The organism is Leisingera sp. M523 (genome assembly GCF_025141335.1).
Classification (GTDB): Bacteria; Pseudomonadota; Alphaproteobacteria; order Rhodobacterales; family Rhodobacteraceae; genus Leisingera.
Map to the genome: position 1 here is coordinate 550,095 of NZ_CP081036.1, position 56,302 is coordinate 606,396.

52 protein-coding genes, 1 tRNA gene and 2 pseudogenes (2 of these 55 only partly in view) are annotated in these 56,302 nt (G+C 62.3%); 27 read left to right on the forward strand and 28 right to left on the reverse strand.

Translation table 11 applies throughout. The annotated features are described in order from the left end of the window. The 10 genes from K3557_RS02650 to K3557_RS02695 form a co-directional block, all read left to right on the forward strand. Window positions 1–440 carry the final stretch of a TRAP transporter large permease gene (locus tag K3557_RS02650; protein WP_259997481.1) on the forward strand. It extends 847 nt beyond the left edge of the window, so the window shows 440 of its 1,287 coding nt (coding positions 848–1,287); its start codon lies off the left edge, out of view; its stop codon occupies window positions 438–440. Between the two features lie 12 nt (window positions 441–452). Next, the gene (locus K3557_RS02655; protein WP_259986831.1) at window positions 453–890 is read left to right on the forward strand and encodes a universal stress protein; all 438 of its coding nucleotides are present in this window, start codon (window positions 453–455) and stop codon (window positions 888–890) included. 10 nt (window positions 891–900) lie between these two features. Then, window positions 901–1,665, forward strand: a complete 765-nt coding sequence (eutA, locus tag K3557_RS02660; protein ID WP_259997483.1) for an ectoine utilization protein EutA — start codon at window positions 901–903, stop codon at window positions 1,663–1,665. 18 nt (window positions 1,666–1,683) lie between these two features. Next, on the forward strand, window positions 1,684–2,691 hold the full coding sequence (gene eutB / locus K3557_RS02665; RefSeq protein WP_259997486.1) for a hydroxyectoine utilization dehydratase EutB: 1,008 nt from the start codon (window positions 1,684–1,686) through the stop codon (window positions 2,689–2,691). Further along, window positions 2,684–3,676 carry an ectoine utilization protein EutC gene (gene eutC, locus K3557_RS02670; RefSeq protein ID WP_259997488.1) on the forward strand — a complete coding sequence of 331 codons (993 nt, stop codon included), beginning with the start codon at window positions 2,684–2,686 and terminating at the stop codon, window positions 3,674–3,676. The genes eutB and eutC overlap by 8 nt, the downstream gene beginning before the upstream one ends. A gap of 19 nt (window positions 3,677–3,695) precedes the next feature. After that, window positions 3,696–4,883: an ectoine hydrolase DoeA gene (gene doeA / locus K3557_RS02675; protein WP_259997489.1), complete on the forward strand. Its 1,188-nt coding sequence runs from the start codon at window positions 3,696–3,698 to the stop codon at window positions 4,881–4,883. A gap of 3 nt (window positions 4,884–4,886) precedes the next feature. Then, window positions 4,887–5,879, forward strand: a complete 993-nt coding sequence (gene doeB / locus K3557_RS02680) for a N(2)-acetyl-L-2,4-diaminobutanoate deacetylase DoeB (RefSeq protein WP_259997491.1) — start codon at window positions 4,887–4,889, stop codon at window positions 5,877–5,879. 12 nt (window positions 5,880–5,891) lie between these two features. Then, window positions 5,892–6,371 (forward strand): Lrp/AsnC family transcriptional regulator, encoded by a 480-nt coding sequence (locus K3557_RS02685; protein ID WP_259997492.1) that lies wholly within the window; start codon window positions 5,892–5,894, stop codon window positions 6,369–6,371. Between the two features lie 114 nt (window positions 6,372–6,485). Then, window positions 6,486–7,961 (forward strand): NAD-dependent succinate-semialdehyde dehydrogenase, encoded by a 1,476-nt coding sequence (locus K3557_RS02690; protein WP_259997494.1) that lies wholly within the window; start codon window positions 6,486–6,488, stop codon window positions 7,959–7,961. A gap of 28 nt (window positions 7,962–7,989) precedes the next feature. Continuing rightward, window positions 7,990–9,363: an aspartate aminotransferase family protein gene (locus K3557_RS02695; protein ID WP_259997496.1), complete on the forward strand. Its 1,374-nt coding sequence runs from the start codon at window positions 7,990–7,992 to the stop codon at window positions 9,361–9,363. A 343-nt stretch (window positions 9,364–9,706) separates the two neighbouring features. Here K3557_RS02695 and K3557_RS02700 read toward each other — a convergent pair. Then, window positions 9,707–10,135: pseudogene (locus tag K3557_RS02700) on the reverse strand (IS5 family transposase); the annotation flags it as partial. 358 nt (window positions 10,136–10,493) lie between these two features. Between K3557_RS02700 and K3557_RS02705 the strand changes: the two are divergent. Beyond that, window positions 10,494–10,868 carry a hypothetical protein gene (locus K3557_RS02705; protein ID WP_259997498.1) on the forward strand — a complete coding sequence of 125 codons (375 nt, stop codon included), beginning with the start codon at window positions 10,494–10,496 and terminating at the stop codon, window positions 10,866–10,868. A gap of 9 nt (window positions 10,869–10,877) precedes the next feature. On the opposite strand, the pseudogene K3557_RS20555 reads toward K3557_RS02705, so the two are convergent. Further along, a pseudogene (locus K3557_RS20555) lies at window positions 10,878–11,183 on the reverse strand (hypothetical protein); the annotation flags it as partial. A 180-nt stretch (window positions 11,184–11,363) separates the two neighbouring features. On the opposite strand from K3557_RS20555, the gene K3557_RS02710 reads away from it, so the two are divergent. Beyond that, the gene (locus tag K3557_RS02710; RefSeq protein ID WP_259997500.1) at window positions 11,364–11,888 is read left to right on the forward strand and encodes a hypothetical protein; all 525 of its coding nucleotides are present in this window, start codon (window positions 11,364–11,366) and stop codon (window positions 11,886–11,888) included. Between the two features lie 113 nt (window positions 11,889–12,001). Here the strand turns inward: K3557_RS02710 and K3557_RS02715 are convergent. The 6 genes from K3557_RS02715 to K3557_RS02740 form a co-directional block, all read right to left on the reverse strand. Continuing rightward, a tRNA-Gln gene (locus K3557_RS02715) sits at window positions 12,002–12,076 on the reverse strand. A 299-nt stretch (window positions 12,077–12,375) separates the two neighbouring features. Continuing rightward, window positions 12,376–14,307 (reverse strand): acyl CoA:acetate/3-ketoacid CoA transferase, encoded by a 1,932-nt coding sequence (locus tag K3557_RS02720; protein ID WP_259997502.1) that lies wholly within the window; start codon window positions 14,305–14,307, stop codon window positions 12,376–12,378. 240 nt (window positions 14,308–14,547) lie between these two features. Beyond that, on the reverse strand, window positions 14,548–16,632 hold the full coding sequence (locus K3557_RS02725) for a peroxidase family protein (protein ID WP_259997504.1): 2,085 nt from the start codon (window positions 16,630–16,632) through the stop codon (window positions 14,548–14,550). A gap of 236 nt (window positions 16,633–16,868) precedes the next feature. After that, window positions 16,869–19,244 carry a response regulator gene (locus tag K3557_RS02730; protein ID WP_259997505.1) on the reverse strand — a complete coding sequence of 792 codons (2,376 nt, stop codon included), beginning with the start codon at window positions 19,242–19,244 and terminating at the stop codon, window positions 16,869–16,871. Window positions 19,245–19,269: 25 nt separating this feature from the next. After that, complete coding sequence (locus tag K3557_RS02735; RefSeq protein WP_259997507.1) at window positions 19,270–20,271, reverse strand: cytochrome-c peroxidase; 1,002 nt, start codon at window positions 20,269–20,271, stop codon at window positions 19,270–19,272. Between the two features lie 107 nt (window positions 20,272–20,378). Next, window positions 20,379–21,587, reverse strand: a complete 1,209-nt coding sequence (locus K3557_RS02740; protein ID WP_259997509.1) for an NnrS family protein — start codon at window positions 21,585–21,587, stop codon at window positions 20,379–20,381. 241 nt (window positions 21,588–21,828) lie between these two features. On the opposite strand from K3557_RS02740, the gene K3557_RS02745 reads away from it, so the two are divergent. Next, window positions 21,829–22,524: a Crp/Fnr family transcriptional regulator gene (locus K3557_RS02745; RefSeq protein WP_259986772.1), complete on the forward strand. Its 696-nt coding sequence runs from the start codon at window positions 21,829–21,831 to the stop codon at window positions 22,522–22,524. A gap of 212 nt (window positions 22,525–22,736) precedes the next feature. Here K3557_RS02745 and K3557_RS02750 read toward each other — a convergent pair whose 3' ends face one another. The 4 genes from K3557_RS02750 to K3557_RS02765 all read right to left on the reverse strand — a co-directional run bounded on the left by K3557_RS02750 (window position 22,737) and on the right by K3557_RS02765 (window position 24,015). Next, window positions 22,737–22,934, reverse strand: a complete 198-nt coding sequence (locus K3557_RS02750; protein ID WP_259997511.1) for a hypothetical protein — start codon at window positions 22,932–22,934, stop codon at window positions 22,737–22,739. A 111-nt stretch (window positions 22,935–23,045) separates the two neighbouring features. Next, on the reverse strand, window positions 23,046–23,276 hold the full coding sequence (locus K3557_RS02755; RefSeq protein WP_259997513.1) for a DUF982 domain-containing protein: 231 nt from the start codon (window positions 23,274–23,276) through the stop codon (window positions 23,046–23,048). A gap of 143 nt (window positions 23,277–23,419) precedes the next feature. Next, the gene (locus K3557_RS02760) at window positions 23,420–23,626 is read right to left on the reverse strand and encodes a cold-shock protein (protein ID WP_129371830.1); all 207 of its coding nucleotides are present in this window, start codon (window positions 23,624–23,626) and stop codon (window positions 23,420–23,422) included. Between the two features lie 176 nt (window positions 23,627–23,802). Further along, window positions 23,803–24,015, reverse strand: a complete 213-nt coding sequence (locus K3557_RS02765) for a hypothetical protein (RefSeq protein WP_259997515.1) — start codon at window positions 24,013–24,015, stop codon at window positions 23,803–23,805. A 124-nt stretch (window positions 24,016–24,139) separates the two neighbouring features. On the opposite strand from K3557_RS02765, the gene K3557_RS02770 reads away from it, so the two are divergent. The 6 genes from K3557_RS02770 to K3557_RS02795 are packed head-to-tail and all read left to right on the forward strand — an operon-like array spanning window position 24,140 to window position 29,024. Then, entirely contained in the window at window positions 24,140–24,592 is a 453-nt protein-coding gene (locus K3557_RS02770) for a cytochrome c (RefSeq protein ID WP_259997517.1), read from the forward strand. Between the two features lie 12 nt (window positions 24,593–24,604). Then, a complete protein-coding gene (locus tag K3557_RS02775; protein WP_259997519.1) occupies window positions 24,605–25,948 on the forward strand; it encodes a cbb3-type cytochrome c oxidase subunit I in 1,344 nt (447 codons plus the stop codon). A gap of 3 nt (window positions 25,949–25,951) precedes the next feature. Beyond that, window positions 25,952–26,746, forward strand: a complete 795-nt coding sequence (locus K3557_RS02780) for a CbbQ/NirQ/NorQ/GpvN family protein (protein WP_129371826.1) — start codon at window positions 25,952–25,954, stop codon at window positions 26,744–26,746. Window positions 26,747–26,750: 4 nt separating this feature from the next. Beyond that, the gene (locus tag K3557_RS02785; RefSeq protein WP_259997521.1) at window positions 26,751–28,628 is read left to right on the forward strand and encodes a nitric oxide reductase activation protein NorD; all 1,878 of its coding nucleotides are present in this window, start codon (window positions 26,751–26,753) and stop codon (window positions 28,626–28,628) included. A gap of 1 nt (window position 28,629) precedes the next feature. After that, window positions 28,630–28,803, forward strand: coding sequence for a hypothetical protein (locus tag K3557_RS02790; RefSeq protein WP_259997523.1), 174 nt, complete (start codon window positions 28,630–28,632; stop codon window positions 28,801–28,803). Further along, entirely contained in the window at window positions 28,800–29,024 is a 225-nt protein-coding gene (locus tag K3557_RS02795; RefSeq protein ID WP_259997525.1) for an NnrT protein, read from the forward strand. The genes K3557_RS02790 and K3557_RS02795 overlap by 4 nt, the downstream gene beginning before the upstream one ends. Window positions 29,025–29,143: 119 nt before the next feature. Here K3557_RS02795 and K3557_RS02800 read toward each other — a convergent pair whose 3' ends face one another. The 9 genes from K3557_RS02800 to K3557_RS02840 form a co-directional block, all read right to left on the reverse strand. Then, window positions 29,144–29,392 (reverse strand): EF-hand domain-containing protein, encoded by a 249-nt coding sequence (locus tag K3557_RS02800; RefSeq protein WP_129371822.1) that lies wholly within the window; start codon window positions 29,390–29,392, stop codon window positions 29,144–29,146. Between the two features lie 403 nt (window positions 29,393–29,795). Continuing rightward, window positions 29,796–30,938, reverse strand: a complete 1,143-nt coding sequence (locus tag K3557_RS02805; RefSeq protein WP_259997527.1) for a M56 family metallopeptidase — start codon at window positions 30,936–30,938, stop codon at window positions 29,796–29,798. Next, entirely contained in the window at window positions 30,928–31,344 is a 417-nt protein-coding gene (locus tag K3557_RS02810) for a BlaI/MecI/CopY family transcriptional regulator (RefSeq protein ID WP_259986763.1), read from the reverse strand. The genes K3557_RS02805 and K3557_RS02810 overlap by 11 nt, the downstream gene beginning before the upstream one ends. A gap of 321 nt (window positions 31,345–31,665) precedes the next feature. After that, complete coding sequence (locus K3557_RS02815; protein WP_027259960.1) at window positions 31,666–31,944, reverse strand: DUF2160 domain-containing protein; 279 nt, start codon at window positions 31,942–31,944, stop codon at window positions 31,666–31,668. After that, window positions 31,944–32,741, reverse strand: coding sequence for a carbohydrate ABC transporter permease (locus tag K3557_RS02820; RefSeq protein WP_129371820.1), 798 nt, complete (start codon window positions 32,739–32,741; stop codon window positions 31,944–31,946). Before K3557_RS02820 ends, K3557_RS02815 begins: the two co-directional genes overlap by 1 nt. Window positions 32,742–32,752: 11 nt before the next feature. Next, window positions 32,753–33,616 (reverse strand): carbohydrate ABC transporter permease, encoded by an 864-nt coding sequence (locus K3557_RS02825; protein WP_129371819.1) that lies wholly within the window; start codon window positions 33,614–33,616, stop codon window positions 32,753–32,755. Then, on the reverse strand, window positions 33,616–34,710 hold the full coding sequence (locus K3557_RS02830) for an ABC transporter ATP-binding protein (RefSeq protein WP_259997530.1): 1,095 nt from the start codon (window positions 34,708–34,710) through the stop codon (window positions 33,616–33,618). The genes K3557_RS02825 and K3557_RS02830 overlap by 1 nt, the downstream gene beginning before the upstream one ends. A gap of 7 nt (window positions 34,711–34,717) precedes the next feature. After that, window positions 34,718–35,794 carry an ABC transporter ATP-binding protein gene (locus tag K3557_RS02835; RefSeq protein WP_259997531.1) on the reverse strand — a complete coding sequence of 359 codons (1,077 nt, stop codon included), beginning with the start codon at window positions 35,792–35,794 and terminating at the stop codon, window positions 34,718–34,720. Window positions 35,795–35,960: 166 nt separating this feature from the next. Next, on the reverse strand, window positions 35,961–37,694 hold the full coding sequence (locus K3557_RS02840; RefSeq protein WP_259986760.1) for an ABC transporter substrate-binding protein: 1,734 nt from the start codon (window positions 37,692–37,694) through the stop codon (window positions 35,961–35,963). A 276-nt stretch (window positions 37,695–37,970) separates the two neighbouring features. On the opposite strand from K3557_RS02840, the gene K3557_RS02845 reads away from it, so the two are divergent. Further along, the gene (locus K3557_RS02845; RefSeq protein ID WP_259997533.1) at window positions 37,971–39,089 is read left to right on the forward strand and encodes a class I SAM-dependent RNA methyltransferase; all 1,119 of its coding nucleotides are present in this window, start codon (window positions 37,971–37,973) and stop codon (window positions 39,087–39,089) included. A 71-nt stretch (window positions 39,090–39,160) separates the two neighbouring features. Here K3557_RS02845 and K3557_RS02850 read toward each other — a convergent pair whose 3' ends face one another. Further along, window positions 39,161–40,489: a hypothetical protein gene (locus K3557_RS02850; RefSeq protein WP_259997535.1), complete on the reverse strand. Its 1,329-nt coding sequence runs from the start codon at window positions 40,487–40,489 to the stop codon at window positions 39,161–39,163. Between the two features lie 362 nt (window positions 40,490–40,851). Here K3557_RS02850 and K3557_RS02855 point away from each other — a divergent pair, with 362 nt between their 5' ends. After that, window positions 40,852–41,865: a hypothetical protein gene (locus K3557_RS02855; RefSeq protein WP_259997537.1), complete on the forward strand. Its 1,014-nt coding sequence runs from the start codon at window positions 40,852–40,854 to the stop codon at window positions 41,863–41,865. A 91-nt stretch (window positions 41,866–41,956) separates the two neighbouring features. Further along, a complete protein-coding gene (locus K3557_RS02860; protein ID WP_259986756.1) occupies window positions 41,957–42,757 on the forward strand; it encodes a TIGR03084 family metal-binding protein in 801 nt (266 codons plus the stop codon). Between the two features lie 249 nt (window positions 42,758–43,006). Here K3557_RS02860 and K3557_RS02865 read toward each other — a convergent pair whose 3' ends face one another. Beyond that, window positions 43,007–43,849 carry a 2-dehydro-3-deoxygalactonokinase gene (locus K3557_RS02865; RefSeq protein ID WP_259997539.1) on the reverse strand — a complete coding sequence of 281 codons (843 nt, stop codon included), beginning with the start codon at window positions 43,847–43,849 and terminating at the stop codon, window positions 43,007–43,009. Window positions 43,850–44,198: 349 nt separating this feature from the next. Here K3557_RS02865 and K3557_RS02870 point away from each other — a divergent pair, with 349 nt between their 5' ends. The 4 genes from K3557_RS02870 to K3557_RS02885 all read left to right on the forward strand — a co-directional run bounded on the left by K3557_RS02870 (window position 44,199) and on the right by K3557_RS02885 (window position 48,772). Next, window positions 44,199–45,215, forward strand: coding sequence for an AraC family transcriptional regulator ligand-binding domain-containing protein (locus tag K3557_RS02870; RefSeq protein WP_259997541.1), 1,017 nt, complete (start codon window positions 44,199–44,201; stop codon window positions 45,213–45,215). Window positions 45,216–45,650: 435 nt separating this feature from the next. After that, window positions 45,651–46,379: a sugar transferase gene (locus K3557_RS02875; protein WP_409201212.1), complete on the forward strand. Its 729-nt coding sequence runs from the start codon at window positions 45,651–45,653 to the stop codon at window positions 46,377–46,379. A 150-nt stretch (window positions 46,380–46,529) separates the two neighbouring features. Continuing rightward, the gene (locus tag K3557_RS02880; RefSeq protein WP_311198487.1) at window positions 46,530–47,390 is read left to right on the forward strand and encodes a CpsD/CapB family tyrosine-protein kinase; all 861 of its coding nucleotides are present in this window, start codon (window positions 46,530–46,532) and stop codon (window positions 47,388–47,390) included. A 131-nt stretch (window positions 47,391–47,521) separates the two neighbouring features. Next, window positions 47,522–48,772 carry a DUF874 domain-containing protein gene (locus K3557_RS02885; protein WP_259997547.1) on the forward strand — a complete coding sequence of 417 codons (1,251 nt, stop codon included), beginning with the start codon at window positions 47,522–47,524 and terminating at the stop codon, window positions 48,770–48,772. A 2-nt stretch (window positions 48,773–48,774) separates the two neighbouring features. Here K3557_RS02885 and K3557_RS02890 read toward each other — a convergent pair whose 3' ends face one another. Next, window positions 48,775–50,145, reverse strand: a complete 1,371-nt coding sequence (locus K3557_RS02890; protein ID WP_259997549.1) for an oligosaccharide flippase family protein — start codon at window positions 50,143–50,145, stop codon at window positions 48,775–48,777. Between the two features lie 235 nt (window positions 50,146–50,380). Here K3557_RS02890 and K3557_RS02895 point away from each other — a divergent pair, with 235 nt between their 5' ends. Then, window positions 50,381–51,586: a glycosyltransferase gene (locus tag K3557_RS02895; RefSeq protein WP_259997551.1), complete on the forward strand. Its 1,206-nt coding sequence runs from the start codon at window positions 50,381–50,383 to the stop codon at window positions 51,584–51,586. A gap of 177 nt (window positions 51,587–51,763) precedes the next feature. Here the strand turns inward: K3557_RS02895 and K3557_RS02900 are convergent, their stop codons facing one another. The 4 genes in view from K3557_RS02900 to K3557_RS02915 are tightly spaced (at most 53 nt apart) and all read right to left on the reverse strand, a layout consistent with a single transcriptional unit that may run on beyond the window. Then, window positions 51,764–52,600: a glycosyltransferase gene (locus K3557_RS02900; protein WP_259997553.1), complete on the reverse strand. Its 837-nt coding sequence runs from the start codon at window positions 52,598–52,600 to the stop codon at window positions 51,764–51,766. Then, window positions 52,597–55,134 (reverse strand): hypothetical protein, encoded by a 2,538-nt coding sequence (locus K3557_RS02905; RefSeq protein ID WP_259997555.1) that lies wholly within the window; start codon window positions 55,132–55,134, stop codon window positions 52,597–52,599. Before K3557_RS02905 ends, K3557_RS02900 begins: the two co-directional genes overlap by 4 nt. Then, complete coding sequence (locus K3557_RS02910; RefSeq protein WP_259997557.1) at window positions 55,131–56,012, reverse strand: hypothetical protein; 882 nt, start codon at window positions 56,010–56,012, stop codon at window positions 55,131–55,133. Before K3557_RS02910 ends, K3557_RS02905 begins: the two co-directional genes overlap by 4 nt. A 53-nt stretch (window positions 56,013–56,065) precedes the next feature. After that, window positions 56,066–56,302: the 3' end of a 4'-phosphopantetheinyl transferase gene (locus K3557_RS02915; protein WP_259997559.1), read on the reverse strand. The gene runs 453 nt beyond the window's last position; only the last 237 of its 690 coding nucleotides appear in the window; its start codon lies off the right edge, out of view; it ends in the stop codon at window positions 56,066–56,068.

Below are 56,302 nucleotides of genomic sequence, written 5' to 3' on the forward strand. Positions count from 1 at the left end.
TGGGGGCAGGGGCTGCGTTTTCCTGGGTTATCTCATTCGCTCAGGTGCCGCAGCAGATCCTTGGCGCCATCGGAATTGCCGAGATGGGCGCCATAGGGGTGCTGTTCGTGATCTCCATCGCGTTTTTCATCGGTTGTATGTTTGTCGATCCCATCGTGGTGATCCTGGTGCTGGTGCCGGTTTTTGCGCCGGTGGTGAAGTCGGTGGGGCTGGACCCGGTTCTGGTTGGCACAATCATCACCCTGCAGGTGGCTATCGGATCGGCCACACCGCCGTTCGGCTGCGATATCTTCACTGCCATTGCCGTGTTCAAACGCCCCTATGCCGAGGTGGTGCGCGGCACGCCGCCCTTCATCCTGATGCTGCTGGGGGTGTCGGTGGCGCTGATCTTCTTCCCGCAGATTGCGTTGTTTCTGCGCGACCTGGCCTTTGCAAAATAACGAGGCGCTGAGATGTTCACATCCATTCTGGTGCCCTTCGACGGCTCCCAAGGCGCCGAGGCCGCGCTGGCCAAGGCGGCGGAGCTGGCGCAGCTGTGCGGGGCTGGGCTGACCTTGTTGACGGTCTACCGCCACCATTCGCTGCTGGAGGCCTCAATGCATATGGTGCGTCCGGATCAGCCGGAGGACTTGGACGAGATCATGCGCAGCCACGCCAAGCAGGTGGCCGAGCGCGGCAAGGCGCTGGCGGCGGCGGGCGGCGTTCAAAGCCCCCGCGCCTTTGTCAAAGCCGGCCCGGTGGCGCGCACCATCACGGGGTTTGCCAGGGAGCACGGGCATGATCTGATCGTGATCGGCAGCCGCGGCCTTGGCTCGCTGGAAGGGGTGCTGCTGGGTAGTGTCTCTCACAAGGTGACGAGTCTGGCCGAAACCCCGGTTCTTGTTGTTTAGGAAAGCAAAAATGGCTCTTGATATCCATTCCACGCCGTCGCGGGTTCCTGCCATGCTGGACGACCGTCCGGTCAAAAAGCGGATCGCGCTGGTGGCGCTGGCGACCGACCACACGTCTGAGCGCGACTTTGCCCGGATCTGCGACCCGGACCGGGTCGGCGTCTACACAAACCGTATCGCGTTTGAGAATCCGACCACCAGGGAAACTCTTCTGCAGACCGGCCCGCGGCTGACTGAAGCAGCGGCGCAAATCCTGCCGGAGGAAGAGGTGGACGTGGTGGCCTATGGCTGCACCGCGGCCTCTATCGTCTTGGGCAATGACGCAGTCACCCGCTATCTGAACGCCGCCAAGCCGAAGACGCCGTGCGTCACCCCAAGCTCTGCCGCCTTTGATGCGTTTGAGGCGCTGGGTGCCAGCCGGGTGTCGCTGCTAACCCCCTACAGCCCGGCGGTCACCGATGAGATGGCGCAGTACTTTACGGCGCATGGCCCAGCGGTGGTCAGTGCTGTCTGCTTTGGCCTGACAGATGACCGCCAGATGGCGCGGATTTCCGAGAACAGCATCATCGAGGCCGCAATCGCTGCCTGTGATGAGGGCGCGGATGCGCTGTTTCTGTCCTGCACCGCGCTGCGGGCGGCACCTTGCGTGCAGCGGATCGAGGACCGGCTGGGCAAGCCGGTTGTCAGCTCAAACCAGGCGATGGTCTGGCGCTGCCTGCGCCTGGCCGGGATCGCGGATCCGGTGCCGGGCTACGGCAGGCTCTTTGAACTCTAACAAGGCTAAACAGGTCCAATGACTGACAACATCACCCTTCAGGACAGCTATCAGGCCCGGGCGCGGATTGCCGGGCGTATCCGGCAGACGGCACTGGTATCTTCGCCCTCTCTCAGCGCGCGTTGCGGCGGAGAGGTTTCGTTGAAGCTGGAAAGCACCCAGATTACTGGCAGTTTCAAACTGCGCGGTGCCACCAATGCGGTTTTGTCGCTGACCGATGAACAGCGCATGGCGGGTGTGGTTGGCGTGTCCACTGGCAACCACGGGCGCGGGCTGGCCTACGCCGCAGCGCAGGCCGGGGTGCGCTGCATCATCTGCATGTCGGAGCTGGTGCCGCAAAACAAGGTCGAGGGCATAAAATCCCACGGCGCCGAAGTGCGCATTGCGGGCCGCTCGCAGGACGATGCCCAGGTTGAGGTCGACAGGCTGGTGGCGGACGGCATGACCATGCTGTCGCCCTTTGACCATCGCGACATCATCGCGGGCCAAAGTACGGTAGCGCTGGAAATGCTGGAACAGATGCCGGATCTGAACACCGTGCTGGTGCCGCTGTCCGGCGGCGGGCTGATTTCCGGCGTGGCGATGGTGATGAAGGCAGTGAACCCGGAAATCCGCGTGATTGGCGTGTCGATGGAACGCGGCGCGGCAATGTATGAATGCCTGCAGGCCGGTAAACCTGTCCTGGTTGAGGAAAAAGCCACGCTTGCGGATTCTCTGGGCGGCGGCATCGGGTTGAATAATGCCTATACCTTTGAAATGACAAAGGCTTTTGTCGATGATGTGGTGCTGGTGTCCGAGACGGAAATCGCCGCCGCCATCCGTCATGCCTATTTCGAAGAACGCCAGGTGATCGAAGGCTCCGGCAGCGTCGGTATCGCTGCCCTGCTGGCGGGCAAGATCGAAAATCCCGGCCGCTGCGTCTCATTGGTCAGTGGTCAGAACATCGACATGACCCTGCACAAACGCATCATCAACGGAGAAGATGTCAATGTGGAAGCCGAAACCAAGGGGGGCGCAGATGCCTGACATCAAGATCCTGACTGAGACGGAGCTGCGCGATCTGGTGCCGCTGGATGCTGATGCAGTGGATTGTGTCGAGCGGGGCTTTACCACGCTGGCCGGGGGCAAGGTGGTGATGCCGCCGATCATGACGCTGCCTGTGCCGGATCATAACGGCGAAGTCTGTGTCAAAACGGCCTATGTGCCGGGGATCGGCAGTTTCGCCATGAAGATGAGCCCGGGATTTTTCGACAACCCTAAACTCGGCCTGCCGAGCACAACCGGGCTGATGGTGGTGTTTTCCAGTAAGACCGGCATGCTTGAGACGCTGCTGCTGGACAATGGCTACCTCACCGATGTGCGCACCGCCGCTGCGGGTGCTGTCGCCGCGCGCCACCTCGCGCGCGCGGACGCGGCGCGTGTCTGTATCATCGGCGCCGGCGTGCAGGCGAAGATGCAGTTGAAGGCCATGACCCTGGTGCGCGAAATCAAAAGCGCCGTGATCTGGGCACGGGACGTGGCCAAGGCTGAGGCCGCTGCTGCCAGCCTGCGCGAAGAGCTTGGGTTTGATATCACAGCTGGCACAGACGCCGCGCAGGCGGTCTCCTCGGCTGATATCGTCGTCACAACAACACCTGCAGCTAAGCCAGTGATCAAGGCGGAGTGGCTGCGGCCGGGCCAATTGGTCATCGCCATGGGGTCGGATCAGGAGCACAAGTGTGAATTGGACCCGGCTTGCCTGGCCAAGGCAGACGTGTACGTGCCTGACAGCCAGGCGCAGTGTGCCGTCAAGGGCGAGCTGCGCAGTGCCATCAAGGCGGGGCTGATGCCAAATGACCGCAGTTTCACCGAACTGGGAGATGTCACCTCAGGCAAGGCCGCCGGGCGCCAGGCGGACAGTGATCTGATCATTGCAGACCTGACCGGCACCGGCGTTCAGGACACCGCCATCGCAACTCTTGCAGGCAACCGCGCAGATGCGGCGGGTGCCGGCTCCACTTTCACCAGCTGATCAACCAGGAACCACGCATATGGCAGACCCCAAGCTGTATTTCTCCCGCTCTGAATACCAGGCGCGTATCGACAAAACCCGGTCCGGGATGGCCCGCCGCGGCATCGACCTTCTGATCGTCACCGATCCCTCGAACATGAATTGGCTGACCGGCTATGACGGCTGGTCCTTCTATGTCCATCAATGCGTTGTGCTGGGCCTTGAGGGTGAGCCGCTCTGGTACGGCCGCGGCCAGGATGCCAATGGCGCCTTGCGCACCTGCTTCATGGAACCGGCCAGTATCATTGGCTATCCGGACCATTACGTGCAATCGACTGAACGCCACCCGATGGATTACCTGTCGGCGCAGCTGGCGGACCGCGGGCTGGACGGCGGCACTATCGGCGTTGAAATGGACAACTACTATTTTACCGCAGCTGCCTATGCCTCCCTGCAGGCGCATCTGCCGAATGCCCGTTTTGCCAACACCAACGCGCTGGTCAACTGGCAGCGGGCGGTGAAATCCGAGGCTGAACTCACCTATATGCGCCAGGCCGGCAAGATCGTTGAGCGCATGCATCAGCGGATCTTTGAGCGTGTCGAGCCAGGGATGCGCAAATGCGATCTGGTGGCAGATATCTATGACGCCGCCCTGCGTTATGACGAGGGTTTGGGCTTTGGCGGCGACTATCCCGCTATTGTGCCGCTGCTGCCGTCAGGACCGGATGCAGCCGCGCCGCATCTGACCTGGGACGATCTGCCGATGAAATCCGGCGAGGGGACTTTCTTTGAGATCGCAGGCGTTGTGCACCGCTACCACTGCCCGTTGTCGCGCACGGTGTTCCTAGGCAAGCCGACACAGACCTTTCTTGATGCGGAAAAGGCAGTGCTGGAAGGCATGGAAGCGGGTCTGGAAATGGCAAAAACCGGCAACACTTGCGAGGACATTGCCAAGGCGTTCTTCAAGGTGCTGAAAAAATACGGAATCGAAAAGGACAACCGCACCGGCTATCCGATCGGCGTCAGCTACCCGCCGGACTGGGGCGAGCGCACCATGTCGCTGCGTCCGGGCGACACCACAGTTCTGGAAGAAAACATGACCTTCCACTTCATGACCGGCCTCTGGATGGAGGACTGGGGTTTTGAGATCACTGAAAGCATCCGCATCGGGGCAAACGGGCCGGAGTGCCTGTCCGATGTGCCGCGCAAGATGTTCGTGAAGGACTGATCTATGAAGCCAAATCCGATCTCCCCCACCATCCCGCTGGACCGGGACGGGGTGCACCACGGTTTCCTGAAACTGCCCTACAGCCGGGATGACTCGGCCTGGGGCTCGGTGATGATCCCGCTGACGGTGATCAAGAACGGCGAGGGGCCGACGGCGCTGCTGACTGGCGCCAACCACGGCGACGAATACGAAGGCCCGATTGCCCTGCATGAGCTGGCTGCCACCACGGCGGCAGAGGATGTGACCGGGCGGCTGATCATTGTGCCGGCCTTCAACTATCCGGCATTCCGGGCCGGCACCCGCACCTCGCCCATCGACAAGGGCAATATGAACCGGTCGTTTCCGGGCCGCCCCGACGGCACCGTAACCGAGAAGATCGCCGATTATTTCCAGCGCACGCTTTTACCGATGGCGGATCTGGCGGTGGACTTCCACTCCGGCGGCAAGACGCTGGATTTCGTGCCTTTTGCCGCGGCGCACATCCTGGAGGACAAGGCTGCGCAGGGGGCCTGCTTTGCCGCCATGAAGGCGTTCAACGCGCCTTATTCGGTGGAGCTTTTGGAGATCGACAGCGGCGGCATGTATGACACCGCGGTCGAGGAAATGGGCAAGGTTCTGGTCACCACGGAACTGGGCGGCGGCGGGTCGTCCTCCGCGCGCAGCAATGCCATTGCCAAGAAGGGGCTGCGCAATGTGCTGATCCACTTCGGCATCCTGCAGGGTGAGATGCAGCTGGATGAGACCGTGAACCTGACGATGCCGGATGACGATTGCTTCCTGTTCAGCGAGGGCGACGGTCTTTATGAGATGATGGCCGATCTGGGCGAAACGGTTGCCAAGGGTGATCTCGTGGCCCGTGTGTGGCCGCTCGACCGCACCGGGCAGCAGCCGGTAGAATACCGCGCCCGCCGCGCAGGGCTGGTGATCAGCCGCCATTTCCCCGGCCTGATCAAATCCGGTGACTGCGTGGCAGTTGTCGGCGTGGCCGGCGCCTGATAGGGCAAGCCTATGCAACTGGACCAGCGCGATCTCGACATTCTGCGCGTGCTCTCAACCGAGGGCCGCATCACCAAGGCCGCGCTGGCCGACCGGATCGGCCTGTCGCCGACCCCCTGCTGGGACCGGCTGAAAAAGCTGGAACAGGCCGGTCTGATCGAGGGCTACGGCGCCCGCATCAACCTCAAGAAACTGGCGCCGCATCTGACTGTGTTTGTCGCCGCTGAGATTGCTGACCACACCGCTGCCAGTTTCCGCGCGTTTGAAACGGCGATGCAGCGCTATGACGAGGTCACCGCCTGCTGGGCGCTGGCAGGCGGCTTTGACTATCTGCTGCAGATAGTCACCCGCGACATCGATGCTTACCAGCGGCTGATCGATGAGATGCTGGATGCCCGTATCGGCCTTAGCCGCTATTTCACCTATGTTGTGACCAAGCCGGTCAAAGGGGCCGGGGCGCCGCCTCTGGATATACTGCTGGGGCAGGGGTGAACCCCGCACGAAAGCACCTGCCTGGCAGCTGTTTCCTCTGCAAGCCCGGCAAACTTCAGCCACTTCCTCTGCCGTGAACAAGCACACTCCTTTGCAAGACATGAGGAGGACATCATGACAGAGACCGCGCTCTCAGCCCGTGCCGAGATTGCCGACAAGGCCCTGGTGCGCTCATTTTCCTATATCGGCGGCAAATGGTGCGCCGCTGCCAATGGCGAAACCTTCCCGGTTTGCGATCCGGCAGATGGTGCAGAACTTGGCCATGTGGCCAGCCTGTCAGCAGAGGAATCCTCTGCCGCCGTGGACGCGGCTCAGGCCGCATTCGCCGCCTGGGCAGGTCTCCTGCCGCAGCAGCGCGCCGCCATCCTGCGGCGCTGGTATGAGTTGCAGCTGGAACACAAGGAAGATCTTGCCCGCATCATGGTGCTGGAACAAGGCAAGCCCCTCTCCGAGGCGCGCGGCGAGATAGACTATGGCGCTGCCTTTGTGGAATTCTACGCCGAAGAGGCCAAACGCCCCAACATCGAAGGCGTGACCAGCCATTTGCCCGACGCCGAAGTGGAATTGTGGCGTGAGCCGGTGGGCGTTGCGGCGCTGATCACGCCCTGGAACTTCCCCTCTGCCATGCTGACCCGCAAAGCAGCGGCGGCGCTGGCGGCGGGCTGCACCGTGGTGGCGCATCCTTCGGGTGAGACCCCGTTCAGCGCGCTGGCGCTGGCGGAGCTGGCCGAGCGTGCTGGCGTCCCTGCAGGCGTGTTCAACGTGGTGACTGGCCATGCCCCCACCATCGTTGAACCCTGGACCCGCGACACAAGGGTGCGGGCGCTATCCTTCACCGGCTCCACCAATATCGGCAAACTTTTGTACCGCCAGTCGGCCGAAACTGTGAAGCGGCTGGTGATGGAGCTGGGCGGCCATGCGCCGGTGATCGTCTTCAAAGGCTGTAATCTGGACAAGGCGGTGGAGGAAGCGATCAAGGCGAAATTCGCCACCTCCGGTCAGGACTGCCTGGGTGCCAACCGGATCTTTGTCGAACGCCCGGTCTATGCGGAGTTCTGCGCTAAGTTCATTGAGGCTGCCAAGGCACTGAGCATCGGCAAGGGTATGGATGACTGCGATCTCGGGCCGCTGATGAACGAAAAGGCGATGCAAAAGCAGGAGCAGCATGTGGCGGATGCGCTGGCCAAGGGCGCAACACTGGCTTGCGGCGGCAAGCGCCACGCACTTGGGCCGTTGTTTTATGAACCCACCGTGCTGACCGATGTTCCCGCAGATGCGCTGATCATGTCCGAGGAAACCTTTGGCCCGGTCGCTCCCGTCACCCCTTTCGATACCGAGGAAGAGGTGGTGGCCCGGGCCAATGACAGCGAGTACGGGCTGGTGGCCTATCTCCACAGTCACGACCCGCGCCGGATCTACCGCCTCAGCCGGGCGCTGCAATACGGCATGGTTGCTGTGAACCGCACCAAAGTCACCGGCGCGCCGATCCCCTTTGGCGGCACCAAGCAATCCGGCCTTGGCCGCGAAGGCGCCCGTCTGGGCATGGAAGAATTCACCGAAATCAAGTACATCTGCCGCGACTGGGCCTGAACCCCGCAGGCAAGAGAAAGGACGAACGATGCTGAAGAACGACCAACTCGACCAGTGGGACCGCGAGAATTTTTTCCACCCCTCGACCCATCTGGCCCAGCACGCCCGCGGGGAAAGCCCGAACCGGGTAATCAAGACCGCATCCGGAGTTTTCATCGAAGACCGCGACGGCAACAAACTGCTGGACGCCTTTGCCGGTCTCTACTGCGTGAACGTGGGCTATGGCCGCCAGGAAATCGCCGAAGCAATCGGGGACCAGGCCAAGGAGCTGGCCTATTACCATTCCTATGTTGGCCACGGTACCGAAGCCTCGATCACATTGTCCAAGATGATCCTGGACCGGGCGCCTGCGAACATGTCCAAGGTCTATTTCGGCCTCGGCGGTTCGGACGCCAATGAAACCAACGTCAAGCTGATCTGGTATTACAACAACATCCTGGGCCGCCCGGAGAAGAAAAAGATCATCTCCCGCTGGCGCGGCTATCACGGCTCGGGGCTGGTCACCGGCTCTTTGACCGGGCTGGAGCTGTTTCATAAGAAGTTCGACCTGCCAATCGAACAGGTGATCCATACCGAGGCGCCGTACTATTTCCGCCGCAACAACCTGGACCAGACCGAGGAACAGTTCGTCGCCCATTGCGCCGCCGAACTGGAGGCACTGATCGAGCGTGAGGGGGCAGATACTATTGCTGCCTTCATCGGTGAGCCGGTTCTGGGCACCGGCGGTATCGTACCGCCGCCCGCAGGCTACTGGGCCGCCATTCAGGCGGTGCTCAAGAAGCACGACATCCTGCTGGTTGCTGATGAGGTTGTCACCGGCTTTGGCCGTCTCGGCAGCATGTTCGGTTCGGACCATTACGGTATCGAGGCTGACATCATCACCATCGCCAAGGGCCTCACTTCGGCTTATGCGCCGCTGTCCGGCTCCATCATTTCGGACAAGGTCTGGAAGGTGCTGGAACAGGGCACCGATGAAAACGGCCCGATCGGCCACGGCTGGACCTATTCGGCGCACCCGATCGGTGCAGCAGCAGGTGTTGCTAACCTCAAGCTGATCGATGAACTGAACCTGGTGCAGAACGCAGGCGAGGCCGGCGCCTATCTGAACGCCACCATGGCAGAGGCACTGTCCGGTCACGCCAATGTGGGCGACGTGCGCGGCGAGGGGATGCTGTGTGCCGTGGAATTTGTGAAGGACAAGGACAGCCGCACGTTCTTTGATGCCGCAGACAAGATCGGACCGCAGATCTCGGCCAAACTGCTGGAACAGGACAAGGTCATCGCCCGCGCCATGCCGCAGGGCGATATCCTGGGCTTTGCGCCGCCGTTCTGTCTCAGCCGTGCGGAAGCTGATCAGGTGGTGGCAGCGGCGCTGCGGGCCGTACAAGCTGTGTTGGGATGAAACTGCTTCCGAGCCTGCAGCAGCACAAGCACGGCAAATGGTTCGAATGCCCCATGTTTCTGTAACCATGGGATTTGCGGTGCTGGCTTCATCTGATGAAAGGAGGTGGTGGCTCTGGCCGGATTGATGCAAATTCATCAGCCGACTTGGTCGTATAGGTGGAGGCCATGTCCTTGACGGTCCATACGGAAAAGTCGAGTTGATCGATGAAGGATATGAACGCCGAACTTCAAGAGGCGTAGTTGCAGAACTCTGACATCTGAGGTTTCACATCAGGAGCCTTCATAACGGCATTGTTGCAGAACTCGCTCTTGAGGCCTGGCTCCCCCTTTCCCCTCCGAACTTAGGCGACGCGGATAATCTCAGCGGTGCCGAGTGCGTTGAAGCGGTTGATGAGTGCGATGCGGATATGGATCTCGGCGGTTTGGCGGTCGGGGTCTCTTGCGGCAATGCGCTCGCCGAATGCCTTTAAGCAGCGCATCTTTGCCTCGATCCGGCTTCGGACGTGGTATCCTGTCCAGCGCTTCCAGAAGGCTCGACCGTAGTGTCGGGTGGCTCGCAGAGTTTCGTTTCTGACCTGCGCAGCCGGACAATCTTCTTTCCACAACCGGCCATTCTTGCGGATCGGGATGATCGGGGCCGCGTCGCGTTCGAGGATCGCGGCATGGCAGCGTCGCGTGTCATAGGCACCATCGGCGATCACGGTGCCGATGTCTTCGTCCTCGGGGAACTGACCCAACAAGTCCGGTAAGACCGGGCTGTCCACTGCCCGGCAGTGGTTTGCGCAGCATACGCATGTATCGTCTCCATCGGTTTGTGTATTCTTGGCGTAAAGCTCGTTGAGCGTCGGCGCGAGCGGCAGGAGTCCTTGCCGGGCGAAGATCCGCATCTCGATTGGGGTGAGCGGTACCGCTGTCCACCGTATTGCCCGCACGGGTGCAGCGAGGCGCAGGGCGGCATAGAGTGCAGCCTGTTCTTGAGCACTAAGGTCTTTCTCTGTCCTGTGGCGCCCGAGAACGCAACGCCGCACGAGGATCGCGGCCGGGATACCTGCGGCGATCGCTCCGCTGGTAATAATGAGACTGCCCGCAGCGGCGCCCATGCCAATGCTGGAGCCGATCCAGTAGAGCGTGGCCGTAGTGGCGGCTGCGCCCGACAGGGTCGTGATCGCGGTCCCGGTGCTCGCGACGCCGAAGGCGGCGATGCTTCCAAAGGTACCGGCCATTAACCGCCGAATAGTCATTCCGGCGCGCCCGGCGCTTCAGGTCGGTGCACTCTTGGTTCAGACGTTCAATACGCGCGTCGATAGCATCGTCAGAGAGAGGAGCGCCCTGGTCCTGTTTGAAGAGGATGCGGCCGAGTTCCTGCCGCGCGGCTTCGGTCAGAAGGGCTGTGATCTTTTGGCCGGACATGGCCTGCTTGATTGGGTCGGTCATGATGCTTATTTCTTCGAGTTCCAGAACTGCGAGGAGACGAGCTGCCCGGCTCATCGCCTCGGAGAGTAAAGGGGTTCGAAGGGACAAAAACAGAAACGGTTTGCCGCCCTTTTTTGCGAGGACCTGCGGAAAACGCTTCCGGAAGTAGTACATGCGGCCGCGCCGCTGGAGGTAGGGGCCGGCCGGGCGGCGGCCGGAATGCGTCCGGGCGTGGCTGGAGGGGGTTTGCGGCCTGTGCACTGGCCCCGACGGCACACGATGCGCCGCGGCTTGTGCCGCAGCCTGTGTCACACCTTGTGTCATACTCCTGGCGGAGTGCGGCACAGCGTTTTGCGAACGGGATTTTTCGGCCCTATTTACTTGGGCTTTCCGGAATTTTGTCATGAGAGATGGCTGGGGTGGTAGGATTAAAGGTGGGTTGAAAAGTCTTTTAATAACAGTGTGATGGGTGAGATTTTGTTGAGAAATGTTGCGGGATTTGTTGCGGGAAATGTTGAGTGATGGAAACGGCGCGATTCCCTGCTAGGTTTAGTGCAATCTAAAATTGAATGGCGGGTCTCACGAATGGAAGTCACATCACTTGTTGAACTGCTTAAGGGTGCCAAGGAACTTGCAGATCTCGCACGGGTCGACTCGGCTCAGCGAAGTGACCAACGCCAGCAAAAAAGGATTCGTGATTTAATCAGTACGTTGAGGCTGATTTACTTTTCTCCGCGAGGCGTGCTCTCTTTGCTAAAGATCATTGCGGAGGGCAGTTACCCAACCCAAGATCAGATCGAGTTGGTCTTAACTGACTTCAATGATGCCGAGCCATTTGTGTACCGTGCAAGGCACCACCTTGATCCTGACTTTGATCGAAATGACCAAGCTCTGACGCTCAAGGCTCAACGTGTTCTCAGAGAGATTTCGTACGGGAAGGGCGGTGTACGTTCCAAAGTCCAAGACCTGTTGAACTGGTCGCTAACGTACGAAGAACCGATTTCGGGAGAAGAGGCGCAGAAACTCATTCAGGAAATTGACGCACTAAACTCAGCGATTGAGGACGCAGAAGAAGCTCTGGTCGCAACGCTTGCGGCTGGTAGTGCGTAGTGAGGTCGTCCGAAATGTTGCGGGATTTGTTGCGGGATTGGGTTTGAATCCCATCCGCGCATTCGAACCTCAGGAAACATTTCCCAATAAAATCAATGACTTACGCGGAAAAGTGGCTGGGGTGGTAGGATTCGAACCTACGATACACAGTACCAAAAACTGCTGCCTTACCACTTGGCTACACCCCATCGGTGTGGCGCTGTCTAAAGTTTGTTGCGGGGGGGTGCAAGAGGGTTTTTAAAAAAAATGCAGTTCCTGTCCCGCTCTCCTTGGAAAATCTGCATGGTCCCGGGCTTTCATCAGCTGGCGGCAACCCGATGCCCTTGGAAACCGTATTTACCTTAAGGGTTTACGGATCTTTTGCATGACATGTTTTGTGCGCCTGCCAAGTGCTGGAACGAACGGCCAGACCGGTTCTCCGGCGCGCGCGGACGGGTGCGGAAGGGGTGGCCAGCCCGATACGGGCTGGCGCGGGCTTGTGTCCGCTTCAGGACCCCCAAATGGCCTGATGCGCTTCTTCACCGCTCTCGAAAATATGCGGTTGCACGCTGCGGCTGGCGAGGGTGCCTTGCATCTTCAGGCGCATGAAGGCGCTGGTGGTGTAGTGGGCAATCGACGCGCTGTGGCGTTCCAGTGTCCGGCCGACCGATGCCGCATAGGCATCCTGCAGATCCTCGGCAATGCGAAAGCCGTTCTGGTTCATCACCATGTTCACATCCTGGCCGCTTTTGGCAAAGGCATCCTGCAAGACCCGGGTCAGGTCCTCGATGTCGCGCTTCTTCTTGACGCTCCAGCCTTCGAGGTTGAGGAACATGGTGTGGCGCGCGGCATCATAAGTGACCCGCTCCGACAGGTTCAGGTTCAGCAGGTCGTTCATCAGTCCCATCTGCTCATCCCGGAAGATGCGCGGGTCCATCTGGGTGACGTTTTCGATGATCGGCTTGAATTCCATCTGATCCAGGATATCGCGCTGCAGGTCGATGCCGGGCGCAATCTCGATCAGTTCCAGTCCCTTGGGCGTCAGCTGCAGCACGCAGCGTTCGGTCACGTAAAGCACCGGCTGCGAGCGCTGCGAGGCGTAAGGGCCGGAGAAGGTGATCTGTTCGATCAGGCGCACGAACTTCTTGTTGCGGCCTTCCTGGACGATGCGCAGGTTGCCATCTTCGACAGCCACCTTCAGCCCGCCCGCGGTGAATGTGCCGGCAAAGACCACGGCGCGGGAGTTCTGCGAAATGTTGATGAAGCCGCCGCAGCCGTTCAGCCTGCCGCCAAAGCGCGAGGCGTTGACGCTGCCCTCGGCGTCGCATTCCGCCATGCCGAGGCAGGTGAGGTCGAGGCCGCCGCCGTCGTAGAAGTCGAACATCTGGTTCTGGTCGATGATGGCATCGGCATTGGCTGAGGAGCCGAAGCTGGAACCGCCTGCAAGCACGCCGCCGACCGCGCCGGCTTCGGTTGTGAGGGTGATGTAAGGGGTGGCTTTTTCCTCGTTGGCGACGGCCGCGACCCCGTCGGGGGCGCCAACGCCCAGATTTACGGCACCGTTGGGCGGCAGTTCAAAGGCGGCGCGGCGGGCGATGATCTTGCGCTGATCCAGCGGCATCTTGGCGATGCCCTCGACCGGCACCCGGATCTCGCCGGACAGGGCAGGGTTATGCTGCACGCCATAATTCATCCGGTGCATGTCCGGATCATCGGCAACGCAGACACAGTCCACCAGCAGGCCAGGGATCTTGACGTCCTTGGGCTTGATCGAGCCGTCCTCGACAATGCGCTCGACCTGGGCGATGACGATGCCGCCGTTGTTATGGGCCGCCATCGCCTGGGCCAGGCAGTCCAGCGTCAGCGCCTCACGCTCCATGCTGATATTGCCGGAGCGGTCGGCGCTGGTGCCGCGAATAAAGGCGACGTCGATCTTGGTGGCCTTGTAGAACAGCCATTCCTCGCCATCGACTTTGTGGTAGCGGACGATGTCCTCCTCGGTCACTTTGTTGACCTTGCCGCCGCCATGGCGGGGGTCGACATAGGTGTGCAGGCCGACCTTGGAGAACAGCCCCGGCTGGCCTGCGGCACAGGCGCGGTAAAGCTGCGAGATCACCCCTTGCGGCAGGTTGTAGCCGCAGATCTTGTTCTCTTGTGCGGCCTGCGCAACCTTGGGCATCCGCCCGAAGTTGCCGGCAATCACCCGGCGCAACAGCCCGTCATGGTGCAGCCGTCCGGTCCCCAAACCCTTGCTGTCGCCGGCGCCTGCGCACATGATCAGTGTGAGGTCGCGGGGGGCGCCTTCCTCGATGAACCGCTTTTCCAAGGCCGCGTGCAGCATTTCCGGGATGCAGCTTTGCACAAACCCGGTGGTGGTCACGACATCCCCGTCCCGGATCAGTGCCATGGCCTGTTCGGTGGTGGTTGTCTTGTCTTTCATGGCGGCGCGTCCTCCCCGATGCCTGTCGCCTTCCGCTTGGGCATTGCGGCCTTGCGGAAACTGATCGGGCATTCTAGCCGCGCGCCAGACGGTGCCTGTCCTTTGATTGCGTCAGCGGATGGGGGACATACGACATCACGCCCCGCGGGCCGGGGCAATGTTTCCGATCGGCGGCCGGCTGTTGCCGATGCGGCGGGTGGCGTGTCTCATCCAGGTGGCCGCGCATCAGCCCGGTAGCGATCAGAACAGGCTGTCGCCGGATTGGAACCAGTCGCCCATGCTGATGTCCTCCAGCAACACGGACCAGTTTGCACCATCCGAGAACTTCAGACCGCCTTCTGTGTCCTCAATAGACAATGAATGGCGCATCGGCCCTGTAACCTTGATTTCGTCCAGACCAAGTTCAAAATCCGTGATGGTGTCGTTCCCGTGATGCCGGGTCCGGAACAGAAAACAGTCGCCGCCAGCGCCGCCGGTCAGCAAATCATCCCCGGTGCCGCCGGTCAGAGTGTCAGCATGCAGGCCGCCGTCAAGCGTGTCGTTGCCCTTGTTCCCGGACAGCCTGTCCATGCCGCGCCCGCCTGACAGGCTGTCGTTGTCCTGCCCCCCTGTGATATTATCCTTGCCAGTGCCGCCAAAGATGAAGTCTTCCCCGGATCCGCCATTCAACCGGTCCCGGCCAGCACCGCCGTCCAGGCAATCGTCCCCCTGGTTGCCAGCAAGCGTGTCCTTGCCGCGTCCCCCCTGAAGGTCATCGCCACCGGCCCGGCCCGCCTGGCTGTCTGCGCCATCGTCGCCGAACAGGAAATCACGCCCGCTGCCGCCCTCAAGGGTGTCGTCGCCCTTGGTGCCCGCGATCCTGTCCATCGCTGAGAAGATGTCTTTTTGAACAGCGTCGATAGCGGTGTTGCGCAAAATGATTTCGGACAGGCTTGTGTCCCACAGCGCCTTCAACTCGCTGGGTGGAATGCCATCGCGTCCTTCACTCCAGAATGGATCGCCGTCGCGCAGGCGGGTGAACTGGTCAACCATCACCGTGGTAAAGGTTTCCCCAAGCAGCCCGCTGCCGGACGGGTCTTCGGCCAGCCCGCCAACCCATGCATCGACCAGATCGGTATCGCCATAGGCCTCTTCCAGTCTGGCTGCCAGACCGGCATCCTGTGTTACATCAGAAAAGTTTTCTGCCCTGCCAAGGCCAAGCGCTTCCCGCAGATCGTTATAGCTGGCAACCCCCAGATCGCGCCCGCGTTGAATGTTCAGCGCCGCCAGGTCAAGCCCGCCGGCGCCAGGCGGTCCGAACAGGAACGAGCGCACATCCTCGACCACCATTGTGTCAACGGCTTCGGACGCTTGGGTTGCCGCACCGCGCATGACGTTTTCGATCATATCCGGTTCCTTCAGCAGGTGCGGCTGAAAGAACGCGTCCCGCAGCGCCAGCAGGCCGGCGGTTCCGTCAGCTGCCACCAGCTGCAGATTGGCCGGCAAAAGCGTATGCCCCAGCCGGAACACGGCGGTAGAAAACTCGATTGCAATGCCAGGGTTCACGTCAGGGTCATAGCCCTGATAGGCCCCAAGCGCGTCTTGGCCGATCAATAGGGGGAGAAACTCCTTGAAGGTGACACTCTGCACCAGCGCTTCGACCCTGGCGCGGGCGGCCTCAAACAACTGGTCATCTGTCAGATCGGGATCCCTTGCAGCCAGTTCCCCGGCCAGCCGGTTGTGCTCGCGGGTGAAAACCGTGTGCATCGAGGACAGGGCCACATTTTCTGCGGCGCGGACGTCTCCGGTCAGGAATCCGTCGCCATCCCGGTCCAGATACCCGTCCTTGGTCATCCGCAGCCTGCCGCCTTCGTCCCGCATTGCTGCGACAGTTTCCACCGTCGAGCCATAGATCATGGAGGCATCGATAAATGCGGTGATCTCATTGAGGTACTCACCAGCCTGCTGTGCCACGCGGGTAAAGGGAATAACCGCCTCACCGGTGCCGAAAGGATCGAAAAACGGATCTCCCGCCGGGACTTCGATATCTGCCCCGGTCTCGCTTTCGGCCCCGGTCAGCGACAGGTCATGGTCCAGAAACTGCCCCCAGATCCACAGGAAATCCGACGCGCCCGCCGCATTTGCAGTGCTGCCGTCTTGTACAGAAAGGATATTGGAGATCTCACGCGGGTTGGGCCGGTCTGCCCCGGCCATGCCGCCATCAGATGTCAGGCCGCTGGGCGCCAAATGCAGCAGACCTGTGCCAGTTGCCCCCCAAGTTGGATTTTCGGAATGTGCGGCATAGCCATCGGCGGGGCGTGCGGCCCCGATCTGTAAATTGGACATGTGATCCCCCAATCACTCATTAACTTTCACCAAAACTGCCATTGTGTGCGGCTCGCCATCCCCGTGCGAGCGGTGCCGGCAAACGCCTTCCCAGGTTCCGGAAATGCACTCAAACCGGGGCACAGACAGGCGTCCACTATATCACGAATTAGTGTGATTTTGTGTATTGTCGTGATTTTCATGACGGATCAGCGCCATTGCGTCACAGGTGAAGCCAAAGGCCGGGACTCTGCGTGTCAGGCTTGCCGGGCCTGCAGCGTTGCATCAGTGGCAGACGGCGTATCAGTCCACTTGGCAATTTGTTCCAGCAGCAGCTGCTTGCGCATCGGCTTGGAAAGAAACTCAACCATGCCTGCGGCGCGGCAGGCCGCTTCGTCGGTGCTCAGCACATTGGCGGTCAGCGCAAGGACCGGGCAGGGCGCCCGGCCGTTCTCCTGCTCCCAGGCCCGCAGGCGCCGGGTGGCTTCAAGGCCATCCATCACCGGCATCGACATGTCCATCAGCACCAGATCGAAACGTTGTGCGGTAAATGTATCCACGGCTTCTTGCCCATTGCTGCAAATGGTCAGCTGAATGCCGGTAGGGGCCAGCATTTTCTGCAAAACCAGTTGGTTGGTACGGTTGTCCTCTGCTGCCAGCAGGCGCAAGTGGCTGAATTGCCCGGCTGTCTGTCCGGCGCTTGGCAGCTCTGCGGCGGCCGGCAGAACACCAATGTTCAAGACCTCCTGCAGGGTCTGCAGTAGCAATTTGTTGCGTGCCGGTTTCATCAGCACACGCAATGTCTTGCATTCCTTCAGCACTTCATATTCGGCCAGCATCTGGCCGCCGGTGCAGAAAATGATCGGCATTTCCCTGCACCCTGGCAAACTGTGCAGGTTCCGGCACAGGCTTCTGGCTTGCTCCAGCGGCAGGCTGGTTTCAACCAGCACCAGATCCGGCTGCCGCTGTTCAGCAGCCATTGCGGCCACTTTTTCCAGCAGACCGTCCATGCCGTGAAGCGCGATTGTGTCTGCCCCCCAAAGAGCCAGCTGGCGCTGCCGCACGTCGCGGGCAAAGGCCAGATCCGCAGCCACAGCCACCAGTTTGCCCGCAAGCGGCCGGGAAAGGGCGGACGCCGGAGCCGCAACCGGCAGCGTCAGGCAAACAGTGAAGCAGGACCCGGTGCCGGCCTCAGAGTTCACATCAATCCGCCCGCCCATGGCCTGCGCCAGGCGCGACGAGATCGCCAGGCCCAGACCGGTGCCCTCAAATCGCCGGGCGGTGGTGCTTTCGACCTGTTCGAAAGCGTGAAAGATTTGGCCGATGCTGCCTTCGGGGATGCCGACCCCGGTATCGCGTACATCGATGCACAGAGGAATAGAATGGCTGGCGTCGTAGTTCAGGGTGATGCTGATGTAGCCTTCCAGAGTGAACTTTACCGCGTTGCCCACCAGGTTCATCAGAATCTGCCGCACCCGGCCGCTGTCGCCGGTAAAGACGGCAGGCGTGTTCTCCGGGATGTCGATACAGATTTCCAGCCCCTTGGCGGATGCGCTGGGCGACATCAGCGTGGCGACGTCATAAATCACGTCGCGCAGGTTAAAGGGCTGCTCCAGCATCTGCTCTTTTCCGGCCTCCAGCTTGGAGAAATCGAGAATGTCGTTGACGATGCGCAGCAGCGCCTCGGACGATGCCAGAATGGTGCCGGTGCAGGATTTCTGTTCAGATGTCAGGCTGGTTTCATTCAGCACTTCCGCCATCCCCAGAACCCCGTTGATAGGCGTGCGGATCTCGTGGCTCATGGTTGCCAGGAAGCGGGATTTGGTCTCGGTGGCAGCTTCTGCCCGGGCTTTTTCCTGCTGCAGCCGCTCGGCGATCCGCTTCTTTTCCTCCAGACTGGTTTCCAGCGTATTCAGTGCCGCAAATACGGCAGAAATCTCACTTGCTTCCTGTGAAGGCGCAAATTGCTCGCGGCTTGCCAGCCGGCGCAGCTTGGAAGCCGCCAATTGCATCGCGCCGGAGACTGCATGCGCCTTGCGAATGGCAAAAATTAGTGCTGCAAGCATAAGCAGTGCAGTGCCGGTCAGCCCCAGAACAAAAATACGGGACAACGCCCGGTTCGCCGCCGCAACGGCCTGTTCCGCATGCACAGCCGCCAGGCCGGTCACGGTGGCAGCTTGCCGGGTAACCGCCTCGCTGCTCATCATCAATGTGCTTAGTGTGGGGATTTCCTTTGCAGGTTTGATGCCCAAAAGCACAACCGCCAATTCGCACCACTCTGTCAGCGTATGATTCAGGGTTTCAGCCTCGGCCCGCAGCGGCCCAGGCAGCGGTTGCTTCAGCAAGGCGCTGAGATCGCGGTTGATTTCCTTGAGGTAAGATTGAAACTGGCTGGCCACTTCTTCCTGCGGGATCAGCCGCGTCATCGCCAGAACGTCTTGGGCATAAACTTCGGCGGCCGTGATGCCGGTGCTGACGCCGCTGGCGCGCCGGGTCACCTCAAGCGAGGCTTCCAGCACCGCATCTTTCCGGCTTGAGGCATACATCGCCATGCTGCCGATCAGCAGTGCCGCAAGCAGTGCCGCAACCGCAATCACCAGAACCGGCAGCACGGTGGACCGTTTGATATTCATAAGCGGGGACCCTCAGCCATGCGCATCAGTTTGCCGGCAGAATAGGGGTTGGCACATTGGTTCCCGTATCCGTCAGCGTCTGCAGAAAGGCGATCAGGTCGGTGATTTCCTCTTCGGTGGCTATAAAACCTTCGATATCCGGCGTCCGGGTTGCCTTGGCGCCGCCGCCGCCGGCATAGTGGCGGACCACCTCGCGCAACGAGGTGAGCGAACCGTCGTGCATGTACGGCGCCCGCAGAGCGATGTTGCGCAGTCCGGGGGTCTTGAAGCGGTAGTTCAGCTCCGGGTCCGGCGGTGTCAGGCCACCGCCGCCAAGATCGGTTGTTTGAATTCCGATGTCATGCAGCTGGTTGTCCGTGAACATCCAGCCAGAATGACAGGACACGCAATTCGCCCGCCCGTTAAACAGTGCAAAGCCGCGTTTGGCGGCCTCCGGTACTGCAGCAGCATCCCCGCTTACCCAGCGGTCGAAACTGGCCACGCCGCTGACAATCGTGCGCTGGTAGGTGGCGAGTGCGGTCAGGACAGTCTCCTTGCTGATCCCCCGCCCGGGGAACAGACGCTCGAACCAGAAATTGTATTCATGCACCGCAGTCAGACGGGCGGTGATGCCGTCAAAGGTTGCGTTCATCTCATCCGGAGCGGTGATCGGCCCAATGGCCTGCGCTTCCAGGCTGTCCGCGCGCCCGTCCCAGAACAGCGGGGTGATCCAGGCCGCGTTCAGGAGTGTCGGCGCATGGCGGCGCACGGGTTTGTTTGCAGCGCCAATGGCTTTGGGCACCGGGGTTTCCCAGCCGAAAGAAGGGTTGTGGCAGCTTGAGCAGCTGATGTTCTGGCCGCCGGACAGGCGCGGATCAAAGAACAGCATCTTGCCTAAGGTGGCAATTTCACGGCTGTAGGGCGCAGCCTCCGGGAATGGCACGGCGGTGGGCCGCTTGAATGCTTCAAGCCCGGCGGGTTGCGCCAGGCTCTGGACGGCCCATAGCAGCAGCGGCACTACAGCAGCGGCAGCAGCTTTCCACTGCATTTAGGACCTCCCCACACTATCCAAAGCCTAGTTACCCGGAATAACACTCTCTGAGAAGGCCGTTAAATTTGCGTAAGCTTTGCAGTCTTTGCGGCCTTACGTGTGCTCTAGGTCCGGTGCCCGGCCTGCGTTCCTGACACTTTCTTTGATCCCGCACGCCGGGTTGCCAGCCAAGGCCCGGTTTTCAGCACCATCAGCGCAAACCCAGCGGTCCATAAACCTCCGGAAACAGTGATGCCGGTCCAGCCCGCGGCCAGTTCAGTGCTGCCTGCAACCCGCAAAGCGGCAGACGCAATGATCAGCGCAAAGGCCGCGGTCAGAGCCGGGCCTGCAACCAGCGGCCGGCCGCTGTGGCCCATGGTGGCGCGCATCATGACGGCCAATGTCATGCCGCCAACGGCGCCGATACCCAGGATATGCGCGGCTGCGGCGGGTTCGAGCAAGCCAAATGGCACTGCCGCGGCGGCAATCAGCCCTGCAGGCACCAGCGCATAGGCCGCATGCAGCATGAACAGCAGCGGCTCACCCAGGCTGGCCAGCCCGCACCAGCGTGCCAATCGCAGAACGTGCAGCAGCCCGGCAGCCAATAGCAGCACACCGCTGACGGCAGCCCAGGGCGCTGCGGTCCAGGCGAGCAAAGCGGCAGCACCCGACGCGAGGGTCACGGCATCGAATTTGCCGAATGGGACCGGCATCTTCTCTGCGCCGTGCTTGGCCAGCCAATTGCGGGTGAAACTGGGGATGATCCGCCCGCCGATCAGCATGATCAGAAAAATCAGCACAGCAATTCCCAATCGGCGCGAGATATCAGCCGCCCCCTCGGTCATCGCCTCAATATGGAAGCAGGCATTGGCGACCCCCAGCAGGGTGATCGGCACCAGCACCTTAAGGTTGCGCCAGTTCTCACCCGCGATGATTTCGCGCGCGATCATCACAACCACAGCGGCCAGAAAGGCGCAGTCAGCAACCATCACCCCAAGCGCCGGCAGCCCCAGCCAGCCGGCAGCGGCGATCCGGCCCAGCAGCCAAAGGCCTGAAAGCAGCGCCAGCGGCCAGCCGCGCGCAGGCATCCGCCCGGTCCAGTTGGGCACGGCAGTGAACAGGAAACCCGCCACCACCGCCGCGCCGTAGCCAAAGATCATCTCATGAATGTGCCAGTCGGTTGGCAGAAACGGTCCGCTGTACTCCAGCGTGCCTTGCCAGATCAGCAGCCAGGCGGGGATCGCCAGCAGGGCAAACAGGCAGGCCCCAAGAAAGAACGGCCTGAAGCCAAAGGAAAAAAGGACGGGTCCAGAATAGTCGGTTCGCGCAGCCATTTCGGCCTCCAAGTGTCCAATCAAAGAAAGGCGGGCGGCACTGGTCAGGTGCCGCCCGCCGGTTCAGCGCAAGGGACGCAATCTTCCGCCGAACCCCGTGGATCAGCACCGGCGGGCAGGGAGGAGGGAGGCTCCCCCAATTCCGGGTTCCCGTTTTTCCCGCACGGTTGTTTCCTCTGGCGTCACTATGCGATAACGGCAGGGTCATCTCTTTGTCCTTCAGCAAACTTGCGGTGCATTCTTGTCCAAGCTCGACGAAAGCCTCCTGACCGGGCTGCCGCCCTTCAGCCTCCTGGAGCGCGGCCAGATCCGTGAGATCCTCAATCAAGCACTGCCCAAGCGCTATGACGAGGGCAATGAGGTTTTTCACGAAGGCCATGACGCCGACCGCTTCCACCTGCTGCTGGACGGCTACATCCGTGTTGTGAAAACCACCGAGGGCGGCGAGCAGATCATCGCGCTGCATATCTCGCCGGGCCAGCTGTTCGGCATTGCGCCCGCTCTGAACCGCGACACCTATCCGGCGACGGCTGTGGCGGCATCGGAATCGCTGGCGCTGTCCTGGCCGGTGCGGCTGTGGGGCGAGTTCACCGCCAAGTACCAGGGCTTTGCCACCGAGAGCTACAACACGTTGGGCCAGCGCCTAGGCGAGATGCAGACAAGGATCACCGAACTGGCGACGCAAGCGGTGGAGCAACGGGTGGCGGCGGCGCTGTTGCGGATGGTGACCCAGTCGGGCCGCAAGGTGGAGGAGGGGATCGAGATCGCTTTTCCAGTGACCCGCCGCAACATCTCCGAGATGACCGGCACCACGCTGCACACCGTCAGCCGCCTGCTGTCGGCCTGGGAGAAGGACGGCATTGTTCATTCCACCCGCAAGCATATCGTTGTCACCGACCCGCACCGGCTGGTGGTCCTGAGCGGCGCGCAGGGGTAGGGGCGGCTGAAAGACCGGGAAGTGTCCCGCTGGCAGCGCAGGTAACTTTTAGGGCAAGAGGCCGGAACGCCAAGCGGGGAAGGTTTCGTTGGTGCGCAGGCAAACTGCACCCAGAAACTGCACAGGCCTTTCGCTGCGATTGCCGCCCTGGCCGCCCTGTGGGCGGGCTATGCCCAGTGTTCAGAAGGCGCGAGCCTTCTTGGCCGGTGTCTTTATTGTTGAGTGTCTTCGGGCTGCTGACTACCGTGCTCATATTGAAGCCGGGTCCGTTTAAGACGCTCAATTTTTCTGCGCCGAAGCTCGTTTTCGTCGTCGAGGATTTCACGCGCTGCACGTGAGGTCTTTTCGATCGCTGTTTCCTTGCGGGATAATCCGGCCAGGCCCAGCCCCTCGATTTTCAGCTTAGTCATGTTGGCACTCTTACTGGTTTGATTTCGGGGCAGGGGTTACACTCGCGGGCGAACGCTCAGCTTTGGCTGTTTCTCTGCTGTGGCAGGAACCGATGCGTGAGGCGCGGCGATCTAAGCGGCGGCGAGGGTTTCCGGGTGAAACCCAGCTGTATCAACTGCAGAGAGGAAAGCTGCGCGTGCGGCGCCGACGGGGGCGAGACAGTCCATGACGGCATCGATTTTCTCAAGCGCGATGTTTCTGTTTTGATCAGAAACCGGCCAGGCTTTCTGCAGCCAGAAGTGGGCTTGTTCAATCGTCGAGATTTTTTGTGTCCGGCCTTCCGAGGGCAGGAAAATGGTCATGGGAGAACCCCAAGAGATTTCTATCAAGTTTGTTCTTTCGGTAATTTTTGGAAGAGAACCGCATCTGCAGGTTAAACAGGGCAGGTGCAGGAAACGGGGGCATCGCAAGAATGCTCCCGTCAATAGTTCATGCCTGCAAAGGCTTACGCAAGCGCAAGATTGCTGGCGGACTCACGTCCGTCGCGGCCGCTTTCGATGTCGAAAGTCACGGCTTGGCCATCGTCAAGCTGCTGGATGCCGGCGCGTTCCAAAGCGGAAATGTGGACAAAGATGTCCCGCGATCCCTGCTCGGGTGCGATGAAACCAAAACCTTTTTGCGAGTTGAACCATTTCACGGTGCCATTGGCCATCGTGTCGTCTCCTTAATAAATGCTATCCGCAACACGCGATAGCCCGGCCCAGTGTCGACATAGGAACAACTGGGGCCGTTAGGAAACAGAAGGTCTAAGAAGAAGCTTTGCTGGACCGAGATGGGGTATGCGATCCATGATTGCAAGAGAGCAGCAGCAATATCTTGAAAATAGTTTTATTTGGCTCCCATCACCCCCCGCAACTGCTCCCGAAAATCCATCTCCTCCAACCCGTATTCCTCACAGGCGTCGATCAGCGTGTGAAAGGGGGCGATCGGGCAGCCGGGGCAGATCATCTTGCGGCGCATGAACTCAGCCGCGCAGGCGGGCCAGTGATGAAACAGGTCTGACAGGGGCAAATCCGCGTTGTCGAAATCGGGGCGTCGCATGGCGTGTCCTCCTTTTCTTGCATCTTGCGTGCAGCAATGGGTCCGGTCTTTGCGCTGTAACAACATACGCGGCGGTGCGCGGGTTTAGGCAGACCCTATCCGCAACTGTACTCAGGACCGCGATATGTCAGAGATACTTACCAAGTCGCGGGCCAGGAACGTGTTCTACGGGGGCTCCTTGTTCTTCGTTGTCGTGTTCGTGGCCATGACCGCGCACAGCCACCGCTACATCGTCAAGACATCCACTGCTGGCATGGAACTGACCGACGCGGTGCGGCTGGGCAAACATGTGTGGGAGCGTCACTCCTGCATCAATTGCCACACCCTGCATGGCGAGGGCGCCTATTTCGCCCCTGAAGTCGGCAACGTGATGACCCGCTGGGGCGTGCTGGACGAACCCGAGGACGCCTATGAAATGCTGAATGGCTGGATGGAAGCCCAGCCGTCCGGTGTCGAGGGCCGCCGTCAGATGCCGCATTTCGATATCACCGAGGAAGAAATGCGCGGCCTTTCTGAATTCCTGCGCTGGGCGGATCAGACCGATACCCAGAACTGGCCTCCGAATGACGCGGGCTGAGGGAGAGAAACAATGAAGTATCAATCACAAAAGGTGGCCTATGCCTATTTCATGGTGGCAATGGGCCTGTTTGCAATCCAGGTCCTTGGCGGGCTTCTGGCCGGCTGGATTTATGTCTGGCCCAACACGCTGAGCGAGCTGCTGCCCTTCAACATCGTGCGGATGCTGCACACCAACGCGCTGATCGTCTGGCTGCTGCTGGGTTTCTTCGGTGCTGCCTATTACCTGGTGCCGGAAGAATCCGAGCGTGAGCTGTTCTCAGTCAAGCTGGCCTATATCCAACTGGCCATTCTTGTCGTCGGCACCCTGGGCGCGGTGGGCTCCTACCTCGTGGGTATCCACGGCGGGCGGGAGTTCCTGGAACAGCCCCTGTGGGTCAAGTTCGGCATTCTTGTTGCGGCGGTGATATTCCTAGTGAATATCTCGCTGACCGTGCTGGCGGGCCGCAAAACCGCGATCACCAACATCCTGCTGATGGGGCTGTGGCTGCTGTCGCTGTTGTGGGTCTTTGCCTTTATCAACCCGGACAACCTCAGCCTTGATAAAATGTACTGGTGGTTTGTTGTGCACCTGTGGGTGGAAGCAACCTGGGAACTGGTGATGGCCGCGATCCTTGGCTACCTGATGCTGAAACTGACCGGTGTGGACCGCGAAGTGGTCGAAAAATGGCTCTATGTCATCGTTGCCCTGGCGCTGTTCTCCGGCATCCTGGGCACGGGCCACCATTTCCTCTGGATCGGCACACCGGGTTACTGGCAGTGGGTCGGCTCGATCTTCTCGACCCTCGAAGTGATCCCGTTCTTCGCAATGATGAGCTTTGCCTTCGTCATGGTCTGGAAAGGCCGCAAGAACCACCCGAATAAGGCCGCGCTGCTGTGGTCGCTGGGGGCTTCGACCGTGGCTTTCTTTGGCGCTGGCGTCTGGGGTTTCCTGCACACGCTGCACGGGGTGAACTACTATACCCATGGCACCCAGATCACCGCCGCCCACGGGCACCTCGCCTTCTACGGCGCTTATGTGGCGATGAACCTGGCGATGTTCACCTATGCGATGCCGCATCTGCGCAACCGCGATCCCTATAACCAGGTGCTGAACATGGCGTCCTTCTGGCTGATGACCGGCGGCATGGCCTTTATGACCTTTGTGCTGACCTTTGCCGGCACCATCCAGACCCACATGCAGCGCATCGTCGGCGACTATTACATGGATGTGCAGGACCAGCTGGGGCTGTTCTACCTGATGCGTCTCGGCTCTGGCGTCGTGGTGGTCCTGGGCGCGCTCTTGTTCATCTACGCAACCGTCGTGGTCCGCCGCGAAGTCATCAAACCCGGCCCCGCGGCCGTACCGGGAGAGTAAGCCATGAATGCGATGAACATGCCTTCCGTGCCCTTCTACCGTCCCGCAGGCGATGAATGCACCGTCTTCGAGATGGCCCAAGCCAACGGTCTGCCCCTTCTTCTGAAGGGGCCCACCGGCTGCGGCAAGACACGGTTCGTGGAACATATGGCAGCCCGTCTGGGCCTGCCGTTGCACACCGTTGCCTGCCACGATGACCTGTCCGCCGCCGATCTGATCGGGCGCTACCTGCTGAAAGGCGGCGAAACCGTCTGGGTTGACGGGCCGCTGACCCGCGCCGTGCGCGAGGGCGGCATCTGCTACCTGGATGAAGTGGTTGAGGCGCGCAAAGACGTGGCCGTGGTGCTGCACCCGCTGACCGACGACCGCCGCCGCCTGGTGATCGACCGCACCGGCGAGGAACTGTCAGCCCCAAAACCCTTTATGCTGGTCGCCAGCTACAACCCTGGCTACCAGAACATCCTGAAAAAGCTGAAACCTTCGACCCGGCAGCGGTTCCTGTCGATCAGCTTCGACTTCCCCGAAGCCACTGCCGAAACCGCCGTGGTTGCGTCTGAAAGCGGGTTGGACGCGGACCGCTCTGCCGCGCTGGTGCGGCTGGCGGGCCATATCCGCAAGCTGTCGGGCATGGATCTGGAGGAAGGGGTCTCCACCCGCCTGCTGATCTATGCCGCGACGCTGATTGCCAAAGGCATGAGCGTGGAGCGCGCGGTGGAGGCCGCCATCATCGAACCCCTCAGCGACGAGGCAGACGTGAGCCAAGCGCTGCGCGACCTCGCCGCCAGCGTCTACGGGTGATGCCATGATCCACGCTCTCGACCTTCTGGAACCCGAAGAAACGGTTGGCAACCTGTGGCACGGCATGGCCACACGGATCGGCGCCGCCGGGGACGAAGCGGAACACACCGTCCGGTTTGAGGACATGCGCGCCAGCCTGGCAGCGCTGTTCCGGGCGCTGGGCGGGGCCGGGGGCGTGGAAATCCAACCGGCGCCCTCGGTTCTGTCGGACCACCGTCCGGACCGGCTGCGCCGCATCGGCACCCCGCGGGAGATGACGCATATGGCCAGCTTCGACGGCGAGCGCCTGCGCCTGCCGCCGGAAATGGCTGCCTTCCCCAGCCGCGCGCTGAACCGCAAGGCTTATCTGTGGCTGGCGGCGATGGCCGCCACGATAGACCTGCCGGAACGCAACGAGGACCGCTATCAGGCCGACCAGCTGGAGATCGCGGCCAATGCCCGCGCGGCCGATCAGGTGTTTGCCGCCTGTCCGGGGCTGCGGTCGGCCTATGGCGCGTTCTGCGCCCATACCGCCGAAACCCGCAAACGCAGCGGCCTGCCCCGGGCCGAGGCGAGGATTGAGCGGATGGTGCTGGACCAGATCGGTTCCGACTGCCGGATCGCCGAACCCTGCACTTGCACCGAACCGCGCGGTTACCGGACCTATCAGCCGGTGCCGTTCTGGCTGCGCCTGCCAGTGCCGCAGGCGGGCAGGGGGGCAGCGCCTGAGGCGGAAGAGATGAAAACCCCCGGCCTCGCGGTGTCCACGCGCAAAACGGCCAAGCGCCAGGATCAGGACCAGACCACCCGCAAAGACAGTTTCATCGTCCACCGGTTTGAATCCATCCTGTCCTGGGCCGAAAGCCTGAACATCAACCGCATGGTGGATGATGACGACAACGAGAACGCCCAAAAAGCGGCAGAGGATCAGGATAACCTCACCCTCTCGCAGCATATGAAACGCGCGGCCTCGCGGTTGCGGATCTCGCTGGACCTGTCGCCGCAGGACGCCGAACACGAACGGCTGGCGGGGCAGTTCACCTATCCTGAATGGAACCATCGCTTGGGCAAACACATGCCCGATCACACCCGTGTGCTGGAGGCCGAAGGCAAGCCCGCTGACAGCTTCCAGCCTGACCCCAAACTTGTCGCCCGCGTGCGCCGCCAGTTCGCGCCGTTGCACCCGCGCCGGGTGATGCTGCCCCGGCAATTGGACGGCGATGAGCTGGACCTTGAGGCGGTGGTGAAATCCCACGTCGACCTCGCCTGCGGCCAGCAGGGCAGCGACCGGGTCTGGCAGGCCAGCCGCCCGATGGCGCGCGACCTGAGCGTGGCGGTGCTGATGGACTGCTCGCGATCCACCGAGGCCACGGTCGGCGACCGCCCGGTGATTGAGACGGCGCGGGAATCCCTTGCTGCCCTGGCAGGCGGTATTGCCACTGCGGGCGACCGGCTGGGCATCTGGGGGTTTTCCTCCCTGCGCCGTGACCGGGTGTTCCTGACCCGCGCCAAAGGGTTCGAGGATCCGATGTCCGAGGCGGTAACCGCCCGCATCGGCGGCTTCAAACCCGGCCATTACACAAGGCTTGGCGCCGCCATCCGGCACGCTTCGGCCCAATTGGCCGAAGAAGGCGCCGAACACCGTCTGCTGCTGGTAATAACCGACGGCAAGCCCAACGACCTGGACCACTACGAAGGCGTGCACGGCATCGAGGACAGCCGCATGGCCGTGCGCGAAGCCCGCGCCTTGGGCCAGTCGGTGCATGGCGTGGTGATCGACGCTGACGGGCAGGACTGGTTTGCCCGCATCTTTGGCCGCGCCGGTTTCACCCTGCTGCCCGACCCGGCCCGGCTGCCGCGCGCCTTGCCGGAAATCTATCAATCCCTGACCACGGAGCACTGAGATGAAACGCTTCTTTTCCCTCGCCCTGCTGGCCCCTTCCAGCGCCTTTGCCGCCGGTTTCGAGCGCCCGATCCCGCAGCCGCAGACAGAAATGGCGGAATTCTGGTTCCTGGCCGCTTCCATCGCACTGATCATCTGCCTTGGCGTGGTGCAATACCTGGTGAGCCGGCGATGACACCGCAGCCCTCCTGGCGGCTGCTGGCAGCGCTTTACCCGTTCGGCGCGGGTGCAGCGGCAGTCAACATCTTTTTTGCTTCTCTGATAGGCAGCTGGATCGGCTGGCGGGTGCTCAGCCCCTATGAAGCGGTCGCCTGGGGGCTGCTGCTGGGCCTGCCCGCCACATTTATCTTCGCCCGCCACATTGCCCGCCTGATGCAACAGGCTGAAAAAGGCTAAGCAGCATTATCCCACGTAAAAGGCCCCGCAACGCGGGGCCGTGTCACCATTTAACAGTGGGGGAGACACAAAGTGGCAAGGCGGCCCGGTTTCGGGGGGAGAGCCGCCTTGCCGCGGGTTCAGCCGGCCGCTGCCAGCAGGCCGGCATCCGCCGCTGCCTTCACCTCGGCCAGGTCAGCCTCGCCATCGGCATTGGCGTCGATGGTGGCAAAGGTTTCTGCAGTCAGATCAGGAAACGCCACCTGCAGCTCTTCCAGCGAATAGGTGCCATTGCCGTCCACGTCGGCCTCGGTGATGGATTCCATTGCGGCCAGCGGCGCAGCGGTCAGAACAGCAAAGGCGGCGGCGGTCAGTGCGAATTTTTTCATGTGAGACACTCCATTCGTTTGTTTGGTTCGTTACCAGCGGCCACGGTGTTCCGTGTGCCGTGGCATAGAGCTAGGCTGCCGCAGGGCCAGGTTCTATCCCCTTGAGCCATAGGCGCAATTTCCGGCGCCGGACTGCCTGAACAAGCCTGTGCCTTAGGCGCTTTGCCGCCCTGGATTGTTCCTGGTCCTTTCTCCGCTCAAGCGCCGGGGCCGGTCCTGCAGAAATCTGCCTGTGCCGGCTGTGATGCCTGTTCGCGTCTTGAAATCTAAGAGCGGGCAACTGCCGTTCCCTGTCTGGGACGGGGGGCGCCAAGCAACCGTGGCCGGGCACCAATTGCCGAACAGGCAGTGCATTTCTGAAAAGTTGGACGGCTGTAGCTGGCCGGAACCGGAAACCGGCTGCTTACTGGGCGGGGACAGCAAAACCGCCGTTCAGCGCGCTGACGGCAAGTGCAGGTGATGTGCTGCGGCTGGCCATGCGTTCCAGGTTGACGATGGTCGACAGCATGATGCGGTCATGGCTCCAGTCGCTGGGACGCTGCAGCAGCATGGCTGTGGCCAGCACCGCCCCGGCCATGGTCAGGTACACCAGCCCCCAGCCCAGCGAGTTTTGCCCCTGCGGCTGAGCGGCAGTAACCGCAATGATACGGCGTTGCAGCGAGGCGCCGCGGCGGGTTTCGCGGCGGTCGACCAGGGCCACTGCCGGGCTGCGGCGGGTAAACAGGGCCGGGCCGCGGGCGGCATGGGCGCAGGCGCGGATCAGGCACTCGCAATAAGCGCGTACCTCAAACCGGGGCCGCGCCATCAGCGCCTGATCGCAGGCAAACTCGCGCAGCAGCCGCACCTCGCGCCGCCACAGATAAAATGCCGGATTCCAGAACAGCAGCGGGCGCAGCATCTCCAGCAGGAACTCGCATTCGATATCCCGCTGGCGGAAGTGCTGCAGCTCATGCGCAACGGTCAGGCGCAGATCGCGCGGATCGCTCAGCAGAGCCGAAGGCAGCACCACATAGCGGCAAAACAGACCGCGGGTGGAATAGGCAACGCGGACTGTGTCGGAGACCATCAGCTGCACCCGGCCGATCCGTTTCCAGACAAAGGCGCAGCCCAGGTTCTGGCGCAGGCGGAAGATGGAAACGGCCACATGGGCGAGGCAGATCAGCGCTCCGGCTGCAAACGCGGCGGACAGGGCCTGGGCCCAAAACGGCTGCAGGCTGGTGAGGCCGCGCATGGCATCCTCACGCAAGCCCAGAAGCGACTCAAACGTGCCTGCGCTCATGCTGACATTGCCCTGCAAATACTGCGAGACCAGCATGTCGGAGAAATTCGGCGGATGGGGGGTGACGAAATGCGTGAAGGCAATGATCAGCACTGGCGTCGCGGCCAGCAGCACTGTCATTCCGTTCAGCAACCGCAATTGCGGCCGGTAAGCGCGGCCAAGTTTGCTGCGCGCCAGCAGCTTGCGGGCTAAGAGCCACAACGCAGCCCCTGCCAGCAGCAGGATATTCAGGTCAAAATAGGCATTCAGCAGAGCATCAGTTGGCATTGTCCCCCAGCCTTTCCTCCAAGAGCGCCCGCATCTCCTCGAGCATCTCGTCGGTCACATCCTCATCATCGACCAGCCGCGCCACCAATGCGGCGGGCGCGCCGTTGAAAAGCTTGCTCGAAAGGTTTTTCAGAGATGTTTTCTGATACTCTGCCTTGGGAACGACGGGGCGGTAAACCAAAGAGCGGTCCTTGCGCTCGCTGGTGAGGAAGCCCTTTTGCTCCATGATCTTCAGAACCGTGGCCACCGAGGTATAGGCGCGTTCCTGCACCTTGTTCAGCTTGGCCAGAATGTCGCGCACAGTGCCGCCGCCCATGTCCCAGACGGCGGTCATGAACTCCAGCTCCACTTCGGTCAGCAGGGAATTGTCGTGTTTCTTGCGCATTGCCTCGGCTGTCCGGCTCATTTGTTGGTTCCAGTCATGCTAGGGGAAGGGGAGGCTGGTGAAAACTATTTTTTTAGGAGACGTGCGGCGGCTGGGGCGTTTGTTGTCAAATTGAGCGCTGCCGCGCGAGTCGTCTCAGCAGGTTGCGGGGTGATGGGCTAGTCTTTCGGGCGGTGCCTGGCGCATCGGTTCGAGGGTTTGGCTGAGAAGGCCTTGAAGGGCAGGTTTGCCTTCAAGGCCTGTCTCAATTTTTTTAAGTCTCGCGCGTCAAGGACAAGCCGCTGCGCGGGGCCTTCGGCCTCCTTGACCCGCAGGGGCAGTATCAGAACTGACCCGCAGGTGTCAGACCTTCCAGAAGCAGAAGACGCCCCAGGCGATTGCCAGCCCCAAGGGCCACCAAAGCGGCATTCCCACCAGGCCCAGCCAGGCCAGGAAGATATAGGAGGTGCCTAGGAGGCTGATGAACAGCCGGTCGCCGCGGGTGGTGGTGAGGCCAAGCACGCCCTTGCGGGCCGCGCCGCCGGGGTGTCGGATTTCCACCGCAATCAGCACGCCGATGGCGCTGAAGATGCCGATGAACAGCAGGGCTGTGGGCCAGGTCCAGGCCATCCATGAAAACATTACACCCTCCCCATCGCGAAACCCTTCGCGATGTAGTTGCGGACAAACCAGATCACGATGGCGCCCGGAATGATTGTCAGAGTTCCCGCAGCCGCCAAGAGGCCCAGTTCATAGCCCGCGGAGGACGCAGTTTTGGTCATGGTGGCGGCGATCGGTTTTGCGGCGACGGCGGTCAGGGTTTTGGCCAAGAGCAGCTCCACCCAGGAGAACATGAAGCAGAAGAATGCCGCCACACCTACGCCAGCCTTGATCGACGGGATGAAGATCGTCGCAAAGAAGCGCGGGAAGGAATAGCCGTCGACAAAGGCGGTCTCGTCCAATTCCTTGGGGATGCCGCCCATGAAGCCTTCAAGGATCCAGACCGCCAGCGGGATGTTGAACAGGCAATGCGCCAGCGCCACTGCCAGATGGGTGTCGAACAGTTCAACGGCGGAGTAGAGCTGGAAGAACGGCAGGGCAAACACCGCCGCCGGTGCCATCCGGTTGGTCAAAAGCCAGAAGAACAGCTGCTTGTCGCCCAGGAACCGGTAGCGGCTGAAGGCATAAGCCGCAGGCAGCGCCACCGCGATCGAGATACCTGTGTTGATCGTGACGTACAGGATCGAGTTGATGTAGCCCCAGTACCAGCTGGGATCGGTGAAGATGGTCGCGTAATTCTCCAGCGTGAAGGTCTGCGGGAACAGCGAGAAGCCCGACAGGATTTCGTTAGTGGTCTTGAAGCTCATTGCGACCAGCCAATAGATCGGCAGCATGAGGAACAGGATATAGATAATGGGGACGATGGATCGTTTCTGCATGTTCCCCTCCTTTAGTTCAGATCGTCCTTGGTCATCAGCGTATAGAACAGCCAGGAGACCAGGAGCGTGATTGCGAAATAGATGAGCGACATGGCGGCTGCGGGGCCGAGGTCGAACTGGCCAAGCGCGATTTTCACCAGATCGATGGACAGCAGCGTGGTCGAGTTGCCGGGGCCGCCGCCGGTGAGGACAAACGGCTCGGTGTAGATGTTGAAGCTGTCCATGAAGCGCAACAGGATGGCGATGGTCAGCACCGTCTTCATCTTCGGCAGCTGGATGAACCGGAACACCGCCCAGTTGGAGGCACCGTCGATCTTGGCCGCCTGGTAATAGGCGTCGGGGATGGAGACCAGGCCCGCGTAGGACAGCAGCACCACCAGCGAGGTCCAATGCCAGACATCCATGGTGACAATGGTGACCCAGGCCGCAATGGGATCCTGTGTCATGTCATAGTTGATGCCCAGCGTGTGGTTCAAAAAGTACCCCAGCAGGCCGATGTCGGGCAGGGTGAAGATGTTCCACATCGCGCCAACCACGTTCCACGGGATCAGCATCGGCAGCGCCATCAGAACCAGGCAGACCGGCACCCAAAAGCCGCTGCGCGGCATCGACAGGGCAATGGCGATGCCCAGCGGCACTTCGATGATCAGGATCAGGAAGGTGAACATGAACTGGCGGCCAAGCGCTGCGTGGAAGCGGTCCGAGCGCAGGATCTGCTGGAACCAGTCCAGCCCCTGCCAGAAGAACACGTTGTCGCCAAAGGTTTCCTGCACCGAATAGTTGACCACCGTCATCATCGGAATAAGCGCGTTGAAGGCGACCAGCAGCAGCACCGGCAGCACAAAGAACCAGGCTTTCTGGTTTTCGGTTTTCATCAGGCTGCTCCTTGTTCGTCTGCAGCGGGGGAGGTGGCAAGCCAGCCATCCACGTAAAGCCGGGTCATGTCCTGGCGAAAGGCGAGGTGCACGGCGCTGCCCTTGGCCGGGGCGTTGGCTTCGACAACGGCATTGACGCGCTGGCCGCCGGCCTCGCATTCCACCACCGTATGGCGGCCCACGTCGGAAACTTTGGTGACCGTGGCGGGCAGGCCGTGGTCTGACAGCGCGACAAACTCCGGACGGATGCCGATTTCTGTCTTGCCGTTCGCGGCGCCCTGAACAGGGCCTTCCAGCGCTACGGCCTTACCGGCAAACATCGCTGCGCCATTCTGCAGCTCGCAGGGCAGGATGTTCATCCCTGGCGAGCCGATGAAGTGACCTACGAATGTATGGGCGGGGCGCTCGAACAGCTCGACGGGGGTGCCGATCTGCACCACCTCGCCCAGCTGCATCACCACTACCTGATCGGCGAAAGTCAGCGCCTCGGTCTGGTCGTGGGTGACGTAGATCATCGTCGCCTTCACCCGCTGGTGCAGCTCTTTCAGCTTGGAGCGCAACTTCCACTTCAGATGCGGGTCGATCACGGTGAGCGGTTCGTCGAACATCACCACGTTGACGTCTTCGCGCACCAATCCGCGGCCCATCGAAATCTTCTGCTTGTTATCGGGCGACAGGCCGGCCGCCTTCTGCTCCAGCATTTCGGTGACTTCCAGCATCTCGGCAATCGCCATTACCCGCTGGTGCACGGTGGCCTCATCCCGGCCGCGGTTGCGCAGCGGGAAGGCCAGATTGTCGTAGACCGTCATGGTGTCGTAGATCACCGGGAACTGGAACACCTGCGCGATGTTGCGCTGGTCCGGGGGCAGGGCTGTCACGTCGTTGCCGTCAAACAGGATCTGGCCCTCGGAGGGCACCAGCAGGCCCGAGATGATGTTGAGCAAGGTGGATTTGCCGCAGCCCGACGGACCCAGCAGCGCATAGGCGCCGCCATCGTTCCAATCCAGATCGATTTCCTTCAGCGCATAGTCCGAGTCGGACTTTGGCGTTGAAAGATAGCTGTGGCGCAGTTTTGAGAGTGTTATTTTAGCCATTGATGCCTCACGCCGCGCGGCTGCCGTCAGGGGCAAAGTAGTAAGCCTGCGCGGGGTCCATGTAAAAATCGTGCAACTCACCCACGCGGTAGGGGTGAACGCCGTGGGCCAGTGAGACCCAGCTGCCTGTGTCCGATCCGGTGCCCATGTCGAAATGGGCCGAGCTTTCAGAGCCGGACAGCTCGGTTACCTGTACTTGGCCCGACAGCTGCACCTGGGCGCCGTTTTTCGCCACAGGCAGCACGTGATGCGGGCGGATCGCGATGGTGTAGGTGCCATCGCTAAGGTTCGCTGCATTGCCGTTCAGTTCCCAGGTGACGCCTGCACCGAGGCGGGCCATGCTGCCCTGCTTGATGATCTCGGCGGTGTTGATCGGCGGGTCGGAGAACACCCGCGCCGCATCGACATTGCCGGGGTTGCGGTAGATCTCGGCGGTGGGGCCGAACTGGGTGACGCGGCCGTCGCGCATCAGCGCGGTCTTGCCCCCCAAAAGCAGCGCCTCTTCCGGTTCCGAAGTGGCATAGACCACCACGGCGCCGCGGCCGGCAAACAGCTCGGGCAGCTGGTCGCGCAGCTCCTCGCGCAGTTTGTAGTCGAGATTGGCCAGCGGCTCATCCAGGAACACCGCGCGGCTTTCCTTGGCAATCGCACGGGCCAGCGCGCAGCGCTGCTGCTGGCCGCCCGACAGCTCATGCGGGCGGCGGTGCAGCATCGGCTTCAGCTGCAGAATGTCTGCGGCTTCCTCAACCCGGCCGGCAACTTCCGACTTGGCCATACCGGCCACCTTGAGGGGCGAGGCGATGTTCTCATACACCGTCATATGCGGGTAGTTGATGAAGAACTGATGCACCAGGCTGATGTTGCGTTTCTGGGTGCTAAGACGGCTGACATCCTCGCCGTCCATTATCACCTGTCCGCTGGCCATCGGGTCGAGGCCCGCCATCAGTTTGATCAGTGAAGTCTTTCCGGAGCCGGTGGCGCCGAGGAGAACGTTAAAATGACCGGGTTCCAGCACCAGCGAGGTGTCCTTGATGTGCTGAATGGCGCCGACGCGCTTGGTCACACCCTTAAGTTCGAGTGCCATCTTGCTTTGACTTTCTGGCAGGCGGCCGGTTTGCGCCCAGGTGCAAATGGGGGCAGGGGCGCGCAGTCTTTTGGGGAAGAAGGCCCCGAAGACGGGAAAGTGTCTCCGGGGCCTGGGTTCAGCCCGGCCGGGCGATGGGGAGCCTGGCCGGACCGGGAGGAGAGGCTTACTCAGTCGCCCAGCGGGCCACTAGCTCGTCATAGTTGACGGTCTGGCCTGCGGGTTTCTCGTTCTCCAGCGGCGGCTTGGCGCCGCCATTGGCGTACCACCACTCCGCGTCTTTCTCTTCGTTCAGGCGCGGGCCGCAGCCGCCATAGACGCTGGCCTGCTCGTCCGCACGCTGCATCCGGGCCATGGTGATGTCCATTTCCTCGGCCAGACGGTTCATCGCTTCCTGCGGGGTGAAGGCGCCAGAGTTGACGTCACCGATCTGCTGCCACCAGATCTGGGCCAGCTTCGGATAGTCAGGCACGTTCACGCCGGTCGGCGACCATGCCACACGGTCGGGCGAGCGGTAGAACTCGACCAGGCCGCCCAGTTTCGGTGCACGCTCGGTGAAGCTTTCGTGGTTGATCGAACTATCGCGGATGAAGGTCAGACCCACATGCGATTTCTTCACGTCCACGGTTTTCGACACCACGAACTGGGCATAAAGCCAGGCCGCCTGCGCACGGTCGACGGGCGTGGACTTCAGGAAGGTCCAGGACCCCACGTCCTGATAGCCGACCTTCTGGCCTTCTTCCCAATAGGGGCCATGCGGGCTCGGCGCCATCCGCCACAGCGGGGTGCCGCTCTCGTCAACGGTGTTGTTGCCTTCGGACTGCGGTTTCACCATGTCGGCGGTGAACGCAGTGTACCAGAAGATCTGCTGCGCCACGTTGCCCTGTGCCAGAGCCGGCAGCGACTGGTAGAAGTCATAAGACGCCGCACCCGGAGGCGCGTATTTGCGCAGCCATTCGTCCCACTTGCGGATCGCATAGACCGCTGCCGGGCCGTTGGCAGCACCGCCGCGGCTGACGCTGGCGCCCTGCGGGTTGCAGGTACCGGCTTCCATGCGGATGCCCCATTCGTCGATCGGCACACCGTTCGGCTCACCCTTCGATCCGGCACCGGCCATTGACAGCCAGGCATCGGTCATCCGCCAGCCAAGGTCAGGCGCGCGCTTGCCGTAATCCATGTGGCCATAGATCGCGGTGCCGTCGATTTCCTTCACCTGCGTGCTGAAGAACTCGGCGATGTCCTCATAGGCGGACCAGTTGACCGGCACACCCAGGTCATAGCCGTATTTTTCCTTGAACGCGGCCTGCAGGTCTTCGCGGTCGAACCAGTCTTTGCGGAACCAGTAAAGGTTCGCAAACTGCTGGTCAGGCATCTGGTACAGGTCGCCATCCGGGCCGGTGGTGAACTGGGTGCCCATGAAGTCATCCAGGTCCAGATCCGGGTTGGTCACGTCCTTGAAATCGCCTGCCATCATGTCGGTCAGGTTATAGGCCAGCTGCAGACGCGAATGAGTGCCGATCAGGTCGGAGTCATTGACATAGGCGTCATAGAGATTCCGCTTGGTCTGCATCTGGGTCTGAACAGCCTGAACCACTTCGCCCTCGCCGAGGATCTGGTGGTTCACCTTGATGCCGGTGATTTCCTCAAAGGCTTTGGTCAGCACTTCGGATTCGTAGGAATGCGTCGGGATGCCTTCCGACAGCACGTTGATTTCCATGCCGCTGAACGGCTGGGCTGCCTGAATGAACCACTGCATCTCAGACAGCTGTTCATCCTTGGTTAGCACCGATGGCTGGAATTCTTCATCAATCCATTTTTTGGCCGCCATTTCGTCGGCATAGCCATTTGATCCGGCAACCATCGCGCAAACGGCGGCTGCGGACAAAAGATACTTACGCATCTTTTCCTCCCTGAAAGTCGCTTAAGGCCAGTTGTGCGTGATCTGCACCTGACTGCTATAGAGCTTTCATAGGTTGGAATATCTTGTCAAACTAATTTTTTAGTAATGCGTATGCATCTGTTTTTATTGAAATTTACAACTCCATCCGGTCGGGAAAGGTGGGCAAATACAATGCCGCATTGCAGCATCAACGGTTGTGACGCCACGGTACTTTCCGCTTATGCGGTTGCGGAAAAAACAGTCGCCGTGCGCAGGCTTTGCAGCTAAGGAGGCGGCATGACGCAAGAAAGCACATTTGAGATCTTCCTGACCGCACCGCCGGGACTGGAACAGGCGCTGCTGGCCGAGGCCAAGGAGCTGGGATTTGCCGCGCCCAAGGCAGTGCCGGGCGGGGTCACGGTGCAGGGCGACTGGGCGGATGTCTGGCGCGCCAACCTGTCGGTGCGCGGCGCCGCGCGGGTGCTGGCGCGGATCGGTGAATTCCGCGCCTTCCACTTGGCCCAGCTCGACAAACGGTCGCGCAAATTTCCCTGGGGCGACGTGCTGCGCCCGGATGTGCCGGTCAAGGTTGAGGTCGCGACCAACAAAAAGTCCAAGATCTACCACGCCGGCGCCGCCGCCCAGCGGGTGGAAAAGGCCATCGCGGAAACCCTTGGTGCGCCAGTGACCAAGGACGCGGAACTGACCGTGAAGCTGCGGATCGAGGACAACCTCTGCGTCTTCAGTGTCGACACCTCGGGCGAGGGCCTGCACAAGCGCGGCCACAAATCCGCTGTCGGCAAGGCGCCGATGCGCGAAAACCTTGCGGCGATGTTCCTGCGTGAATGCGGCTATGACGGGGCTGAGCCGGTGGTGGACCCGATGTGCGGCTCCGGCACCTTTGTGATCGAGGCGGCAGAGATCGCCAAGGGCCTGTTGCCCGGCCGCAGCCGCAGCTTTGCCTTTGAAAAACTGGCCACATTTGATGCCGAGGCCTGGGCCGCGCTGAAACAGCAAGGTGAGGCCCGCGAAACAGATCTGCTGTTCCACGGCTCCGACCGCAACGAAGGCGCGGTTGAGATGGCCGCGGCCAATGCGGACCGCGCCAGCGTGGCGGATTGCACCCGTTTTGCCCAAGCCGCAGTCAGTGATCTGCAGCGCCCGGACGGCCCGCCCGGCCTGGTCATCGTCAACCCGCCTTATGGCGCGCGGATCGGCAACAAAAAGCTGCTGTTTGCGCTGTACGGCGCCTTGGGGCAGGTGCTGAAGGAGCGGTTCTCCGGCTGGCGCGTCGGCATTGTCACCTCGGAAACCGGGCTGGCCAAGGCTGCAAACCTGCCGTTCCTGCCCTTTGGCGCTCCTGTGGCGCATGGCGGCTTGAAAATCCGCTTGTTCAAGACGGATCCGCTGCCCTGACAATGCATTAAACGTTAAGAGGGCGCCCTGCTGCGCCCTCCTGCTGGATGTGTGGAAAAGGTCAGGCCGGCTCAGGCGATCTCATATAGATCTTCGGCACCGCCCTCGGTTCCGCTGCCGGGCATGGTGCCGCCCACCGGTTGGTTCATCAGTGCCATGATATCCTCGGTGCCGGGTTCGCTGCTGCCCTGAAACTGGTCGGCCAGATTGGCGTCATACCAATTGCTCAGCCCGTCCCCGGTCACCCCGCCATTGGCATAAGATGCACCGCTGCTGGCCGCAGCTGCCGGATCATAGCCGCCCTCCAGAACTTGCTGCGAGCCGTCCGGGTTGCTGACCACCAGCGACATGCTGCTAAGGTCGATATCGTCAAGCGTCAGCCCGGCATCGGACCACAGGGTGAAGTTGGCATTGGTGACGGTGCCATCGGTGCTGTCCGGCGCTTGGCCGAATTGCACCATGCCGTCAAAATTGCCGGGCACGGTGGTGCCGGTGTCCAGCGCATTGACGGCGTTGGCACTGGCCGCGTGGCCGGTGACTGGCAGCGCATTTTCATCCGGAAAGAAATTCAGACCGTCGACGCTGGAGTCTTCCGCCATGTTGAAGAACAGCCCGTCGATATCGGCAACTTCGCCATCCCAGGACGTTGGTTCCATCTTGATAAACAGCTGCCCTTGCGGAGTCTGCAGCACCTCGACCGAGACGCCGGGGTCGCCATTGCCGCCGATCTCAAACGTGACCGAGGTTTTGCCGGTATCGCCGCCGCCATTGCCGCCGCCATCTCCGGTGCCCTTGGTCCCGCCTGTTGCCTTGGTCCCGCCAGTCCCATTGGTGCCGCCCGTACCCGAACCGCCCGTACCCGAACCGCCCGTACCCGAACCGCCTGTGCCCTTGGTGCCGGTGCCGCACCCATGCGTGCCGCCGGATCCACCGGAACCTCCGGTGCCGCCCGATCCTCCGCTTCCATTGCTGTTCCAATCGTCTTCTTCGCGGTGCCACCAGTGTTTCTTGCCGTGATGGCCCCTGCCGCCCCAGCCCTTGGATCCACCACAGCCTTTTGTGCCGCCCGATCCTTTTGTACCGCCCGATCCTTTTGTGCCACCGGACCCATTGGAGCCGCCAGACCCATAGGAGCCGCCAGATCCCTTTGTGCCGCCGGACCCTTTCGTGCCGCTGGACCCTTTAGTGCCTCCGGTTCCGTCCTGGCCCTTGTTTTGCCACCAGGATTTGCTGCCCTTGCCCTTCCAGCCATAGCGGTCAGACAGGGTGCTGTCGTACCAGCGGCCGAAATGCCCGCCTTGCACGCCGCCGTTGTAATAGCTGTTGCCGCCGCAAGCCTGCTTGCCGCCCCAGGACGCATTCCCGCGCCCCCAGCCATATGAAAAATGTCCCCGGCCCATGTTTTTTTACCCCCAGAAAAATCTTGAATCACAGTGGCGCTGCAGCTTTCCGCCAGCCGCAAACGCGCATTGAACGAGAGTAGGAAAACGGGCCGGAGGGGCCAAACTTCCACCGCATTTTAGTCAATATTTCAACGAAGGAGGCCGGGTGCGGAAACAAATGGCCCGATGGAGGCGTCATTGTTTTGTTACGACCTCCAATTGACCCGTGCACCCCGGGTGCTGCCGTCCGAATCAGCCAGTGGAGCGCGGCAATTGCCCAAATCTGTCCCGAAAAGCGCCGCCTTTTGCCGCCAGGGTGTTAACTCACAAAATGGAATCCGCACCGGTTTCGGGCGGCAGGCTGGGATAGGGTGCCAGGAATGGCTGATGGCAGATTTGACGAACGCTCAGCATATATTGCGGGGGCGGCCTGGGAGGTTCTGGGCGAAGAGCCGCGGGAAGTTTCGGCGCCGGGGGGGAAGTCGCGGTCCTCCTTGCGGCTGCATTTCAAGGATCGCACCGTGATCGCCACCCTGCGCGCCAACTTCCGCCGCACCCATCTGGAGGCCTTTGTGCTTGAGCAGCTGGCGCCCCATTGCGATGACATTCCGCAGGTGCTGGGCGTTCACAACGATGTGCTGTTTCAATCAGACACCGGTCAGGTCCGGCTCAGCGAAGAGATTATCGAACATGCGCCGGGCGACCAGCTGGAACTGGCGGCAGAGGCCTGCGCCGCAATCTTCCGCATCCAGGCAGCCGCCCGCAAAACCGAACTGCACAGCGTCCTGCCGCATCTTGGCGCCAACCGCAGCTGGATCCGCAATTTTGTCAGCTCAGCCGGCGCACTGGAAGCCTATTCCATGGGCATCCCCGCTTCATTCGACTATCCGGCAGTCGCCGAATTCATGGAGCAGCCCGGAGTTCAGTTTCTGAAATGGGATTGCCGTGCAGGCAATGCCGCGATCGGGGACGACGGGTTTGTGCGCTGGTTTGATTTCGAATATGCGGGCCTGCGCCACGGGGCCGAGGATTTCGCCTGGCTGATCGGCGATGAGACCTGGCCCATCGCCCCCGATCAAATGGCCGATGTGATGATTGAGACTTTTGACCCTGGCTGCGGCCATGAAATCGGCGCTTATCTTGAGTATCTCTCGGCCTATACCGCCTTGCATTGCATCCAGCGGCTGGAGCTGATCCAGAAAGAGGTCAAGAGCCGTGGCTGGCTTAGCCAGGAGCGGGTGCGCAAGTTTGATGACGCCGGGGTGCACCCGGAGTTTGCCGCGCAGCTGTGTCGCACCGGTGCCTACTATGCCGCGCAGTCCAAGCTTACCGCGCCGCTCTGCCGCAACTTCGAGGCTGCCGGGCGCGCGTTCCAGTCAATATCCGGGGTTTGAACGCCTTTCTTCCGTTTGTGACGTGCGGTCCAGGGTTCTGGCCTGATGGCCTGGCCGCTAGTCTGCGGCCGGACACAACCGGGGAACAGATATGCAGCAGGCCGAAGATTTCCGTGCCGAAAGCCGCGCCTTGGCGGCCATTCTGGAGGATCTGCCAGAGGCGGAGTTCCACCGTGCGACCCAGTTCAAGGGTTGGACCATTGATCACGTGCTGGGGCATCTGCATCTATTCAACGCCGCGGCAGAAGCAGCGTTGCAAGGAGATGAGGCATTTGCCGCCTTCATCGCCCCGGTGCTGCGGCACATGCAGGCGGGCAAACCCATCCTGGACTGTCAATTTCCCTGGTTGAACGGCCTGTCAGGCCGGGCACTGTATGAAGCTTGGCGGCTCGGGGCGGAGTCCTGCGCCGATGCCTTTGCCAAGGCGGATCCAAAACAGCGGTTGAAATGGATCGGACCGGACATGAGCGCGCTCAGTTCGGTCACTGCCCGGCAGATGGAGACCTGGGCGCATGGCCAGGAAGTGTTCGATCTTTTAGGGCTGGAGCGGCAAGAGCAGGACCGCATCCGCAACATCGCGCATCTGGGCGTGGCGACCTACGGCTGGAGTTTCCGCAACCGCGGGCTGGCGGTGCCGGAGCCTGCGCCGTATGTGCAGCTGACCGGGCCGTCCGGAGCAGTCTGGGACTGGAACGCGCCGCAGGACAGGGAATTTATCAAAGGCTCGGCGGTGGAATTTGCCCAGGTGGTCACGCAGGTGCGCAGCATTGCAGACAGCGGGCTGCAGCTGTCAGGTGAAACTGCCGTCAGCTGGATGAACATCGCCCAGTGTTTTGCAGGCCCGCCGGAAACTCCGCCCGGCAAGGGAATTCGTTACAAGACAGAAACTTGAAATGTCCCGGCATCCGCGGAGCGCTCCCGCCCGGCTTCGGCCTTCCTGACGGAAAGCCTGTGCCCGTTGGGCGTGGCGCCGCACTTTGTGCGGCGCCACGCCCAAGGCTGCCAAGGGGCCCCGGCACAGCCGGGACACCTGCAGGCGCGGGAGCACTTCGGATGACCTTGAAACACCTTGGTTTGCGGCCCTTATGATGCGGTCCCGCTGGCGGACTGCCAGGGCAGCGAAGGCTGGCAGGCGGTACACCTAACCTGGCCAGGCGCCGATCAGCCCTTGCAGCGTCATGCGGCCAGGATCCGCCAAGGTGACCGGCAGTGCTTGCGCGTCCAATGCCGCGGCATAGAAAGCCTGCAGAGACGGGTCGGCGATCAAGGCCAGGTTCTGGCCCAGCCAGTAAGGCCGGGCAGCCGCCAGTTCGGCGCCCAGAAAATAACCCCAGATCTGCGCCCGCGCAGCTTCAGCGGGCAGCTGTCCCAACGCCGCAGCCGCCTGAACCGAAGCCAGCCGCGCTGCCAGCTGCTCGGGTTTGGCAATGCCGTCTGCCACCGCCTCTGCTAATACTGCCTTGTCCCAGGCGCCTGCCGCCTCCAGTGCCATGCCCTGTATCGCAACCTGTGCCAGCTGGGCGGTCAAAGCACTTTGAAAACTGACAGCTTCCCGGGCGCTGATCTGCACCCAATGGGTCACCATGCCCGGCAGGCAGATCACCCCGTCCCAATCCGGGTTCAGCCGCAAGAAGCCGCTGACCGCAGCCGCAGCGCCCTGCATCAACCCGCAGGGTGCGGCCTGGCTCAGCCCTGGCAGCGCGTGAACCGGCATACCGTCCAACACTGTTTTTGCCACCGGCAGCCCGGCCGGCCGTACCGGAACCGGATGCGGCGGCGCCAGGGCAGTGCCGCCCAGCAGCACCGGACGCGGCGCGCCGCCCAGCACCTGCCGCAACGCTGCTGCCAGTGCGGGCGGACGGCTGTCCTGCAGGCGCAGCACTTGGGCCGGTCCCGCTGTGCTGCCGGCCATTTCCCAGGCTGAAAGCGTGTCTCCGTCCAGATTTGCGGCCAGCCAGCCGGTGCCGTTGCGGGGAGGCTGCATGATGCCCTCACTTCCTTTGCCATTGCGTTACCGGGCTTATGGCGCTGATTCTCTGCTCCGGCAAGCGGGCGCTCCGCCCGCCGGTATGGGGCTGAATACCCGTATGGCGAAGGTACTGTCCGAACGTATGCGCGTCATGGGCTAACGCGCGCAGGATTTGTGCAAAAGACAGCCTATCCAGCTCTGCGCCCGATCCCCAAAATCCATTAGAGTTCAGGCACCGGCGGCCCTTCGCCCGCCGGTCCCGCCAGGGACGGCGGCGCGGAATACGGGAACCGGCAGCCCGGTGGCTTGTGCCGCGCCGGAACAAGGCGGCGCACGCGTAACAGTGACAGGAGGTACTGCAAATATGCCCGGCACTCCGGCACCGCATAATGCGATTTTTGCCCAATTGGCCGCGCGCCATCTTCTGGCCCGTGACTATACACCTGCGGCAGTATTTGCGGGAACCGGTTTCGGCCAGGCGCTGCTGAGTAAGGAAGACCCCGCAGCACCGTTTGCGGCAATCGCGGGCTTCTTTGAACGTGCGGCGGAACTGACCGGCGACCCGTTATTCGGCTTCCGTCTTGGCTGTGCAACGGATTTGCGGCAGGCTGGGCTATTGGGCTACATCGCGCGGAGTTCGCCGACTGCAGGCTGTTTTTTGCGCAACATCGCGCGTTATGCCGGCGTCATGAGCGAGGTCTGGGAATTGGAGACCTCCCGGCTTGCCTCGCACGGCGAGTTCACCTGGACGTGCAGAGCGGAGCCCGGTTTGCACGCGCAGCAGTACATTGAATTTCTGGCAGCGGTGTTCTTTGCCGCCCTTCGTGACGGAACTGAATCCCGGATTGAACCGCAAAAGGCAGCCTTCAGCCATCAGCGCCGCGGCGGAAAGGATGAAGTCTCGGCATTCTACGGCTGCCCGGTGGAGTTCGGCGCCCCGGCCAGCCGGTTTGTCTTCAGGCCTGAAGATCTGGAGCTGCCGCTGGCCGGCGCCGACGGTGTTCTGCTGCGCGTGCTGCGGTCTTATGGAGATCAGCTTCTGGCGGGCCAGGCTCGGGGCCGCAAAAATACAGGTCTTGCAGCACAGGTCGAAGACGCGGTTTCTGCGCGGCTGTCCAGCGGCTCGGCCACGCTTGGCACTGTGGCGGCGGACCTGGGGATGAGCCCGCGGACCCTGTCGCGCAAACTGGCGCAAACGGGAACCAGCTACTTCACCATTCTTGAAGAACTGCGCAAGGCGCTGGCAATTCGCTATCTGCGCGAAAGCGGCCTGGCCCTGGCCGAAATCGCCTTTCTCCTGGGTTACTCCGGGCTGAATAGTTTCAGCGATGCGTTCCGGCGCTGGACAGGCCAAAGCCCGGGGCAGTTCCGGGGTAAATAAACCGGCCCGTGGCTCCGCAGATCCCCGCAGCCCGAACAGGCATAGCGCCCCCGCGTGAACAATGGCTTGCAAGAGGTGCGAATTGTCTCCGCGCAATCTCTATTCAAATGGGGTTTCCGGGTTTTTTCCGGCCTGTTTTCACATTTTGTGCGGAATTTCTAAAATTTGCTTTAAATAAGACGGGCTGCAGAAAAGTGCAGCACTGAACTGCCGCCGGGGAATTGGGCGGTTTCCAAAATAGATGCGGGCGCGTGGGGGCGTGGCCGGTTCTGAATCTGAAAATCAGTAATGGCATTTCGCTGTCAAAGATTTGCGGAATGCGGGGTTGAGTTTGAACGGCCGTCTATTGAGGCGGCGGTCCAGCAGGATTTAAGGCTGGAGAGCGGGGGTTTTCGAATGAAAGACATGGTTCCCGGAGGGGCGGGGCTGTCTTTTATGCGGGCTGAAATCGAACGGCAGCGGCCAGCAATGGCCGCGCAACAGATGCAAGCAGCCAACATAAATGCGGCTTTGAAGGGCATCGCTCAGGCGCGACGGTCCAGGCAGGGGTCAGGCGGTGCCTATGCCGCGGCAGGCAAGCGGGGGCTGGACCTGCTGCTGGTGATTCTAAGCCTGCCGCTAGTGCTGCCGCTGATTGCGCTGTGTGCGGCGGCGCTTTGGCTGGAGGGCGGCCGGCCGTTTTACACCCAGGCCCGTCTGGGCCGCGGCGGGCAGGTCTTCCGCATCTTAAAGCTGCGCACCATGGTGCGCGATGCAGACCACCTGCTGCAGTATTATCTTGAGACCGACCCGGCGCTGCGCCAGGAATGGGATGACACCCAAAAGCTGAAGAACGATCCGCGTATCACAGAGGTTGGCCGCTTTCTGCGTGCGACCTCGCTGGATGAGCTGCCGCAGCTGTGGAACGTGGCGGTTGGCGATATGAGCCTGGTCGGCCCGCGCCCGATGATGCCGGAACAGTTGCCGCTGTATGGCGATGCCGGCGCTTATAACGAACTGCGTCCAGGTATCACCGGCATCTGGCAGGTTTCGGTCCGCAATGAGGCCGGCTTTGCCAGCCGTATGCACGCGGATTTCGAATACCGGCGCAGCCTGTCGCTGGGCCGGGATCTGGGGCTGATCTGGCGGACCGCAGGCGTGGTGCTGAAAGGGACGGGATATTAATTATTTTCTGATCCGCTGCAGACCCCGGCCCGAGTGCCCGCTGCAGCCCGGCCAGCTATTGCGGGGAACGCGGTTGTGAAGCATTTTGCACGATCAGGGGCATGTGCTGCCAGTCCGGCAGCCAACCCGCTGGAGGGGGAACAGAACGGCATGAGCGAGCAGGGCTTCAAACGGTTCCGCCGCCGCGGCGCTCCGGCGGACACCATGCCTTTTGCCGCTGAGGATGGCGGCCGCCAGCCCGCAATGGCGCCTCTCGCGGCCACTGTCTCTGCTGCTGCGGCGTCTGCGCAATTGCCTGCGACCCTGCCAGACCCCTGGGACAGGATCCGCCAGGTGCCATTTGACGCCGCAGCACAGGCACAGGCGCGGCTGCCTTTGGTCAGCCGGTTCCGCGCAGATCCTGCGGCCAAGTCGTTTGACCTGCTGCGCACCCGGCTGTTGCACACGCTGAAGGCCCGCGGCTGGAAACGGGTTGCCCTGACGGCGCCCGCCGCCGGCTGCGGCGCCACCTTTACGGCCGTGAACCTGGCGCTGAGCCTGGCACGGGTGCCGGACAGCCGCACGGTGCTGATGGATATGAACTTCCGCCGCCCCGGTGCCGCGAGGGCCTTGGGAATGACAGCACCTGGGCAACTGGCGGGCTTTTTGTCCGGCCGCGTTCAAATGGAGGATCAGCTGCTGCGCCCGCTGCCCTCGCTGGCTGTCGGGCTGAACAGCGCCGCGGATCAGGACGCCGCCGAAATCCTGCATGGCCGCAGCTGCGCCGGGGTGCTGGAGGACATGATGCTGCGGTTGGGCGCCGATACCGCACTGTTCGACCTGCCGCCGGTGCTGGAGCATGACGACACCGCCGCCTTCCTGCCGCAGGTGGACGGGGTGCTGCTGATTGCAGATGGCACCAGTACTACTGCAGCCCAATTGGCCGCCTGCGAGAAGATGCTGGCGGGCCATACGCAAATGCTGGGTGTGGTTTTGAACCGGGCACGCAAGGCGGACAGCCCGCTGAACTGACGGCCACGCAGCCGGGGGTCATAGTTTTGCCCGGTTGCTGTGGTCAAAAAACGGGCTACGGCGGCCGGCGGGCTGCCTGAAAACATGGATGGCAACCGGCTGGCGAACACCAGCCGCAAGAGAGCAGACAGATGGGGCCGATATACTCGCTTGGCGATTTCCTGGATATGGTGCGGCGCAGGCTGTTCACCATCGCTTGCGTCTTTGTCCTCGGATGTTTGCTGTCGCTCTGGTTTGCCGCCCGGCAACAGCATGAATTTGAAACCGCCGAGGTGCTGCAGGTCACCCAGCCGCAGATCGCCGGTGAACTGGCGAAATCAACGGTCGAAGGCTCTTCTGCCCGGCGGATGCAACTGATCGAACAACGGCTGATGGCGCGCGGCACGGTGCTGGAAATCATCGAAAAATTCGATCTTTACGCGGACATGGCCGCACTGACCCCCTTGCAGAAAGTGGCGCTGCTGCGGGACTCTGTCCGCATCACCGGCGTCGCCGCCGCGCGTGAAGGCTTTGCCGATGACGGCACTATTTCGGTGCTGACCATCACCGCCCGGATGCCCACCGCCGTGCAGGCGCAGCAAGTCGCCAGCGAATTCGGCCGCCGCACCATCGAACTCAGCGTCGCCACCCGCATTGACCAGGCCCGCGAGACCCTCAGCTTCTTTGCCGAAAAGGAGGCCGCACTGGCGGATCAGGTTGCGGCCCTGGAAGACGAAATCGCGGCCTACCGCAATGAAAACGACGTGACCTTGCCCGGCACCATCGAATTCCGCCGGGCCGAAATCGCCACGATGAACGAGGGGCTGCTGGAAATCGCCCGTGAACGCATCGAAATCCGCCGCGCTGCCGATCAGGCCCAGGCCACGGAACGCCCGGCCACGGCTCGCCGGTTGCTGGCGGAGGCGGACCAGCAACTGGCCACGCTGGACGCCCAGGAGCAGCTCTTGTTCCAGCGCAAGACCGGGCTTGAGGCCTCCTTGCAGACCACGCCCGAGGTTGAACGCCGGCTGGGCGCTTATGACCGCCGCCTGGAGCAAGCGCAGGGAGAACTGTCGCAAATGACCGCCCGCCGCAACGAGGCCGAAGTCGGCTTTCGCCTGGAAACCGGCCGTCAGGCCGAGCGGCTGACAGTGATCGAACCCGCACCGCTGCCGGACTTTCCTGTAACCGGCGCCCGCAAGACCAAGGCCCTTTTGGGCGCCGCGGCCAGTGTTATCGCGGCGCTTCTGGCGGCCTTTCTGCAAGAGCTGCGCCACCCGGTTTTGCGCACTGCCGCGCAGATGGAGCGGGAAACCGGCCTGATGCCAGTGGTCTCAATCCCGGTAATGGACGCCCGGCGGCCCCAACGCGGGCTGTCCAGACTGTTCAGGCGCGGGGCCTGAGGTCAGGAAAAGCTCATCGCGGCTGCCATGGCCGTTACAGCATCCCAGTGCCAGAGCAGGGCCGCCCCCCCGGCCGCAAGGGTCAGCAGCCCATAGACCGCATCATGCAGCGGGTTCCAGACATGATGCCTGCGCGCCAGCTGCACCAGCACCGGATAGGCCGCCAGCATCGCCAGCCCCAGCGCCGCAATGCCGCCCGCCAGCCCGAACCAGGCCACCCCGCCCAGGAACATGCCCGTTTGCAAGCAGGCCCGCACAGCCGAAAACACAAAGAACCCGCGGCTGTCGCCTGCTGCCAAGGCTGCCTGATCATAGGTCATGGTGATCACTGCAGGCGCCAGCGCCAGGGCAATCAGCACGATCATCGGCCCCGCTTGCAGGTACCGGTCATCATACAGGAACTGCACCAGCCAGGGGCCGGCCCAGGCCATCGCAATCAGTATCGTCAGGATCCCCGCCGTCAGCCCCATGCGCAGCTGCCGCTGCCGCCGCAGATTCGCCGGCCCTTCCTGTGCGGGCTTGCCGCGGTAAACCGGGATCATCAGCCGCTGGTTCACCGCATGGCCCAGCAGCATCGGAAAACTCGCCAGGAAATAGCCGATGTTGTAGATGCCCAGCACCTCCAGCGGGACAAACTTGCCCAGGATCGCCCGGTCGCCTTGCGAGGTCAGAAACCAGAAGGCGGTCGACAGGAAAATCCACTTGCCGAAATGAATGAGCTCGCCCGCTGCGGCCCGTTCCCAGCGGAATCGGTTTGCAGCACCGGGCAGGCCGTAATAGCACAGCAGCAGCTTGGCCGCCGCCTGGATCACCCCGCCCAGCACCAGCGCGATCACCGACTGGGTGGCCAGTGCCAGCGCAATCATCGCCGCCAGCCCGATGACCTGGCCCGCCAGATCCAGCACCGTGACCCGGCCTGCCAGAAGATGCCGGTGCGCGGTCTCGATCCTTGTCGGGTTGAAGCCGGCAATCGCCAATCCGGCGCCGGCAATGGGCAGATAGATCAGCAGCTCCGGCGCCCCATAAAACTGCGCGGCTGGCCAGGCCAGCAGCACCGTCAATGCCCACAGGCCAAAGCCGCGGATTACCTGAATGGTCCAGGCCGTGTCCAAGAATTCCGGATCATCGCCGCGCGGGCTCTGGGCAATTGATGGCCCGATGCCAACGTCTGAAAACAGCGACAGCCCCACTGTCACCACCGAGACCAGCGCCATCAGGCCAAAGGCCTCGGGAAACAGGAGGCGGGTCAGGATCAGGTTTGAGGCCAGCCGCAAGGCCTGGCTGCCGCCATATCCGATCATCAGCCAGGAGGCTGAGCGCAGAACCCGCGCCATCATCCCCTGACCGGTAAAGAGCGAAGCAACCCGCTGCATATCCGCGCCAATCCCCAAACGTCCGGTTCCGCAGGCTAGGCGGCAGGGCAGGGGGCGTCAATCACAGGGCCGCTTGCAACAGGAATGTGGGATTGAGGGGCGGAAATACTTTAACAATCATCGCCCCTGCAGCCCATTCTCCACATCTGTGCGACAAGCGCAACAGGACGCTGGGCAAGCCGTGCAACCACCGTTAACCTGCCGCAGACCCAAGATTTGCACGGAACCAGCCGCGTTGAAAATTGCCTATGTCCTGAACACTTACCCCCAGCCCTCGCACAGTTTCATCCGGCGTGAGCTGCAGGCGCTGGAACATCAGGGCGTAGAGATCCTGCGCTTGGCAATGCGGCCCTCGGCTGCGGCTTTGGTAGACCCCAAGGATCAGGCCGAGGCCGCGCGCACCAGCTACGTGCTGCAGGCCGGCGCCGGGCGCCTGCTTGCTGCCCTCGCCAGGGAGGCCGCAGCCCCCGCCCGCTTTGCACAAGCGCTGCGGCTGGCGGCGAAATTGGCCCGCGCATCGGACAAGGGCCTCCTGCGGCACCTGATCTACCTGGGTGAGGCTGCCTATGTGAAACAGCGCTGCGCCGTGGCAGGCGTGCAGCATATGCATGCGCATTTCGGCACCAACGCTGCCGCTGTGGCGATGCTGGCCCATGCGCTGGGCGGGCCGGGCTACAGTTTCACCGTGCACGGGCCGGAAGAGTTCGACGCGCCGCAAGCGCTGTCGCTGGGCGACAAGATCAACCGTGCGGCTTTTACTGTGGCTGTCAGCAGCTTTGGCAAAAGCCAGCTGAGCCGCTGGGCCGCTTTCGGTAAGTGGGACAGTCTCAAAGTGGTGCATTGCGGGATTGAGCCGGAACGGTTTGCAGATCCTGCACCGTTGCCGCAGGGGCCGCTGCGGCTGGTGGCGATCGGGCGGTTTGTGGAGCAGAAAGGCCAGATGGTGCTGGTGAAAGCCATGGCACGGCTGGTGCAGGAAATCCCGGACTTGCATCTGTCGCTGGTTGGTGACGGCGGTATGCGGCCTGCGCTGGAGGCCGCAATTGCAGCGCATGGTTTGCAGGGCAGCGTCACCCTGACCGGCTGGCTTGCGGAAACCGAGGTGCAGGCAGAGCTGGCAAACTCCCATGCGCTGGTGATGTCGTCCTTTGCCGAAGGCCTGCCGATGGTGGTGATGGAGGCAATGGCCGCCGCGCGCCCGGTGATCGCGACATTTATCGCAGGCACGCCCGAACTGGTGGTGGCAGGACAAACGGGCTGGCTGCTGCCGGCCGGGGATGAGGACGCCCTGGCACAGGCCGTTCTCACCCTTGCACAGACCCCGCACCAGCAGCTGACCGGCATGGGGCAGGCGGGCCGCAGGCGCGTGCTGAAACGTCATGACAGTGCCGCAGAGGCCGCCAAACTCGCCGCCAATTTCCGCAGGGCCATCGCCGGGTAAAACCGGCGCACTCCCGCCCGGCGCCGCCGCATCTGCAGATGCACCGCTTCCGTTGGGCGTGGCCCGGCGCCAAGGCGCCGGGCCACGCCCAAGGCCGCCAAGAGTGCGCTGGCGCAGCCAGGTCACCCTGCGGGCGCGGGAGCACCACCGGGACAGATCAGCGGCAAAACCCAGGCCTCAGCGGCCGCGGGTCCAGCGGCTGGCTGAAGCAAACAGCGGTGTTTTTGTGGCCAGACCGACCATCGCATAGACCGCAAAACCGGTTGGATCCGACAGCAGCAGCTTCAGCACGGCGCCGGCGCTTGGCGGGATTTTGTCCTCGTTCTGCAGCAGGCCTGGGTATTTGCTTGCCACCTCAGCCACGCCTGCGTTTTGCCGCCGCCGCACCCGGACCAGATTGCGGAAACCCTCCACCATCGGCCAGCTGTAGACAGCCGGCACTTTCACCCGTTCAGACGGTGCAAAATTCAGCCGGGCAAAGATGTCATCGGCGATGATGTCCGGCCAATCCCCCCAGCGCTGCCGTCCTGCACGGGTCATTGCGAATATGCCAAACCCGGGCACGCCGCCGGTGACAAACGGCAGCCGGGTCCAGAGCCGTGCATAGGCACGGGTCACCGCACTGCGCGCCAGTGCCACCTGCGGGCAGCCGCTGGCGTAAAGCGGCACGTCCTGCGACAGTGCTGCGGCAAGTTGCGGAATCAGCGCCGGGCTGACAGCAACATCCGCATCCAGATAGATCAGGATACCGCCGCGGGCTGCCGCATCGCCGGCATTCAGCGCCCCGAGCTTGCCGCCTTCCGGCAACTCCAGAACCCGCAGATCCCAGCCTGCAGGAGGCGGCTGGACCCGCGCCAGCGCGGCGGTCTCATCGCGGCAGCCATTTGCCAGCACCAGAACCTCAGCGGCCATGCCCGCAGGCAGCGGATCCGAGGCAAACACCGCTTGCAGACACCCGGCGATATACTCTGCTTCATCATGGGCCGGGATCAGGACCGAAACACCTCTGGTCACTTCACGGCCTCCAGCGCGTCCCAGCGCGGGTTTTCATCACTTAGAACCCGCAAGGCACCCCAGCTGCCCCACTTACCGGGCACGCCAACATCGGCATAGGCGGTGAACAGACCCCCGCCAAGGGCGCTCCAGCCTGACAGCAGTTCCCGGTACAGCCTGCCCATTTCGGGCGTATAGTTGAAATGGGTGAAGAACCCGGTCAGTGTCTCATCCTCCACCAATGGGCCGATACCGACCACATGGCTGCCGCCTTCATACATGATCAGCTCCAGCCCGTGTTTTTGGGCAACCTGGGCATGGTAGGGCAGCACACGCCCCAGCAAGTCGGTCAATGTATCGGTGCCGTCCCCCGAGATCAGCCCGTCGCGCAACTCCGCTCCGGCCTGGGCAGAGGCTGCATCATATTGATGTTCCTTTGCAAATGCGCTTGCCGCCGGGCCGGTCAGCCCGCGTTCCGCCGCCACCGCCCGGGCCTGCTCCCGGCTGTCGGCGATCCAGGCGCGGACGTGCCCGGCGCGTTCCGGGACGCCTAGGATGCCACCGAAGTACCCCGTCACCGCATAGGCATCGAAATAGGCAGCAGGAGCTTGGCGCCCCGCCTGTTCTGCCTTCCACAGCGGCGCCGTCAGAACCTGCTCTTCCAATCCCAGCCAGCCGGTCTGCGAGGAGATCACCCGCACCAGCCGCTTGCTTTCAGCGCCAAAAATCTGCGTCCAGATCTGCGCAATCTCGGCGGCACGGCCGCCGTAGAACTGCATCCACAACCCATCGCCGCCCCAGCGCGCCTGCGCCTGCGCATCAGCCCAGGCCGCTTGCTGGAACTGCCAGTTCCAAACCTCGTTGGAATACTCCACATAAGCGCGCAGATCCTCATCCAAGCCGCGCTCTGCTGCCCGTGCAAACTGGCGGACATAGGTGTCATCCGCCATATGCGGCATGGTGAACCAGGGATCGGCCCCCAGCGTGTTGGCCAGCGCCAGCATGATCTCGGCCGGAACGCCCTTCAGCGCCCAAGTATATTCAGGAACCCGCGGCCGGTCCTCCCAGCCGGTTTGCTCTGAATCATTGGTGGCCATCCAATCCATGAACCGCAGCGCGGCAAACCCGTCCAGCCGGTCCAGCCACAGGGGGTTGAACAGCGCGCCTTGCTCATGGGCCTCCAGATGCTCTTCCTTTACCACCCGGATGTTGCGCACATAGTCATCGCCGTTCCCGCCGCGCCGCCCTGTCCGCTGGATGCGGATTTCCACCGGACCGGGGCCGGGGGTATAGTCAAACCGCACTTCGCCCTTGCCGTAGCGCACATTCTCCGCCCGACCGGCAGCCTCGACAATGCCCTGGCCGTCGAACCGCAGCACATAGCGGCCCGCCAGCGAGACGGCTTCCGCAGGCAGGTCGGTCAGGATCACCGTGCCGATTGATGTCAGCTCAGGCGGGATTGCGGTGGGCCAGCCTTCCGGGTCCAGATACCCGGCGGCCAGCAGATCCTGGTGGTCCGCACCGCCCCAGCGTTTCGGCAGATGCCCGATCCAGGGGCGCGCCGTTTTGAAATGATCCAGGAACGGCGCCTGGGTGCTCCAGTCGGCAATGGCTGCCAGGTTGATGGCGACGGGTTGCCGGATGGGGCTGGCCATCGGTGCGGTCCTGTCAGCCCTGTCAGCGTCCATCACCGAGTTGAGCGCAGGCAGCGCAGCCTCCCGCGGCAGCGCGGCAGGATCGGGCGGCAAAGCGGCGGTGCGTATATCGGTTCCTTGGGCCGCAGCCCAGGCAATGTCCTGCAGCCGCGCTGCCAGGTCCGGCGGCGGCGCGGGATAGGGCTTGCCCCAGCGGTCGCTCAGCTGATGCGGCAGGCCTGTTGGGTCCTGATCGGTCAGCACCGCATATTGCAGCAGCGCCAGGAAATAAAACCCAGTGGCGTTGGGGTGGATATCATCGGCAAACACATCGCGGATGCTGCTGAGACCGGGCATGGTGCCCGCCAGGATCGCATCCTCCAGCCGCGCCATGGCCTGCCCGGCAGGCAGCAGTTTCACGGTGCCGCCGGTGGCTGTGTTAACCTCATCAACTACCGCTTGCCAGCGCGGCAGGTCCTGGGTGATCCTTTCGCGCCAGGGCACATCCGCCCCCTTGTCAAAGGGCACCTCGGTGCCGGTGCCGCTGTTCAGACTGTGCCAGGTTTCCTGCAGATAAAAATCCACATCCGGGTTCGCGGCCCGGGCCAGCTGGTAAAACCGGGTGACAGCGCCTTCGGTATCACTCCACTTCAGGTGGTTGGCCAGCGGAATGGCTTCGGTCACGATCACCGCATCCGCCGGGCGGCGCAGTCTTTCACGTGAATCAACACCTTCGGCGGTGCTGCTGTGCTGCCAGTTATAGCTGAGCGGTGCGCCATTGATGATCTGCGCCTCTACCGTCGGCCCCGCTGCGGCCTGCCCGCGCGCATTCAAAAGCTGGTCCAGCATCTGCGGGTTGTCCGGCCCGAACAGCGAATGGCCGATCATGACCACGGAGGTAATCAGCGCCTCCAGCTTCATGACGGTGCTCCCACGGTGGCGATACCTGTACGGGGCAGGGCGCGCACCACCTCCCAGACGATCTGCTGCACCCTGGCCGCGGCGTCCGCCGGGAACGCCTGCGCCGGGCTGCCATCGGCGCGGGTCAACTGATGCGGCAGCCCAATGGGCGTACGCTGGTACAGAACCGCGTAATGGGTCAGGGCAACCGCATAGGCCCCCAGATCATTGACATGTATGGTGTCCAATTCCCCTGCCGGCGTGCGGGCAAACAGCGATTCACGTGAAGCCAGGCCAGGGATCTCCCCGGCCACCGCCGCCCGCGCCACCGCCGCCAGCACCTGTCCGCCGGGGATCAGATAGACCGGGTGCTGCGGGTTGCGGCGGCTGTCCGGACCCAGCAGCTTAGTCACCCAAAGCGCCTCAAGATCGCCGTCGATCCGGGCCAGCCAGCCGTCCGGGTCGTCCAGCCTGTGCCAGGTCTCATAGAGATATATACGTGTGCCGGGTGACGCCGCCCGCGCAAGCCCGGCCCAATTCGCGACGTATTCAGCAGCGCCGAAATAGCGGAGAGCATCGCGCAGCTCGACCATCTCGGTCAGCACCACGGTATTATATTCACCAGACCCGACGGCCTCCCGCGCGTCCCGGTAAGCGGGCGGCTGGTTGGCGGTTGCGAAATCGAGGATGTCTTCACCAGGCTCCCAATGCGCCCGCAGCGATGTGCCCGAGCCCAGCTGACTGTTGTACCCATGCCCCGCAGGCGCCAGCTGCGCCAGCATATGCGGCATGTCTGCCCCGACCAGCGAATGCCCCAGGTGAAACACCTTCAAAGATGCTTCAGGCGGCGCCAGCGGCGGCGGAACCGGCACGCCGCGGCTGCGTGTTGCAAAGGCCATCAGCCCCAGAGCCGCACTTAGCGCGCCACAAACCAGAAACCCGCGCCGCCCCATCATCCGCGCCCCCGGATTTCCGCCGTGGTAATGATCAGGCCGGCCCCAACCGCAAAGCGCCCGCCAACCGCCTCGCCGCGTACAAAAGGCGCCCGGGCGGCGGTGAACACGGCCCGGTACGCGGCTGCCGCCAGATCAAACTCCAGCTCCATCCCGTCAAAGCCAAAAAAAGCCCGGCTCAGCGTGTACTGGCATTTATAGGCCGCTTCCTTGGCGGAAAAGATCACCTTGGCCAT

Coding starts and splice junctions, on each gene's coding strand:
- K3557_RS02835 (WP_259997531.1), bottom strand. CDS start 35,794: ATGGCACTCGAACTTAAGGGTGTGACCAAGCGCGTCGGCGCCATTCAG.
- K3557_RS02855 (WP_259997537.1), top strand. CDS start 40,852: ATGGCTGATGGCAGATTTGACGAACGCTCAGCATATATTGCGGGGGCG.
- K3557_RS02830 (WP_259997530.1), bottom strand. CDS start 34,710: ATGGCTAAAATAACACTCTCAAAACTGCGCCACAGCTATCTTTCAACG.
- K3557_RS02810 (WP_259986763.1), bottom strand. CDS start 31,344: ATGAGCCGGACAGCCGAGGCAATGCGCAAGAAACACGACAATTCCCTG.
- eutA (WP_259997483.1), top strand. CDS start 901: ATGGCTCTTGATATCCATTCCACGCCGTCGCGGGTTCCTGCCATGCTG.
- K3557_RS02825 (WP_129371819.1), bottom strand. CDS start 33,616: ATGAAAACCGAAAACCAGAAAGCCTGGTTCTTTGTGCTGCCGGTGCTG.
- K3557_RS02815 (WP_027259960.1), bottom strand. CDS start 31,944: ATGTTTTCATGGATGGCCTGGACCTGGCCCACAGCCCTGCTGTTCATC.
- K3557_RS02850 (WP_259997535.1), bottom strand. CDS start 40,489: ATGGGCCGGGGACATTTTTCATATGGCTGGGGGCGCGGGAATGCGTCC.
- K3557_RS02785 (WP_259997521.1), top strand. CDS start 26,751: ATGATCCACGCTCTCGACCTTCTGGAACCCGAAGAAACGGTTGGCAAC.
- K3557_RS02710 (WP_259997500.1), top strand. CDS start 11,364: ATGGAAGTCACATCACTTGTTGAACTGCTTAAGGGTGCCAAGGAACTT.
- doeA (WP_259997489.1), top strand. CDS start 3,696: ATGGCAGACCCCAAGCTGTATTTCTCCCGCTCTGAATACCAGGCGCGT.
- K3557_RS02765 (WP_259997515.1), bottom strand. CDS start 24,015: ATGCGACGCCCCGATTTCGACAACGCGGATTTGCCCCTGTCAGACCTG.
- K3557_RS02735 (WP_259997507.1), bottom strand. CDS start 20,271: ATGCAGTGGAAAGCTGCTGCCGCTGCTGTAGTGCCGCTGCTGCTATGG.
- K3557_RS02750 (WP_259997511.1), bottom strand. CDS start 22,934: ATGACTAAGCTGAAAATCGAGGGGCTGGGCCTGGCCGGATTATCCCGC.
- K3557_RS02885 (WP_259997547.1), top strand. CDS start 47,522: ATGGGGCCGATATACTCGCTTGGCGATTTCCTGGATATGGTGCGGCGC.
- K3557_RS02690 (WP_259997494.1), top strand. CDS start 6,486: ATGACAGAGACCGCGCTCTCAGCCCGTGCCGAGATTGCCGACAAGGCC.
- K3557_RS02795 (WP_259997525.1), top strand. CDS start 28,800: ATGACACCGCAGCCCTCCTGGCGGCTGCTGGCAGCGCTTTACCCGTTC.
- K3557_RS02775 (WP_259997519.1), top strand. CDS start 24,605: ATGAAGTATCAATCACAAAAGGTGGCCTATGCCTATTTCATGGTGGCA.
- doeB (WP_259997491.1), top strand. CDS start 4,887: ATGAAGCCAAATCCGATCTCCCCCACCATCCCGCTGGACCGGGACGGG.
- K3557_RS02720 (WP_259997502.1), bottom strand. CDS start 14,307: ATGAAAGACAAGACAACCACCACCGAACAGGCCATGGCACTGATCCGG.
- eutC (WP_259997488.1), top strand. CDS start 2,684: ATGCCTGACATCAAGATCCTGACTGAGACGGAGCTGCGCGATCTGGTG.
- K3557_RS02790 (WP_259997523.1), top strand. CDS start 28,630: ATGAAACGCTTCTTTTCCCTCGCCCTGCTGGCCCCTTCCAGCGCCTTT.
- K3557_RS02880 (WP_311198487.1), top strand. CDS start 46,530: ATGAGCGAGCAGGGCTTCAAACGGTTCCGCCGCCGCGGCGCTCCGGCG.
- K3557_RS02730 (WP_259997505.1), bottom strand. CDS start 19,244: ATGAATATCAAACGGTCCACCGTGCTGCCGGTTCTGGTGATTGCGGTT.
- K3557_RS02760 (WP_129371830.1), bottom strand. CDS start 23,626: ATGGCCAATGGCACCGTGAAATGGTTCAACTCGCAAAAAGGTTTTGGT.
- K3557_RS02875 (WP_409201212.1), top strand. CDS start 45,651: ATGCGGGCTGAAATCGAACGGCAGCGGCCAGCAATGGCCGCGCAACAG.
- K3557_RS02655 (WP_259986831.1), top strand. CDS start 453: ATGTTCACATCCATTCTGGTGCCCTTCGACGGCTCCCAAGGCGCCGAG.
- K3557_RS02800 (WP_129371822.1), bottom strand. CDS start 29,392: ATGAAAAAATTCGCACTGACCGCCGCCGCCTTTGCTGTTCTGACCGCT.
- K3557_RS02860 (WP_259986756.1), top strand. CDS start 41,957: ATGCAGCAGGCCGAAGATTTCCGTGCCGAAAGCCGCGCCTTGGCGGCC.
- K3557_RS02870 (WP_259997541.1), top strand. CDS start 44,199: ATGCCCGGCACTCCGGCACCGCATAATGCGATTTTTGCCCAATTGGCC.
- eutB (WP_259997486.1), top strand. CDS start 1,684: ATGACTGACAACATCACCCTTCAGGACAGCTATCAGGCCCGGGCGCGG.
- K3557_RS02695 (WP_259997496.1), top strand. CDS start 7,990: ATGCTGAAGAACGACCAACTCGACCAGTGGGACCGCGAGAATTTTTTC.
- K3557_RS02770 (WP_259997517.1), top strand. CDS start 24,140: ATGTCAGAGATACTTACCAAGTCGCGGGCCAGGAACGTGTTCTACGGG.
- K3557_RS02725 (WP_259997504.1), bottom strand. CDS start 16,632: ATGTCCAATTTACAGATCGGGGCCGCACGCCCCGCCGATGGCTATGCC.
- K3557_RS02685 (WP_259997492.1), top strand. CDS start 5,892: ATGCAACTGGACCAGCGCGATCTCGACATTCTGCGCGTGCTCTCAACC.
- K3557_RS02865 (WP_259997539.1), bottom strand. CDS start 43,849: ATGCAGCCTCCCCGCAACGGCACCGGCTGGCTGGCCGCAAATCTGGAC.
- K3557_RS02805 (WP_259997527.1), bottom strand. CDS start 30,938: ATGCCAACTGATGCTCTGCTGAATGCCTATTTTGACCTGAATATCCTG.
- K3557_RS02755 (WP_259997513.1), bottom strand. CDS start 23,276: ATGACCATTTTCCTGCCCTCGGAAGGCCGGACACAAAAAATCTCGACG.
- K3557_RS02845 (WP_259997533.1), top strand. CDS start 37,971: ATGACGCAAGAAAGCACATTTGAGATCTTCCTGACCGCACCGCCGGGA.
- K3557_RS02740 (WP_259997509.1), bottom strand. CDS start 21,587: ATGGCTGCGCGAACCGACTATTCTGGACCCGTCCTTTTTTCCTTTGGC.
- K3557_RS02820 (WP_129371820.1), bottom strand. CDS start 32,741: ATGCAGAAACGATCCATCGTCCCCATTATCTATATCCTGTTCCTCATG.
- K3557_RS02905 (WP_259997555.1), bottom strand. CDS start 55,134: ATGAAGCTGGAGGCGCTGATTACCTCCGTGGTCATGATCGGCCATTCG.
- K3557_RS02840 (WP_259986760.1), bottom strand. CDS start 37,694: ATGCGTAAGTATCTTTTGTCCGCAGCCGCCGTTTGCGCGATGGTTGCC.
- K3557_RS02890 (WP_259997549.1), bottom strand. CDS start 50,145: ATGCAGCGGGTTGCTTCGCTCTTTACCGGTCAGGGGATGATGGCGCGG.
- K3557_RS02780 (WP_129371826.1), top strand. CDS start 25,952: ATGAATGCGATGAACATGCCTTCCGTGCCCTTCTACCGTCCCGCAGGC.
- K3557_RS02910 (WP_259997557.1), bottom strand. CDS start 56,012: ATGGCCTTTGCAACACGCAGCCGCGGCGTGCCGGTTCCGCCGCCGCTG.